The organism is Hylemonella gracilis ATCC 19624, from assembly GCF_000211835.1.
Taxonomy (GTDB): Bacteria; Pseudomonadota; Gammaproteobacteria; order Burkholderiales; family Burkholderiaceae_C; genus Hylemonella; species Hylemonella gracilis.
The window spans coordinates 113,500-171,170 of sequence record NZ_AEGR01000042.1; the positions used below are offsets into that span (position 1 = coordinate 113,500).

General features: G+C 66.3%; 46 protein-coding genes, 1 tRNA gene and 1 pseudogene (1 of these 48 running past the window's edge). 26 read left to right on the forward strand and 22 right to left on the reverse strand.

The features are described from left to right. The first annotated feature begins 82 nt into the window (after positions 1 to 82). Positions 83 to 919: a type I methionyl aminopeptidase gene (map, locus tag HGR_RS04590; RefSeq protein ID WP_006296947.1), complete on the forward strand. Its 837-nt coding sequence runs from the start codon at positions 83 to 85 to the stop codon at positions 917 to 919. Between the two features lie 55 nt (positions 920 to 974). After that, positions 975 to 3,701: a [protein-PII] uridylyltransferase gene (locus tag HGR_RS04595; protein ID WP_006296948.1), complete on the forward strand. Its 2,727-nt coding sequence runs from the start codon at positions 975 to 977 to the stop codon at positions 3,699 to 3,701. Positions 3,702 to 3,753: 52 nt separating this feature from the next. On the opposite strand, the gene HGR_RS04600 is transcribed toward HGR_RS04595, so the two are convergent. The 3 genes from HGR_RS04600 to HGR_RS04610 all read right to left on the reverse strand — a co-directional run bounded on the left by HGR_RS04600 (position 3,754) and on the right by HGR_RS04610 (position 5,499). Continuing rightward, a complete protein-coding gene (locus tag HGR_RS04600) occupies positions 3,754 to 4,470 on the reverse strand; it encodes an anti-sigma factor (RefSeq protein WP_006296949.1) in 717 nt (238 codons plus the stop codon). Beyond that, a complete protein-coding gene (locus tag HGR_RS04605; RefSeq protein ID WP_006296950.1) occupies positions 4,467 to 5,036 on the reverse strand; it encodes a sigma-70 family RNA polymerase sigma factor in 570 nt (189 codons plus the stop codon). The genes HGR_RS04600 and HGR_RS04605 overlap by 4 nt, the downstream gene beginning before the upstream one ends. Before the next feature lie 100 nt (positions 5,037 to 5,136). Further along, entirely contained in the window at positions 5,137 to 5,499 is a 363-nt protein-coding gene (locus HGR_RS04610) for a COG4315 family predicted lipoprotein (protein ID WP_006296951.1), read from the reverse strand. A 204-nt stretch (positions 5,500 to 5,703) separates the two neighbouring features. On the opposite strand from HGR_RS04610, the gene HGR_RS16735 reads away from it, so the two are divergent. After that, positions 5,704 to 7,731: an adenylate/guanylate cyclase domain-containing protein gene (locus HGR_RS16735; RefSeq protein WP_006296952.1), complete on the forward strand. Its 2,028-nt coding sequence runs from the start codon at positions 5,704 to 5,706 to the stop codon at positions 7,729 to 7,731. A gap of 111 nt (positions 7,732 to 7,842) precedes the next feature. Here the strand turns inward: HGR_RS16735 and HGR_RS04620 are convergent, their stop codons facing one another. Continuing rightward, positions 7,843 to 8,535: a GntR family transcriptional regulator gene (locus HGR_RS04620; protein ID WP_237701369.1), complete on the reverse strand. Its 693-nt coding sequence runs from the start codon at positions 8,533 to 8,535 to the stop codon at positions 7,843 to 7,845. Between the two features lie 69 nt (positions 8,536 to 8,604). Between HGR_RS04620 and HGR_RS04625 the strand changes: the two genes are divergently transcribed. From HGR_RS04625 to HGR_RS04640, 4 genes are all read left to right on the forward strand, one after another. Then, on the forward strand, positions 8,605 to 9,225 hold the full coding sequence (locus tag HGR_RS04625) for a TRAP transporter small permease (RefSeq protein ID WP_006296954.1): 621 nt from the start codon (positions 8,605 to 8,607) through the stop codon (positions 9,223 to 9,225). A 24-nt stretch (positions 9,226 to 9,249) separates the two neighbouring features. Further along, complete coding sequence (locus HGR_RS04630; protein ID WP_006296955.1) at positions 9,250 to 10,515, forward strand: TRAP transporter large permease; 1,266 nt, start codon at positions 9,250 to 9,252, stop codon at positions 10,513 to 10,515. 87 nt (positions 10,516 to 10,602) lie between these two features. Continuing rightward, positions 10,603 to 11,622: a TRAP transporter substrate-binding protein gene (locus HGR_RS04635; protein WP_006296956.1), complete on the forward strand. Its 1,020-nt coding sequence runs from the start codon at positions 10,603 to 10,605 to the stop codon at positions 11,620 to 11,622. A 45-nt stretch (positions 11,623 to 11,667) separates the two neighbouring features. Then, positions 11,668 to 12,594: a dihydrodipicolinate synthase family protein gene (locus HGR_RS04640; protein ID WP_006296957.1), complete on the forward strand. Its 927-nt coding sequence runs from the start codon at positions 11,668 to 11,670 to the stop codon at positions 12,592 to 12,594. A gap of 14 nt (positions 12,595 to 12,608) precedes the next feature. Here HGR_RS04640 and def read toward each other — a convergent pair whose 3' ends face one another. From def to HGR_RS04665, 5 genes are all read right to left on the reverse strand, one after another. After that, positions 12,609 to 13,148, reverse strand: a complete 540-nt coding sequence (gene def, locus HGR_RS04645; RefSeq protein ID WP_006296958.1) for a peptide deformylase — start codon at positions 13,146 to 13,148, stop codon at positions 12,609 to 12,611. Between the two features lie 10 nt (positions 13,149 to 13,158). Further along, positions 13,159 to 16,341, reverse strand: a complete 3,183-nt coding sequence (locus tag HGR_RS04650) for an efflux RND transporter permease subunit (protein WP_006296959.1) — start codon at positions 16,339 to 16,341, stop codon at positions 13,159 to 13,161. A gap of 40 nt (positions 16,342 to 16,381) precedes the next feature. Beyond that, positions 16,382 to 17,491 (reverse strand): efflux RND transporter periplasmic adaptor subunit, encoded by a 1,110-nt coding sequence (locus HGR_RS04655; protein WP_006296960.1) that lies wholly within the window; start codon positions 17,489 to 17,491, stop codon positions 16,382 to 16,384. 199 nt (positions 17,492 to 17,690) lie between these two features. Then, a complete protein-coding gene (locus HGR_RS04660) occupies positions 17,691 to 18,071 on the reverse strand; it encodes a DUF3106 domain-containing protein (protein ID WP_006296961.1) in 381 nt (126 codons plus the stop codon). Positions 18,072 to 18,095: 24 nt separating this feature from the next. Beyond that, on the reverse strand, positions 18,096 to 18,686 hold the full coding sequence (locus tag HGR_RS04665; RefSeq protein WP_006296962.1) for an RNA polymerase sigma factor: 591 nt from the start codon (positions 18,684 to 18,686) through the stop codon (positions 18,096 to 18,098). Between the two features lie 121 nt (positions 18,687 to 18,807). On the opposite strand from HGR_RS04665, the gene HGR_RS04670 reads away from it, so the two are divergent. The 4 genes from HGR_RS04670 (at position 18,808) to HGR_RS04685 (ending at position 23,794) form a co-directional block, all read left to right on the forward strand. Then, complete coding sequence (locus HGR_RS04670) at positions 18,808 to 20,001, forward strand: MFS transporter (RefSeq protein WP_006296963.1); 1,194 nt, start codon at positions 18,808 to 18,810, stop codon at positions 19,999 to 20,001. Positions 20,002 to 20,237: 236 nt separating this feature from the next. Next, on the forward strand, positions 20,238 to 20,735 hold the full coding sequence (locus HGR_RS04675; RefSeq protein ID WP_006296964.1) for a DUF3015 family protein: 498 nt from the start codon (positions 20,238 to 20,240) through the stop codon (positions 20,733 to 20,735). A gap of 216 nt (positions 20,736 to 20,951) precedes the next feature. Next, on the forward strand, positions 20,952 to 22,826 hold the full coding sequence (locus HGR_RS04680) for an Lnb N-terminal periplasmic domain-containing protein (RefSeq protein ID WP_006296965.1): 1,875 nt from the start codon (positions 20,952 to 20,954) through the stop codon (positions 22,824 to 22,826). 11 nt (positions 22,827 to 22,837) lie between these two features. Continuing rightward, on the forward strand, positions 22,838 to 23,794 hold the full coding sequence (locus HGR_RS04685; RefSeq protein WP_006296966.1) for an alpha/beta hydrolase: 957 nt from the start codon (positions 22,838 to 22,840) through the stop codon (positions 23,792 to 23,794). A gap of 75 nt (positions 23,795 to 23,869) precedes the next feature. On the opposite strand, the gene HGR_RS04690 is transcribed toward HGR_RS04685, so the two are convergent. The 4 genes from HGR_RS04690 to smc are packed head-to-tail and all read right to left on the reverse strand — an operon-like array spanning position 23,870 to position 32,674. After that, on the reverse strand, positions 23,870 to 25,753 hold the full coding sequence (locus tag HGR_RS04690) for a sulfatase-like hydrolase/transferase (RefSeq protein ID WP_006296967.1): 1,884 nt from the start codon (positions 25,751 to 25,753) through the stop codon (positions 23,870 to 23,872). A gap of 25 nt (positions 25,754 to 25,778) precedes the next feature. Beyond that, positions 25,779 to 27,995: an NAD-dependent DNA ligase LigA gene (ligA, locus tag HGR_RS04695; RefSeq protein ID WP_006296968.1), complete on the reverse strand. Its 2,217-nt coding sequence runs from the start codon at positions 27,993 to 27,995 to the stop codon at positions 25,779 to 25,781. A gap of 21 nt (positions 27,996 to 28,016) precedes the next feature. Continuing rightward, positions 28,017 to 29,144 carry a cell division protein ZipA C-terminal FtsZ-binding domain-containing protein gene (locus HGR_RS04700; protein ID WP_006296969.1) on the reverse strand — a complete coding sequence of 376 codons (1,128 nt, stop codon included), beginning with the start codon at positions 29,142 to 29,144 and terminating at the stop codon, positions 28,017 to 28,019. Beyond that, positions 29,141 to 32,674: a chromosome segregation protein SMC gene (smc, locus tag HGR_RS04705; RefSeq protein WP_006296970.1), complete on the reverse strand. Its 3,534-nt coding sequence runs from the start codon at positions 32,672 to 32,674 to the stop codon at positions 29,141 to 29,143. The genes HGR_RS04700 and smc overlap by 4 nt, the downstream gene beginning before the upstream one ends. Before the next feature lie 155 nt (positions 32,675 to 32,829). Here smc and HGR_RS04710 point away from each other — a divergent pair, with 155 nt between their 5' ends. From HGR_RS04710 to HGR_RS04745, 9 genes and pseudogenes are all read left to right on the forward strand, one after another. Beyond that, positions 32,830 to 33,942 (forward strand): peptidoglycan DD-metalloendopeptidase family protein, encoded by a 1,113-nt coding sequence (locus HGR_RS04710; protein WP_039852304.1) that lies wholly within the window; start codon positions 32,830 to 32,832, stop codon positions 33,940 to 33,942. A gap of 111 nt (positions 33,943 to 34,053) precedes the next feature. Then, complete coding sequence (dapC, locus tag HGR_RS04715) at positions 34,054 to 35,280, forward strand: succinyldiaminopimelate transaminase (protein WP_006296972.1); 1,227 nt, start codon at positions 34,054 to 34,056, stop codon at positions 35,278 to 35,280. Positions 35,281 to 35,299: 19 nt separating this feature from the next. Next, on the forward strand, positions 35,300 to 36,124 hold the full coding sequence (dapD, locus tag HGR_RS04720) for a 2,3,4,5-tetrahydropyridine-2,6-dicarboxylate N-succinyltransferase (protein ID WP_006296973.1): 825 nt from the start codon (positions 35,300 to 35,302) through the stop codon (positions 36,122 to 36,124). Positions 36,125 to 36,222: 98 nt separating this feature from the next. Continuing rightward, positions 36,223 to 37,404: a succinyl-diaminopimelate desuccinylase gene (gene dapE, locus HGR_RS04725; protein ID WP_006296974.1), complete on the forward strand. Its 1,182-nt coding sequence runs from the start codon at positions 36,223 to 36,225 to the stop codon at positions 37,402 to 37,404. Beyond that, the gene (gene prmB, locus HGR_RS04730) at positions 37,401 to 38,324 is read left to right on the forward strand and encodes a 50S ribosomal protein L3 N(5)-glutamine methyltransferase (RefSeq protein ID WP_006296976.1); all 924 of its coding nucleotides are present in this window, start codon (positions 37,401 to 37,403) and stop codon (positions 38,322 to 38,324) included. Before dapE ends, prmB begins: the two co-directional genes overlap by 4 nt. A 118-nt stretch (positions 38,325 to 38,442) precedes the next feature. Next, a pseudogene (locus HGR_RS18055) lies at positions 38,443 to 38,868 on the forward strand (ATP-binding cassette domain-containing protein); the annotation flags it as partial. 234 nt (positions 38,869 to 39,102) lie between these two features. Next, complete coding sequence (locus tag HGR_RS18060; protein ID WP_406564755.1) at positions 39,103 to 40,374, forward strand: ABC-F family ATP-binding cassette domain-containing protein; 1,272 nt, start codon at positions 39,103 to 39,105, stop codon at positions 40,372 to 40,374. A 37-nt stretch (positions 40,375 to 40,411) separates the two neighbouring features. Then, positions 40,412 to 40,487 (forward strand) — tRNA-Lys (locus HGR_RS04740). Between the two features lie 121 nt (positions 40,488 to 40,608). Next, a complete protein-coding gene (locus HGR_RS04745) occupies positions 40,609 to 41,388 on the forward strand; it encodes a sulfurtransferase (protein WP_006296978.1) in 780 nt (259 codons plus the stop codon). Positions 41,389 to 41,459: 71 nt separating this feature from the next. On the opposite strand, the gene HGR_RS04750 is transcribed toward HGR_RS04745, so the two are convergent. The 3 genes from HGR_RS04750 to HGR_RS04760 form a co-directional block, all read right to left on the reverse strand. Beyond that, a complete protein-coding gene (locus HGR_RS04750; protein ID WP_006296979.1) occupies positions 41,460 to 42,383 on the reverse strand; it encodes a pirin family protein in 924 nt (307 codons plus the stop codon). 118 nt (positions 42,384 to 42,501) lie between these two features. Continuing rightward, the gene (locus HGR_RS04755; protein ID WP_006296980.1) at positions 42,502 to 42,918 is read right to left on the reverse strand and encodes a DoxX family protein; all 417 of its coding nucleotides are present in this window, start codon (positions 42,916 to 42,918) and stop codon (positions 42,502 to 42,504) included. Between the two features lie 141 nt (positions 42,919 to 43,059). Beyond that, positions 43,060 to 43,764, reverse strand: a complete 705-nt coding sequence (locus HGR_RS04760) for a pirin family protein (RefSeq protein ID WP_006296981.1) — start codon at positions 43,762 to 43,764, stop codon at positions 43,060 to 43,062. A gap of 158 nt (positions 43,765 to 43,922) precedes the next feature. Here HGR_RS04760 and HGR_RS04765 point away from each other — a divergent pair, with 158 nt between their 5' ends. The 6 genes from HGR_RS04765 to HGR_RS04790 all read left to right on the forward strand — a co-directional run bounded on the left by HGR_RS04765 (position 43,923) and on the right by HGR_RS04790 (position 49,398). Then, a complete protein-coding gene (locus tag HGR_RS04765) occupies positions 43,923 to 44,912 on the forward strand; it encodes a LysR family transcriptional regulator (RefSeq protein ID WP_006296982.1) in 990 nt (329 codons plus the stop codon). A gap of 42 nt (positions 44,913 to 44,954) precedes the next feature. Beyond that, positions 44,955 to 45,971: a glutamyl-Q tRNA(Asp) synthetase gene (locus HGR_RS04770; RefSeq protein WP_006296983.1), complete on the forward strand. Its 1,017-nt coding sequence runs from the start codon at positions 44,955 to 44,957 to the stop codon at positions 45,969 to 45,971. Positions 45,972 to 45,977: 6 nt separating this feature from the next. Continuing rightward, positions 45,978 to 46,802 (forward strand): tRNA (guanosine(46)-N7)-methyltransferase TrmB, encoded by an 825-nt coding sequence (gene trmB / locus HGR_RS04775; RefSeq protein ID WP_138922396.1) that lies wholly within the window; start codon positions 45,978 to 45,980, stop codon positions 46,800 to 46,802. 30 nt (positions 46,803 to 46,832) lie between these two features. Next, positions 46,833 to 47,792 carry a pseudouridine synthase gene (locus tag HGR_RS04780; RefSeq protein WP_006296985.1) on the forward strand — a complete coding sequence of 320 codons (960 nt, stop codon included), beginning with the start codon at positions 46,833 to 46,835 and terminating at the stop codon, positions 47,790 to 47,792. 115 nt (positions 47,793 to 47,907) lie between these two features. Continuing rightward, positions 47,908 to 48,564: a hypothetical protein gene (locus HGR_RS04785; RefSeq protein ID WP_006296986.1), complete on the forward strand. Its 657-nt coding sequence runs from the start codon at positions 47,908 to 47,910 to the stop codon at positions 48,562 to 48,564. Positions 48,565 to 48,654: 90 nt separating this feature from the next. Next, positions 48,655 to 49,398 carry a hypothetical protein gene (locus HGR_RS04790; RefSeq protein WP_039852404.1) on the forward strand — a complete coding sequence of 248 codons (744 nt, stop codon included), beginning with the start codon at positions 48,655 to 48,657 and terminating at the stop codon, positions 49,396 to 49,398. A gap of 106 nt (positions 49,399 to 49,504) precedes the next feature. Here HGR_RS04790 and HGR_RS04795 read toward each other — a convergent pair whose 3' ends face one another. From HGR_RS04795 to HGR_RS04820, 6 genes are all read right to left on the reverse strand, one after another. Then, positions 49,505 to 50,686 carry a transglutaminase-like domain-containing protein gene (locus HGR_RS04795; protein WP_006296988.1) on the reverse strand — a complete coding sequence of 394 codons (1,182 nt, stop codon included), beginning with the start codon at positions 50,684 to 50,686 and terminating at the stop codon, positions 49,505 to 49,507. A gap of 91 nt (positions 50,687 to 50,777) precedes the next feature. Then, complete coding sequence (locus tag HGR_RS04800; RefSeq protein ID WP_006296989.1) at positions 50,778 to 51,383, reverse strand: TlpA family protein disulfide reductase; 606 nt, start codon at positions 51,381 to 51,383, stop codon at positions 50,778 to 50,780. 35 nt (positions 51,384 to 51,418) lie between these two features. Further along, positions 51,419 to 52,804: a GGDEF domain-containing protein gene (locus tag HGR_RS04805; protein ID WP_006296990.1), complete on the reverse strand. Its 1,386-nt coding sequence runs from the start codon at positions 52,802 to 52,804 to the stop codon at positions 51,419 to 51,421. Then, positions 52,785 to 53,972, reverse strand: coding sequence for an ABC transporter substrate-binding protein (locus HGR_RS04810; RefSeq protein WP_081463435.1), 1,188 nt, complete (start codon positions 53,970 to 53,972; stop codon positions 52,785 to 52,787). Before HGR_RS04810 ends, HGR_RS04805 begins: the two co-directional genes overlap by 20 nt. Positions 53,973 to 54,175: 203 nt before the next feature. After that, positions 54,176 to 56,842 (reverse strand): alanine--tRNA ligase, encoded by a 2,667-nt coding sequence (gene alaS / locus HGR_RS04815; RefSeq protein WP_006296992.1) that lies wholly within the window; start codon positions 56,840 to 56,842, stop codon positions 54,176 to 54,178. Positions 56,843 to 56,946: 104 nt separating this feature from the next. After that, positions 56,947 to 57,671, reverse strand: the 3' portion of a protein-coding gene (locus tag HGR_RS04820) for a sulfite exporter TauE/SafE family protein (RefSeq protein ID WP_006296993.1). The gene runs 55 nt beyond the window's last position; the window shows 725 of its 780 coding nt (coding positions 56-780); the start codon falls outside the window, past its right edge — the gene reads right to left on this strand; it ends in the stop codon at positions 56,947 to 56,949.

The following is a 57,671-nucleotide window of genomic DNA, read 5'->3' on the forward strand; positions in this document are numbered from 1 at the left end:
CGATTTTACCCTCCCGCCCTCGCCCCGCCCCTTCCCACGCCGGGCGCGCCATGGAGATGGCGAAAGAGGATAATTCGCCCCCATGAGCATCACCTACAAAGATGAGGCCGGCATCGCCGGAATGCGCGAGGCCTGCCGCCTGGCCTCCGAAGTGCTGGACTACATCACCCCCCACATCCAACCCGGCATCACGACCAAGGAAGTGGACCGCCTGGCGCTGGAATGCATGAAGGCCCAGGGCACGGTGTCGGCCACCATCGGTTACCAGCCGCCGGGCTACCCGCCCTACCCGGCCCATCTGTGCACCTCGGTGAACCACGTGGTCTGCCATGGCATCCCGAATGACAAGCCGCTCAAGAAGGGCGACATCATGAACGTGGACGTGACCGTGATCACGAAGGACGGCTGGTATGGGGACAACAGCCGCATGTACCTGATTGGGGATGTCTCGATCGCGGCCAAGCGCCTGTGCACGCTGACCTACGAAGCCATGTGGATGGGCATCGAACAGGTCCGCCCCGGCGCGCGTCTGGGCGACGTGGGTCATGCCATCCAGAAGTTCGCCGAAGGCCACGGTTTCTCCATCGTGCGCGAGTACTGCGGTCATGGCATCGGGCAGGTCTTCCACGAAGATCCGCAGGTGCTGCACTATGGCCGCCCCGGCACGGGCGAGGAACTCAAGCCCGGCATGACCTTCACCATCGAGCCCATGATCAACGCGGGCCGCCGCGAGGTGAAGGAGCTCAACGACGGCTGGACCATTGTGACCAAGGACCACTCGCTCTCCGCGCAGTGGGAACACACGATCCTGGTCACGCCCACGGGCTACGAAGTGCTCACGCTTTCGGCCGGTAGCCCACCGCCGCCGGCCTTCGTGAAGAACTTCACGCAGGCCCGGCAGGACACGGTGACGGCCTGATCCGGTCCTCGCGTTCTTCCCGCGCCCAAGCGTCGCCCCCGCTGGAACCGTCGCCATGAAAGCGGCCACGCCCCAAGCATTGCGCCAGCAGTACCAGGCCCGCAAGGTTGAGGTGCTCGCCACCATCGGTGAGGGCGGCACCTCCACGCGCGGGGTGCATGGCGTGCTGCGTCGCCTGGCGCGTCTGGCCGACGACACGCTGCAGACCCTGTGGGAACAGACCGGTTTCGGACCGCGCCCCACCCTGGTCGCCGTGGGCGGCTTCGGCCGCGGCGAGCTCTACCCCGCCTCCGACATCGACGTGCTGCTGCTGCTGCCCGCGGGTTGGGTGGTGGATGGCCCGGGTGCCGACGAGGCACTGCGCCAGCGCATCGAGACCTTCATCAGCGGCTGCTGGGACGCCGGGCTGGAGATCGGTTCCTCGGTGCGCACCATCGACGAATGTCTGGCCGAGGCGGAGAAAGACGTGACGGTACAGACCGCGCTGCTCGAATCCCGCGCGATCTGCGGCAACGCCACGCTCTACCGCAACTTCCAACGCCGCTTCAAGGCCGCGCTGGATCCACAGGCCTTCTTCGTCGCCAAGACGTTGGAGTTGGAGCAGCGCCACAACAAATTCGAGGACACGCCCTACGCCCTCGAACCGAACTGCAAGGAAAGCCCGGGTGGCCTGCGTGATTTGCAGACCATCCTCTGGGTCGCGCGCGCGGCCGGTTATGGCAAGAGCTGGGATGAACTTGCGCGCAAGGGCCTGGCCACGCCCTTCGAGGTCCGTCAGATCAAGCGCAATGAATCCATGCTGGCGCTGATCCGCTTGCGCCTGCACCTGACGGCGGGCCGACGCGAGGACCGGCTGGTCTTCGACCTGCAAACGGCCGTGGCGGCGCGTTTCGGCTACGGACTGAAGCCCCCCACGCTCGGCACCGGCGTGTCCTCGCAGCCCTCCGAGGGGGCTGTTTCGCCCAGGGGCGGCCCGGCGACGAAACCCGATCCAGCCGCGGAGGTCAAGACCAAGGTCCGCGCCAGCGAGGCGCTGATGCGGCACTACTACTGGGCCGCCAAGGCCGTGACCCAGTTGCGGCAGATCCTGCTGCTCAACATCGAGGCGCAGCTGAACCCCAAGACCCAGGCGCCCGTGCCCATCAACGAACGCTTCCTCGACCGCGGGGGGCTGATCGAGGTGGCGGACGACCGGCTCTACCTGAACCACCCGCACGCCATCCTCGAGACTTTCCTGGTCTACCAGACCACTCCCGGCCTCAAGGGCTTGTCGGCACGCACGCTGCGCGCGCTCTACAACGCGCGCAACCTGATGACGGCCAAGTTCCGCCAGGACCCGGTCAACCGCGCCACCTTCCTGCAGATCCTCCAGCAGCCGCAGGGCATCACGCACGCCATGCGGCTGATGAACCAGACCTCGGTGCTGGGCCGTTACCTCTGGCCCTTCCGCCGCACCGTGGGTCAGATGCAGCATGACCTGTTCCACGTCTACACGGTGGACCAGCACATCCTGATGGTGCTGCGCAACATGCGCCGCTTCTTCATGGCCGAGCATGCGCACGAATACCCCTTCTGCTCGCAGCTAGCCGCCGCCTGGGACCAGCCCTGGATCCTCTATGCCGCCGCTCTCTTCCACGACATCGCCAAGGGTCGGGGCGGCGACCATTCCGACCTGGGCGCCGAGGAGGTGCGCCGCTTCGCGCGTGAACACGGCATCGCGCGGGACGACGCGGCGCTGATCGAGTTCCTGGTGCGGGAACACCTGTCCATGAGCCGCATCGCGCAGAAGAGCGACCTGAGCGACCCGCAGGTGATCGCGGATTTCGCCCGCCACGTCGGCGACGAGCGCCACCTCACAGCCCTCTATCTGCTGACGGTGGCCGACATCCGCGGCACCTCGCCCAAGGTCTGGAACGCCTGGAAGGGCAAGCTGCTGGAAGACCTGTTCCGCTACACCCTGCGCGCGCTGCGCAACGGCAAGGACGGCCCCGTCCAAGCACCCCACGCGGAAATCGAAGCCCACAAGCACCAGGCGCTGGCGCAGTTCCACGCCGCCGAGAGCCAGGCACCCGCGTTGGCCCACGAAGCGCTTTGGAAGACCCTGGACGTGAGCTACTTCATGCGCCACGACGCGGACGACATCGCCTGGCACACACAGCAGCTCTGGCAGCACGTGGGCTCGGGCAAGACCCTGGTGCGCGCGCGCCCTTCCCCCGCGGGCGAGGGCCTGCAGGTACTGGTCTACACCCCGGACGCACCCGACCTGTTCGCCCGCATCTGCGGTTACTTCGACCAGAGTGAATTCAGCATTCTGGATGCGCGCGTCCACACGGCGCGCAATGGCTACGCACTCGACACCTTCCAGATCGTCGCGCCCGGCACGCAGCAGGCAACGCGGGACGCCGAGCCGCCACGGGCCATCCTTGCCCAGGTGGAAAACGAACTGAGCCGCACCATCACCGAGGCCGCGCCCCTGCCCGCGCCGAGCAAGGGCCGCCTGTCACGCCGCGTCAAGCACTTCCCCGTCATGCCGCGCGTGAGCCTCAAGCCCGACGACAAGGCGCAGCGCTGGCTGCTGAGCATCACGGCCAGCGACCAGACCGGCCTGCTCTACAAGATCGCCCGCGTGCTGGCCCGCCACCGCATCAACCTGCAACTGGCCAAGGTCAACACCCTGGGCGAGCGGGTGGACGACACCTTCCTGATCGATGGGCCGGAGCTGCAGAACAACCGCGCTCAGATCGAGATCGAAACCGAGTTGCTGGACGTGCTGGCCTCCTGAGCCTGGCCTAGCCGGGCCAGGCCAGGCCAGGCCAGGCCAGGCCAGGCCAAGCTTAGCGCCACAGCTTTCCACACAGGCCGCGGTACACATAGGGCTGCGTGGGGGCGGCAGGTCGAGCGCCCGCGGCCTCGAGCGAGACGGCGAGTTCCACCGCGGGGAAAAACACCTTTTCGGCGGGCTCGGGCAGTTCCACGCGGGCCCACGGTGCGTTGGGCAAGGGTCCGATCGCCATGACCGCGCCCGCCTTGTCGATGCGCCACAAGTACAAGGTCTGTCCTACAGGCACCGTCACCGGGCTGACCTGCTTCACGTCCACCACGCGACTGTGTCGCAAACTGGAGATGACCAAGCCGGGCTGACCCTGTGCCGTGCCCAGCACGCCCACATAACTCTCAGGCAACTGCATGCCCCTCTCTTGCCTGAGGTGCTCCTGCCACACCGCGGGCGTGAGGACGCCCATCGTCAGCCCCAAGGCCAAGGCGCCTGCGGGGATAGGCGCCAGCAGGCGACGCCACCAGGACAGCGCCGCCCTTTGTGGATCGATGGTCACCGAGGCAATGCGACGCCAAAGCCGGGCGCTGGGCTCTTGACGCGGCAAGTGCTCATGCAAGGGCGACAAGCGTTCCGTCCAAACATTCACTGCCGCCGCCAATGCCGGCTGACCTTGCATGACATGGTCGAAGCGCCTGCGCGCGCGGCCGCGCAAGGTACCCGCCACGTACGCGGCAGCCAGTGGGTCGATGGCGGAAGGGTTGCGGTACCAGTTCATGCCAAGGCCTCCATGCAGCCCTTGAGCCGCATCAAGCTGCGCCGGGTCCAGGCTTTGATGGTCCCCAGAGGCCGCTGCATGCGAGCGGCGATTTCCATGTGGGTCAGCCCCTCATAAAAAGCAAGCAGCAACGCCCGCTTGGGCTCCGCTTCCAAGGTCCCCATGCAACGTCCCAATTGCACATCTGCCTCATCGGCCAGCAGTTGCTCCATGGGCGACCCGCCTTCTGCGGGGACGTCGTAGGTTTGCTCTTCGCCGAACTCGTCACGCCCGTGCAGTGACTCTTCCGGTTTGCGCCTGCGCAGCACATCGATGGCCCGGTGCCGCGTCACCACGCACAACCATGCCTGCGTCCGGTGCTGGCCCGGCGCGGCCACGATGGACTGGTTCCACAGGGTGACGAAGACGTCCTGCAAGACGTCCTCGGCCATGGCGCGGTCCTGCGTCACGCGCAGGGCGACCGCCATCAGCCGAGGCGCGGCCAGTCGATACAGGGCTTCAAACGCCTGGGCGTCGCGCAGCGCGATCCGCGCCAGCAAGCGGCTTACTTCGTCACGGTCATCCATTCAGCGGAGCCCCAAGGTGCAAGTGAGGCCAAGCATACGGCATCGACGCAATACCGTTGGCCGCAGCATCAGCTTAGGGAGCTTTGGATTCAAGCACCTATCAAGGCTTGACCACGTGCCACACTCCACCCACGCCGTCGCCCTTGCGATCGCCAGGCTGGGTGTCGCCCGTGTAGTAATACAGCGGCTTGCCATTCACCGTCCACTGACGGTTGCCCCCGCCCGCGTCGATGAGACCGAACTCTCCCTTGGCCACGGCTTCGGGCTTGGCCATGAACGCCGGCCAAACTGCGAGACAGCCGCTGCCGCAATTGCTCTTGCCCGGTTGATCCTTGTCAAAGGTGTAGACCGTGCGCCCCCCTGCGCCGGTCAGCACGCCATCACGCACGACCAGCTGAGCATGGGCTGCGCCAGCCAAGACGCCCAAGAGGGTGAACACTGCGGCAAAGAAGATTTTTTTCATGATGTAGACAGCCTTTCAGATTGAATTTGGAGTCGCACCATCGCGCCTCTCTCCTAGAACGTTGGAGAGTTGCGTTTGGATGCAGGGGGTCAAAAAAATTTCAGCTGTCCGCGCCACGCCCCCAGAACACTGCGCCGCGGTTTTCGGGTTTATTTGGCAAAGAGCCCTTGTAGCCTTGCGGCACTGTGGAAGAGAATCGGTCGCATGCATCCATCGTCCCTCGAACCCGGGGCCCCAGCAGCCCGCGACACCGACCTCCTGCCCAGGCCCAGCAACATGGGTTTCGTGCTGACGCGATTGCGGCTGATCTCTGGCCTGACCCTGTTCACCTTCGTCATCACGCATTTGGTCAACCACGCGCTGGGGCTGGTCTCGCTGGAGGTGATGCGAGCCGGGCAAGCGATTTTCATCCTGGTGTGGCACAGCTTGCCTGGCTCCCTCTTGCTCACCTTGGCGGCGCTCACCCATCTGAGTCTGGTGCTCTACAAACAGGTGGTACGCCCGACCTTGCGCATGCCTGGGGTCGAGGGCGTGCGCATTCTGCTGGGCATCGTCACATTGCTGGGCTTGTCCTTGCACGCCACGCCCATGGTGCTGGAACGGCTGCGGTGGACGGGCTCTGGTCAGCCCGTGTCTTACCCTGATTTCATCGGCTTGTTGGCCAGCGGCGACCCGATGCTGTGGAACCAACTGATCCTGGTCATCGCGGCCTGGACACACGGCTGCATCGGCGTGCACCTCTGGTTGCGTCTGCGTGACTGGTACCGCCGTCGCCAGATCCTGTTGGCAATCGTCGCGGTGCTGGTGCCGCTGCTCGCCTTGCTGGGGGTGCTGGCGGCGGCGCGCGCGCTGCCGCAAGGTGATGGGGCATATGGGCCACAGAGCGCCTCAGGCTACGGCGCTGCCGACGGCGCCTATGGGAACGCTGATGTCGGCGCTTATGGCGGCGGTTACGGCAACGTTGATGGCAACGTTGATGGCAGCGCCGATACCGGCGGTGGGAGTAGCCAAGGCGCTTATGGCGGCGGCTACGGTGGTGGCGACACAAGCAGTGCCGGCGGCTACTCCGGCAGTGAGAGATCCGGTTACGGCAACGATGCCTACGGGTACGGCGCCAACGCGCGAGGCGCGTACGCGGACCCAGGTCGCCCGGGCGCGGCCTCGTGGCTGGGCAGCCTCCTTCCCGCGGACGCACATTCGGCCCAGTCGGTGATGGCCGCCTATGGCGTGCTCGGGCTGCTGTTATTGCTGATCGCCACGCGAGTCGGAGTGCGGGCCTGGGAACGCCGCCGAGGGTTGGTGAGCGTGCGTTATGCGAACGGCCGAGAAGTGAAGGCGGTGCGTGGGGCCTCGGTGCTGGACATCAGCCGCATGGGCGGTGTGCCGCACGCCTCGGTCTGCGGCGGACGCGGGCGCTGCTCCACCTGTCGGGTCCACGTCGACGCAGGCTGGGAAATGCTGCCGCCACCACTGGAGGGCGAGCAAAAAGTGCTGCAACGCATCCACGCGCCCACGCGCGTGCGCCTGGCCTGCCAGCTCTGCCCGCGCCACGACGTGGCCGTCACCCCCCTGCTGCCCACCGACGCGCGGCCTCAAGATGCCCTGCCCTACGACCCCATGAAATTCGGTGTCGAACAGGAAATCGTGATTCTGTTCGCCGACCTGCGCGGCTTCACGCAGATGTCGGAGACCAAGCTGCCCTTTGACGTGGTGCACATCCTCAACCAGTACTTCGCCGAGATGGGTGAGGCCATCGAGTCCTCAGGAGGCCACCTCGACAAATTCATCGGCGACGGGATCATGGCCCTGTTTGGTTTGCAGCATGGCGACAAAGGAGGTGTACGAAATGGGGCGCGGCACGCCATGGCTGCGGCCCGGGCCATGGGCGAGCGACTGACGGTGCTCAACACTCGACTGGCACAAGATCTGGCGACACCGCTGCGCCTAGGCCTAGGCATCCACGTTGGGCATGTGATCATCGGTGAAATGGGCTACGGGCGGGCCACCTCGCTCACGGCCATCGGCGACTCGGTGAACGTGGCAAGCCGGCTGGAGTCCGCCACCAAAGAGGCCGGCTGCGAGCTGCTGATCTCCGCCGAGGTCGCGCAGCGCGGTGAGCTGGATTTGTCGGCCTTCCCCGAACTGGACATCACCGTGCGCGGGCGGGAGGGCCAACTGAAGGTCTACGCCGTGCAGCACGCTTCGCATCTGCCGCGCTTTCAAGAAACTTGACGCACCGAGCACAAGTTAGGCCAAGGGCATGAGACGCTCAACCCAGGCCGTCGAGCGTCTCGGGCCCCACCCCAGAAACTGTGAAAGTTCGCTGCGTCTGTAAAGAAAGTCTCAGCTGTCGATCACCCGGCGCGTGAACGTTTCCAGGTAGTCCATCAGCGCGTCCGAGCTGCGCGCCGCGGCGTCGCCATTGCCTGTCGCGATGCCGTGCGCCAGCAGCGCGTGGCAGCGAGCCCCTTCGGCAATCTCGCCCGCGTGCTGGTAGGCATACCAAAAGCGACGGCACTGCGTGACCAGCGGCACCACGGCCGTCACAGCCGAGGCATTGCGACAGGCCGCGTGGTTCACGGCGTCCAGTTCGTGATCAGCGCGCATGTAGGCCTTCAAATCATCCTTGGCCGCGGCCGCCACCATGCGCTCGGCGCACGCCACGATCTCGTTGCGCTCCGCCGTCGTGGCTCGGCGCGCCGAACAGCTGGCGATGACTCGCTCGAGCGTGCGCCGCGTGAGGATCACGTCCAGGTGGTTCGCCAGGTCGATCGGTGAGACCAGCAGACCGCGCCGCGGCTGCTGCACGATCAATCCGATGGACATGAGTCGCATCAGGGCCTCGCGCACGGGCGTGCGTCCGATGCCGACGCGCTCAGACAGTTCAGCATCCACGATGGGACTGCCCGGCGGCAGCGCCATCGTGGAGATCATGGCCTCGATGGCCTCGTAGGCAATGTCCGCGTCGCGCCGCCTGACGCCGGCGCCCTTCTTCTGCATCACACGTTCCTCCAGGGCAGCAATTGCGCCAACCATGGCACCAAACTTGCTTGAGTACGCAGTGTACTACTAATATATTTCAAATATTCCAAAGGAATACCCAACATGCAGCAACTCGCCCCGCCCAGGCGCATCTCGCCGTCCAGTCTGGTGCTCGACGCCTCGGGCGCCGTGCTACGCCTAGAGCGCTGGCTGATCCTCGGCCTGATGGCGCTGCTGATGGTGCTGATCCTCGTGAACGTGGCGACACGCTATACCGGCATGCCGATCTACTGGATCGACGAGGCGGCGGTGTATTCAGTGGTCTGGCTGACCTTCGTCGGCGGCTCGGCAATGACGCGATTGCGCATGGATTTCGCAGTCACCCTGCTGACTGAGAGGCTCGGGGAGCGAAGTGCCGGAATATTCAAGGTGAGCGCCGATCTGGGTGTGCTTGCTTTTGGTCTCGCCATGCTAGCGATGTGCTGGATCTGGATGGACCCGGTGGGCATCACACGCGCAGGTTTCGACGCCAAGGAGTACGCCAGTATCTCGTTCAATTTCCTCTACACCGAGCGCACGCAAACGCTGAATTGGCCCACTTGGTTGCTGCAAGCGGTGCTGCCACTGTTCTCGTTCACCCTGAGCCTGCACTCCATCGCCAATCTGGTGGAGGACCTGGGCTGGCAGCCACGACGCCGCCCGGTGGGTTTTCCGGTTTCCGACGCCGAAGCGGTCGTCAACTGAAGCATCAAGAGAAGAGGCCGCGCCATGCTCACCACTTTCTTCTTCCTCGCCATCATGTTCCTGGGCGTGCCTATCGGCATCTGCTTGTGTCTGTCCGGCATGTTCTACATCTGGGACACGAACAATGCCGTTTTGTTTCAGTCGTTTCCGATGCAGATGTTCGGCGGTGTCGACAGCTACGGCCTGATCGCGATCCCGCTCTTCATCCTGATCGGCGAGATCATGAACAGTGGCGGCATCACGCGCAGGCTGGTGGCGCTGTCGATGGCCTTCATCGGCTCGGTCAAGGGCGGCTTGGCCTACGTGAACATCCTCGCCAACATGCTGGTGTCCTCCATCATCGGCTCCGCCACCGCGCAGGTCGCGATCATGTCGCAGGTCATGGTTCCTGAGATGGTGAAACAGGGTTACGACAAGACCTTCGCGGCCGGCGTTACGGTCTACGGCGGCATGCTTGGCCCGATTATTCCGCCCTCGGTGATGTTCGTGGTCTACAGCGTTCTCGCGCAGGTGGCCGTCGGCGACATGCTGATCGCGGGCATCCTTCCGGGCATCCTGCTGACGACGTTGTTCTTCGTGGTGATTGCCTGCATGGGTTGGATCTACGAATACCCGCGCAGCGAGCGCAAGACGCTGCGCGAGCGCGCGAAGACCGTGCTTGTGGCCAGTCCTACATTGCTCATCCCGGTCGTGATCGTCGGCTCCATCCTCGGTGGCCTGGCCAATCCCACCGAAGCGGCTGCCGTGGGTGCGGTGGCATCCGTGCTGGTGGGGCGCTACGTGACCCGGGAGTTCCGCTTCTCCCAAATGCCTCAGATGCTGGTGCGCTCGGGCATCTACTCGGCCATCGTGCTGTTCCTGGTCGCTGCCGCGGCCGTGTTTTCCTGGATCCTGATCTTCGGCAAGGTGCCACAAGCCACGGCCGCCTGGATCCAGACAGTGGCCCATGATCCCGTGAGCTTCATGCTGCTGACCAACGTGATCCTGCTGGTCATCGGCACCGTGATCGACGGCATTCCGGGGCTGATCATGACAGTGCCCATCCTGCTACCGGTCGCGACCGACCTGTACCACATCGACCCGCGCCACTTCGGCGTCGTCGTGGTGGTAAATCTGGTACTCGGCCTGATGTCGCCACCGGTGGGGCTGAGCTTCTTTGTCGCCGCCGCGGTCACGGGTGCCAAGCCGGGACGCATGTTCATCGTGACGCTGCCCTTCTTCTTGATCTGCTGCGCCGCGCTCGTGCTGTTGTCCATCTTTCCGTCCCTGTCACTGGCGCTCATCAAGTAACGCCCTCCAAGCCAGAACTCACGCCGACTGCATCGGTGTGGTCAGCTGCCCCACTTTCCACTTTCTTCACCACCACGGAGCCCTGCCATGACTTCTTCCCGCTCTTCTCTTCACACCACGCCTCGCGTCAGTCGGCGCAGCTTCGTCGTCGGTAGCACCGCCGCAGCGGCACTGGCCTTCACGCCGGTTCTACGCGCGCAAACCAAAGAGTTCCGCATCGGCCTGATCACTCCGGCCGGCCACTCCTGGAACCGCGCCGCCGTGCAGTTCGGCGAAGCCCTCATGAAGGAGTCGGGTGGCCGTTTCTCGGCCACGGTGTTCCATTCGGGCCAACTCGGCAATGAATCGGCCATGATGCAACAGCTGCAGTCTGGCGCGCTGGACATGGGCTGGATCCAGGCGGCGGAGCTTGGCTCGCGGGTGGCCACGGTGGCCGCCATCAACGCGCCCTACCTCGTGCGCTCCACCGCGAGCGTCGCCAAGCTGGTCAAGACACCGACCGCGCTCAAGCTGCTGGACGTGCTGCCGCGGGAAACCGGCACCATCGGCCTGGGCTGGGGAATCACGGGCATGCGCTCGGTGTTCTCCTCCAAGGACCTCAACAGCTCGGCCGACCTGAAGGGCTTGAAGCTGCGCATCAACCCCACGCCGGTCTATCGCGACTTCTACCAGTCACTGGGCGCCGCACCCACGCCCATCCCCACGCCCCAGGTGTTCGACGCCATGGCCAACGGACAGGTCGACGCTCTGGAGGCCGACATCGAGTTCTCCTGGAACGCGCGCTTCGACAAGGTCTCCAAGGTCATCCTGCAGATGAACGCGCTGTTCATGCCCTTCGCGCCGCTGGTGTCGGGTCGCGTGTGGGCCTCGCTGCCCGACAAGGACAAGGAGCTGATCCGAGGTCTGGTGCAGAAATCGCTGGATGCGCAGATCGGCGAAATCGCCAGCACCGAACCCGGGCTGCTCGAAAAATTCAAGGCCACGGGCATCGCGATGAAAAGCGAGCCGCTAGCCAACGTGGAGGCCAGCATCAAAGCCTTTGACCAGCTGTGGCTGCCCAAGTCGCCCGCGATCGCCGAGCTGCGCAAGGTCGGCGCCACGCTCTGAGCGCGCCGATCCATTCCTCCATCCCCCCATTCCCGAAAGGAAACAATGAGTTCCAAAGTCAATTGGCAGGGCGTGTTCCCGGCTGTCACCACCCAATTCCGTGAAGACCTGTCGGTCGACGTGGACGCCACCATCAAAGTCATGGACGCGCTGATCAAGGACGGCGTCTCCGGCCTGATCGTCTGCGGCACCGTGGGCGAAAACTGCTCGCTCTCCACCAAGGAAAAGGTCGCCATCATGGAGGCCGGCAAGGCTGTTGCCAAGGGCCGAGTGCCGGTGATCTGCGGCATCGCCGAATTCACCACGGCCTTCGCGGTGGACACCGCCAAGGAAGCGGCACGGATCGGCGTGGACGGCATCATGGTGATGCCCGCCCTGCTGTACTCGTCCAAGCCCCACGAGACGGCGGCACACTTCCGCACGGTCTCCAAGGCCACCGACCTGCCGGTGATGGTCTACAACAACCCGCCCATCTACAAGAACGACGTGACGCCAGACATCCTGGCCACGCTCGCGGACTGCGAGACCATCGTCTGCTTCAAGGACTCGTCGGGTGACACGCGCCGCTTCATCGACACGCGCAACATGGTCGGCGACCGCTTCGTTCTATTTGCGGGACTGGATGACGTGGTGGTGGAAAGCGTGGCCATGGGCGCGGCGGGCTGGGTCTCGGGGATGTCCAACGCCTTTCCGCGCGAAGGCGAGACACTTTTTCGCCTGGCCAAGGCCAAGCGCTTCGACGAGCTGATGCCCTTGTACGAGTGGTTCATGCCGCTGCTGCATCTGGATGCGCGGCCTGACCTCGTGCAGTGCATCAAGCTGTGCGAGCACCTCATGGGCCGCGGCACGTGGCGCACGCGCCCGCCCCGCCTGGAGCTCCCGGCCGGCGACAAGCTGCATGTCGAGACCATCATGAAAAAGGCGCTGGCGCATCGGCCCCAGCTGCCGGACGTGGGACTCGCGACGGCCTGAGTCCCCTCCGGGCCTCAGTCGTCAGCCTTCGGGTCCAGCCCCGGGAACAACACCTCGGTGAATCCGAAGCGCGTGAAGTCACGCACGCGCATGGGGTAGAGCTTGCCGTCGAGGTGGTCGCACTCGTGCTGCACCACGCGGGCGTGAAAACCCTCCACCGTGCGGTCGATCGGGTCACCGTACTGATCGAAGCCCTGGTAGCGGATGCGCTGCCAGCGCGGCACGACGCCGCGCAGCCCAGGCACGGACAGGCAACCTTCCCAATCGTGCTGTTCCTCGTCGGACAGCGGCGTGATCACCGGGTTGCACAGCACCGTGCGCGGCACCACGGGTGCGTCCGGGTAGCGGGGGTTGGTCTGGCCGCTGCCAAAGATCACCACCCGCAGGTCCACGCCGATCTGCGGCGCCGCCAGGCCCGCGCCATTGGCGGCGTGCATGGTGTCCAGCAGGTCGCTCACCAGCAGGTGCAGTTCGTCGGTGTCGAAGGCCTGCACCGGCTGCGCGACGCGCAGCAGGCGTGGGTCCCCCATCTTCAGGATGTCGCGTACCGCCATGCCGCCTCCGTCAATGCTTGAGTTGCGCGATGACCGGGGACGCGTGTGTGCCCCCCGGGGCACCGGACGAGGGCTCAGCTCGCCACAGCACGCGTCGCAGCCAGATCGAGATGTCGTCGATCAGCGTGAACAAGGCCGGGATCACCAGCAAGCTCAGGAAGGTGGACGTGATCAGGCCACCGATGACCGCGATCGCCATGGGCGAGCGGAAGCTGGCATCCGCCGCGCCCCAGCCCACCGCGATGGGCAGCATGCCCATGCTCATCGCGATGGTGGTCATCACGATGGGCCGCGCGCGCTTGTGGCAAGCGTCCAAGATGGCATCCAGGCGGCTCATGCCGTGCAGGCGGCGCGCCTCGATGGCGTACTCGACCAGCAGGATGGAGTTCTTGGTCGCCACGCCCATGAGCATGATCAGACCGATCAGCGACGGCATGGAGAAACTCTTGTTCGCGATCAGCAAGGCCACGAAGGCGCCACCCAGGGACAGCGGCAAGGCGGCGAGGATGGTGAAGGGATGCAAGAAGGCCTTGAACAGCAGCACCAGCACGATGTAGATGCACAGCACGCCGGTCAGCATCGCCAAGCCGAAGCTGGCGAACATCTCACCCTGCACCTCGGCGTCGCCAATCTCCAGCACGCGCACGCCCGGTGGCAAGTTGCGCATGATGGGCAGCTTGTCCACGGCGGTCTGCATGTCGCCCAAGGCGATGCCCGCCAGCTCGACCTCGAAGTTGATGTTGCGCGCGCGGTCATAACGGTCAATCACCGCCGGGCCGCCGCCAAAACTCAGATCGGCCACCTGTTCCAGCATGACCGGGCCCTTGGCGCCAGGCACCGCCAACCGCCCCAGAACGGACAGGTCATGGCGCGCCGCGCCGTCGAGCTTGACCACGATGGGCACCTGCCGCTGGGCCAGGTTGAGCTTCGGGAGCGCGCTGTCGTAGTCGCCCACGGTGGCGATGCGCAAGGTCTCGGCGATGGCGCTGCTGGTCACGCCCAGATCGGCCGCGCGCGCGAGGTCCGGCGTGACGAGGATCTCGGTGCGCACCAGCGCCGCGGTGGATTGAACGCTGCCCGTGCCGGGGATGGTGCGCAGCTCGCGCTCGATCTGCCGCGCGGCCGTGGCCAGGGCGTTCGGATCGTTGCCGGTCAGCGTCATCACGTACTTCTCACCGGAACCGCCCAGGCCCACCTTGCTGCGCACGCCCGGCAGGCTGGACATGGCGTCGCGGATCTGGTTCTCGATGACCTGCTTGCGCGGTCGCGTGCCCCGCTTGTCCAGCTGGATCGTCAAGGCCGCCTTGCGCGACTCGGCGGCCCCCTGGGGCGCGAAGGGATCGGAACCCGCGGAGCCCGAGCCTATGGTGGTGTAGATGGACTTGATGTGCGGCACGGCCATCACCAGCTGGCGCGCGCGCTCGGAGGTGGCCACGGTCTGTTCGAGCGTCGCGCCCGGCGGCAGTTCGAGGTACACCTGGGTCTGCGAGTTGTCGTCGGGCGGAATGAAGCCCTGCGGCAGCAGCGGGATCAGCATCACGGACGCGACGAAGAACACAGCCGCGCCCACCATGGTGATCCAGCGATGGCGGATGCACCAGGCCGCCCAGCGCTGGTAGATCGTGAGCCAAGCCGGGTCGTCGTGCTGGTTCATCCACGCCCACAACTTGCCGAGCAAGGCGTTGCCACGCGCCCAGCGCGGTTTGTCCTTGGCCATGATGACGGGCCGCATCAGGTAGGCCGCCATCATCGGGGTGAGCACGCGCGCCACCACCAGCGAGGCGAAGACCGCCAGCGACGCCGTCCAGCCGAACTGCTTGAAGAACTTACCGGGCACGCCCGCCATGAAGGCCGTGGGCAGGAACACAGCGATCAGCGTGAAGGTGGTCGCGATCACGGCCATGCCGATCTCGTCGGCCGCCTCCATGGCGGCCTGGTAGGGTGTCTTGCCCATGCGCATGTGGCGCACGATGTTTTCCACCTCCACGATGGCGTCGTCCACCAGGATGCCAATGACCAGCGACAGCGCGAGCAAGGTCACCACATTGATGGTGAAACCGAAGTAATGCATGCCGATGAAGGCAGGGATGGCCGACAGCGGCAGGGCCACGGCCGACACCACGGTGGCGCGGAAGTCGCGCAGGAAGAGCCAGACCACCAGCACCGCCAGGATCGCGCCTTCGTAGAGCAGCTTCATGGAGGCATCGAATTCCTCCTCCACCGGCGTCACGAAGTCGAAGGACTCGGTGATCTGCAAGTCAGGCCGCGCCACGCGCAGCTCGGCCAGGCGTTCGCGCACCCCTTGACCGACCTCGATCTCGCTGGCACCACGGCTGCGTGCCACCTCGAAGCCCACCACGGGCTTGCCATCGAGGAAGGCCGCGGCCGTGCGGTCCGCGATGGTGTCGCGCACGGTGGCCAATTGGTCCAGGCGCACGCTGCGGCCATCGGACAAGGCGATCTGCATGCCCGCGATTGCTTGCGCGCTGCCCAGCGCGGAGATGGTGCGCACCGGCTGCTGGCTGCCGCCGATTTCCGCTTTTCCGCCCGCGCTTTCGATCTGAACGCGGGCGAGCTGGCGCGACACGTCCGCCGCGGTGGCGCCCAGCGACTGCAGGCGCAGCGGGTCCAGCAGGACCTGCACTTCGCGGTTGACGCCGCCCACGCGGTTGATGGCGCCCACGCCCCGCACCGAGAGGAGCAGCTTGGAGACGTCGTTGTCCACGAACCAGGACAGCGCCTCCTCGTCCATGCGGTCGGACGCCACGGTGTAGGCCAGCACGGCGCCACCGGCCAGTTCGACCTTGTTGACGATGGGCTCCTGCAGGTCGGACGGCAGATCGCCGCGCACCTTGCTGACGGCGGAGCGCACATCGTCGAGCGCCTCCTGCGTGCCTTTTTCGAGCCGGAATTCAACCGTCATCGACACCACGCCGTCCTGGACCTTGGTGTAGATGTGCTTGAGCCCCTGCAAGGTGGCCAAGCTGTTCTCGATCTTGCGCGCGACGTCGTTCTCGAGCTGATTGGGCGACGCGCCGGGCAAGGTCGCGACCACGGTGATGGTCGGCAAATCCAGGTCCGGAAAGTTCTGGACCTTCATGGCGCTGAAGGAAAACAGCCCCATCAACGTCAGCATGACGAAGAGCATGGCTGCGGGAATGGGATTGCGGATGGACCACGCGGAAACGTTCATGGCGCGGTGTGCCTTTCTCTTTCTACTGTCCGATGTCGAATCACTGGACGACCTTCACGAGGTCGCCTTCATTGAGGAAGCCCGCGCCCTGCACGGCCACCGCCTCCTGAGCCGTCAGGCCTTGCAGCACTTCCACGCGCTCGCCGACGCGCCGACCCACCTCGACCTTGCGCTGACTCACGCGGGCCTGACCGTCCACCACGAAGACGTAGCTGTGGCCATCACGCAGCACCACGGCCTGGGCGGGCACCGTCAAGGCCGTGGTGCTCGGCAGCACGAAGTTGCCGCGCGCGAAGGTGTTGGCCTTGAGCGCTTCATTGCGCGGCAAATCCACGTAAACCAGGATGTTGCGCGTCTGGGCATCGGCCGTGGGCGCGATGGCGCGCACCGTGCCTTGCACTTCCAGGCCGCTGACGGTGGTCACCTCGACCTGCTGGCCGATCTTCACGCGGCCGATCTCGGCGGGCGTGACTTCGGCGCGCCATTCCATGCGGCTCTGGCGCACCATGCGGAACAGTTCATTGCCCGAGCTCACGACCGCGCCCACCGTGGCGCCGCGCGACGAGATGACGCCATCGTCCGGCGCCAGCACGCGCGTGGCCGCGAGGGTGACCTGAGCCGCTTCCCACTGGGCCTTGGCCACTTTCTCCGTGGTGTAGATCTGCGTCAGCTGCGAGCGCGAATAGATGCCCTCCTCGCCCAAGGCGCGCACGCGGTCGGCCTCGGACTTGGCATTCTCGTAATTCGCCTGAGCCTGCAGCGCGGCGGCGTAGGGAATTTCGCTCGCGAAGCGAGCCAGTTCATCGCCGCGGCTCACTTTGTCGCCCACGTTGACGTGCACGGCGGCCAAACGCAAGCCATTGACCTCGGCGCCAATGACGGCTTCTTGCCACGCCATCACATTGCCATTGGCCAACAAGGCGCCGGCCAATTGCGTGCTTTGGGGCCGGGCCACGGTCACGGTCAGCGCGGGTCGCAAGTCGGTCGAGGCCGCCGCCTGAGGGTTGGCCGCCGCTTCGGGCTTGGCGGCCTCGTCCGAAGGCCCCCCGCAGCCCGACAGCAAGAGCAGGGACAAGGCCAAGGGGCCGAGCACGGCGGGACTCGTGCCACGGTGTTGGGACAGGAAAACGGAAGAGGAAACGTCTTTCATGAAGCGTTTTGATTTTTAGTAGGAAATCGTCGGATGCCGGGCTTGCGCGCGGCGCCGGGGCAGGGGCCAGGAGGCTGGGCGTCAGCGCGTGCCCTGCCCCTCAAACCCTGGGAAACGGTGGGGGACCCCGCTTGGCAGACCCGGTGCAGACACCCGGTCCACGCCAAGGAAGGACGTGCCATTAGACCCGAAAACAACGTCACTTCGCCGGGGCATCATTCGCTTCGCGGACAGATTCGGCCCCCGGTCCGCAGCCGCCTCGCAATCCGCGACGGAACTCACGCCGCTCGTCATGGCTCATGGCCCGCCACTGGCGCATGCCATCGCGAAAACGCTCGCGCTCCTCGGGCGTCATTTGGTGCCAACGCCCACGTGGCCCGCCCGCGCCGCCAAAACCGCCCAGCAGGATGCGGCACAGCACCAGCAGCCCCGCCGCTTGCCAAAAGCCTATGGCCGGGCCTCCGAACAAATCGGGCACCAGGGCGTTCCACAACAACATCACCACCGCCCCGAAGGCCGCGACAAAGGCGACCCCCAGCAGCAGGAAAGCGAACTTCATCTTCAAAAATTGCGGTTTCATGACACTCACTCCTGAAAAACATGCTCACGCTGCGGTGAGCCAATCCTCATAGACCAGTTGCAGGCGCTCTCGCAGCGCCAGCACGGCATAACGTTTGCGCGACAGCAGGGTGTTGACCCCGACGCCCCACTGCTCGGACATCTCCTTGAAACTCAGGCCCTCGAGTTCGTGGGCCACGAACACCTCGCGCTGCTCGCGCGGCAGTTCGTCCAGGGCTTCCTCGATCTGCGCCAACAGCACCTGCCGCACCACCTCGCCCTCGGGACCGGGCGCGAGCGAGGGGAGCAACTCTTCCAGCGACGGCCCCTCTTCCTCAAGCGCCGACTCCGCCCCAAAAGCGTCGACCGGGCGGGATTTCTTCTTGCGGAAGTGGTCGACCACGCGGTTGCGCGCCACCCGCATCAGCCAGGCCCCCACCTGCTCGATCGGGTGCATCAGGCGGTAGGCGGAGACCAGTTCGTACAGCACCTCCTGCAGGATGTCCTCCGCCTCGGCGGCGTCCGACACGCGGCGGCGGATGAAGCTGCGTAGCCGCCCGCGCTCGCGCCGGACCGTGGCCGCGATGTGGCTGTCCTGCTCGGATTCGCGGCTCAAGTCTTGCGGTGGCACATCCATAGATGAGGAGTTAGACGATCCAGTGCGGCCCATATTGTGTGAACGGCGAAAAAAAACAGGCCGGCGTCCGGTCACTCCCAAGGCGCTGGCGCACAACACCCTGCGGCACAATCGGCGCGGCATGCATGAACAATCCGCCGCCCTGTCTCCGACGCCCGACCACGCTCACCCTCCATCCAGGCACCCCGCGCAGCTGCTGGCCGTGATCGCCAGCGTCTGCATCGTGGGCTTCGCCACCGGCATCACCGTACCCTGGGTGTCGCTGGCCCTGCACGCCGCGGGCGTCAGTCCCACGCGCATTGGTCTGGCCGCCGCCGCGCCGGCCATCGGCACCCTGCTGGTCGTACCCTTCATCACGCCCTGGTCAGAACGCTATACGACACGTGCGCTGATGGCGGGTTCCGCCCTGATCGCGGCCCTGAGCATGGCGCTCCTGGCCGTGGTGCCGCTGAGCCTCTTCCCCGCCCTGTTGTTGCTGCGGCTGCTGATGGGCGCGGCCTGCAGCGTGCTCTTCATCCTGGGCGAGGCCTGGATCAACCAGATGGCGGGCTCTGGGTCACGTGGGCGGCTGGTGGCGGCCTACGCCACCGCCTTCACCGTGTGCCAGGTCTCCGGGCCGGCCGTTCTGTCGTGGGTGGGCTCGGCCAGCCTGCTGCCCCTCGCGCTGGCCGTGGCCAGCCACCTGCTCGCCGGTGGTGTGTTGTACGCGGGCTTTCCGGCGGGCGTGAAGTTCTCTGGCGAGAAAAGTTTCGGTCTGCTCGGTTTTCTGAAGCGCGCGCCCGCCGTGGCCGTCGCCGTGGGTCTGTTCGCCTTTTTCGACGTGGGCCTGCTGTCCCTGATGTCGCTCTACGGCATGCACTACGGCCACACCGAGCGCGTCGCCCTGCTCATGGTGACCGTGGTCTTGGTGGGCGACGCCTGCTTGCAGGTGCCGCTGGGCGCACTCTCGGACCGTCTGGGACGCCTGCCCGTGCAGATCGGGTGCGGGCTGGTGCTGCTGTTCACGGCCCTGGGCATGCCCTTCATGATGCAGGCTGGCCACGCACTGTGGCCCTGGCTGGTGCTGTTCGGTGCCTCGGCCGGCGGCATCTACACCCTGGGCATCATCCGCATTGGCGACCGCTTTCAGGGCCCCGACCTGGTGATGGCCAATGCCTCGGTCGGCCTGCTCTGGGGCGTGGGCAGCCTCTTGGGGCCCAGCATCGGCGGCCTGACCATCGACTATTTCAGTCCGGACGGACTGATGCATGCGCTGGCCCTGCTCGCGGCACTGTTCCTCGGAGCGCTGGTTTGGGAAACGCGCTTGAGAAAGTGACGCATGCAGGCGCCTCGCGCAAACTCGCTGTCGCGAGACAGACTGGGCTCTTGTGATGAACATTGACTTTGCATGTGACCCATCGACGAGACGCACCCTGGCGAAGGCACGGCAGCAATCTGTCACACAAACTGCCACTCGTTTCGATGCCGGCTTGCGAATGTCGAGAACTTCCCTGTATAAAGCGGCAGGGTCGAATTCAACGGCCTTGCTCTGAAATGAAAGGAACACTGAACATGAACTTCAAGACTTCCGTGCTGGCTCTGGCCATCGCCGCCCTGCCCGTCGCGTCTTTCGCCGCGGGTGAAAACAACGTCGGCTGCGGCCTGGGCTCCAGCATCTTCAACGGCCAGAGCGGCGTTGTGCCTCAAGTGCTGGCGGCCACCACCAATGGCACCTCCGGCAACCAGACCTTCGGCATCACCTCCGGCACGCTGGGCTGCACGCAGGACGGCACGGTCCGCTCCTCCGTCAAGCTCTCCATGTTCATCGACGGCAACATGGAACGCCTCGCGCGCGACATGTCGCGCGGCAGCGGTGAGTCGATGGACTCGCTGGCTCAGCTGATCAACGTGAAGCAAGAAGACAAGGCCCGCTTCTTCCAAGTCGCGAAGGTCAACTTCGGCCAAATCTACGCCAGCGACAAAGCCACCGTGCAAGACGTGATGGCCGGCCTGCGCGCCGCGCTGGCGTCGGACGCCGCGCTGGCTGGCTACAGCAGCGCCGTCATCTGAGCGCCGGCTAAGCCCGTCACCGCGACACCCAGTGGCATGCCCACTGGGTGTTTTTTTGCCTGAGTCCCGATGACGTATTCCCCCTTGACGCCGGCCCCACGCACATCGCGGCCAGCGTGGTCCTTAGTCGCACGACTGTCGCTGCTTCTGCGGCTGAGTCCCCTCCTGATCCTGGGCCTGATCCACGCACAAGCCCATGCAGCGGATCACGCCAACATGGACGCGGGCTACCTGGCCGAACTGATCGCGGCGGCCGAGCAACGGAGCTTGCATGACCGCGAAGAATGGCGCACCCTGCTGCATTACCAGCCTCGACTGCGACTGCTGGCCCGCCGTAGCCTCGCCGACAGCCCTGATTTCTTTTTCTCGCCGCAAGGCGCGACCGACAGCCGCAGCGAGCTAGCGGCGACGCTGACAGCTTTTTTCTCCCAGGCCATCGAAGAGACGGACCAGCGCCAGCATCCCCAATGCCGCTTCATCGCGCGCTACCACTGGCTCAAGAAAGAACTGAACTTCGACCCAGCACGCCTGCCGCCCCAACCTTGCCCCCGCTTTGAGGCCTGGCACCGCGCACTGGACCCACGCGGCGTGACACTGGTCTTTCCCGCGGCCTACCTGAACAACCCAGCATCGATGTACGGCCACACCTTGCTGCGGGTCGATCAACGCGGCGGCAACTCACAATTGCTGGGGCATGCGATCAACTACGCCGCCGACACGAACGAGACCAGTGGGCTGGTGTTCGCCGTGCGGGGCCTGACGGGTGGTTACGCGGGCAACTTCAGCATCTCGCCGTATTACGCCAAGGTCGGCGAATACAACGACCTGGAAAACCGCGACATCTGGGAATATGAGCTCACCCTCGATGCGGAGGAAACCGACCGGCTGCTGATGCATGCCTGGGAACTCGGCAGCGTGCGCTTTGATTACTACTTCCTCGATGAAAACTGTTCGTACCACTTGCTGGCCTTGCTGGACACAGCCCGGCCCGGCCTGCGCCTGACCGACCGCTTTCCGCTGTGGGTCATCCCGGGCGACACGGTGCAGGCCATCGTGGCCCAGCCGGGCTTGGTGCGGCAGGTGTCTTACCGGGCCGCGCGCAGCACGCAGATCCAGCACCGCGCCTCACTGCTGACGCCCGCGCAGGTCCAGCTGGCGAAATACCTGGCCCTGCCCGGCGCGTCGCTGGATGAACCGCGCCTGGCCTCCTTGGTCGCGAGCGAGCAGGCCCAGGTGCTGGATCTCGCTTTTGAATACCTTGAATACCGTCGCCTGCGCGGCGACGTGCCCAACGCCGAAGCCGGCCCGCAGCTGCACCGCCTCTTGGTTGCGCGCAGCAAGGTGGATGCGCCCGATCTGCCGGCCGCGCCCGTGCCCACCCTGCGCCCGGAGCACGGCCATGGCTCCAGCCGGATCAGCCTCGGCGCGGGCCAGGACGATGGCAAGGGCTATCAATCGGTGCGGCTGCGCGCGGCTTACCACGACCTGCTCGACCCCGAAGCAGGCTATCTGCCGGGCGCGCAAATCGAGTTCATGAAGCTCGAATTGCGGCGTGACGATGCCCGCCAGGAGCTTCGGCTGGAACAACTGACCTTCGCCAGCATCGTCTCCCTGGCGCCACGCGACGATCTGCTCAAACCGATGTCCTGGCGGCTGGACGCTGGCGCCCGGCGCATGGACCTGCGCGATGGGGAGCGTCCGCTGCTGGGCCATTTGGATCTCGGCGCGGGCGTGACCGTGCAGCCAAGCGCCGCCGTGCGAGGCTACCTGATGGGCGAGGGTTCGCTGCTGGCGTCGGGAGCGCTGGAGCAAGACCATGCCTTGGGCGCCGGGGCCAGCGCAGGCCTGCTGGCGGATTTGACGCCGCGTTGGCGCATCCAAGCGCAAGGCCGCGGACTGCGGTACTTCAGCGGCGAGCGCCATGATCGCGTCGAACTCAGCCTGGACCAACGCTACACCCTGAGCCGTGATCTGGCCCTGCGCCTGGAAACGTCGTGGCGCGAGAACCGTTATCTAGGGGGCACGTCGAACCGCGGTGATCAGACGCAAGATGCTGGCGCGGTAGGGCTCTACCTGGACATCCATTTCTGAAAGTCCACCGGATGCGACACGGCTTCCTGCTGCGGACGAGGGCGCTGCTTCCGATGCTGGTGCTGGTGTTATTGCTATCGCTTTCCGGTTGCACCAGTGTCTTTTTCCAACCCATGCTGCCCTGGGTCCGCACGCCCGCCACCGTGGGGCTGGACTATGACAACCTGAATCTGCCGACCGCCGACGGCACGACCGTGAACGCCTGGTTCCTGCCCGCGCACGGGCCCAAGTCCAGCCCGTCCCTGGCGTCGGCGCGAAGCACGGTCCTGTTCCTGCACGGCAATGCCCAGAACATCAGCACGCATCTGGCCAGCGTGTACTGGCTGCCGGAGCGTGGCTACAACGTCTTGTTGCTGGACTACCGTGGCTATGGCGCCTCGCAGGGCGTGCCCTCGGTCGAGGGTGCGCAAGAGGACATTGACACCGCCCTGCGCTACTTGCTGGGCCGTCCCGATGTCGATGGCCAACGCATCGTCTTGTTGGGCCAGAGCTTGGGCGGTGCCCTCGGCATGCACTACCTGGCGCATGGCGGCCAACGCCAGCACCTGCGTGCCGCGGTCATCGACAGCGCCTTCACCGGCTACCGGGACATCGCCCGCGAAAAACTGCGTGGCACTTGGATCACCTGGCCCTTCAGTGGGTTCCTGCCTTGGCTGGTCACGGGAGACTACAACCCGATCGACGCGGCCCCCCAGGTCAGCCCCCTGCCCTTGTTGCTGGTGCACGGAGATCGCGACGATGTGATTCCCTTGCACCATGCGCGTCAACTCTACGAAGCCGCGCGCGAACCCAAGACGCTGTGGGTCATCGAGGGCGCCGCCCACATCCAGGCCCTGGAACAGGCGCAGGTCCGGGACCAGTTGGTGGCTTGGTTGGAAAGCCAGCTGAACGACGCGCCGAATCAGAGCGCGACCGGGGCGGTCCGCATTCCGGGTGGCCAAACGCCCGCATCCTTGCCACGCAACTGACCGACGCGAGCGGCGCGAAACCCCGGCCGCCTGGTCATCCAGGCCGCCACCGCTCTTCAGCCGTGCACCGCGGTTCTACTTTCGGAACCGCGTCATCATTTCGAAGGCGCTGCGCATCACCACGGGATCAGGCTTGGCGTCTTTCTTGGGGCGGTTTTGCGAGTCCATGATGTTGAGGTTGCCGTAATGGTCCATCGCATAGATGTCGTCCCCATGGCGTATGCCACGCAGCACCCAGCTGTCCACCAACAGCACCGGGGGCTCGGGCGGCGGCGGGACAAACAAATCCCGTCCCGTGCTGTAGTCACCGAAGGGATTGCTGCAGCCCAGGGCATGGTGCATCAGGGTCGGCACGAGATCCTGGTGCGCGCTGATGCCCGTCGGCACGGCTGTGCCTCGTCCGGGCCAATGCAGCACGAAGGGCACGACCACCTGGTAGTCGGCGAAATTGCCGTTGTGCCCCCAATAGCCTTGCTTCAAGTCGTTGAACTCATCACCGTGATCCCCCGTGATCAGGACGATCGTGTTCTTGTCCGCGCCCGAGGCACGCAGCTGGGCCAAGATCTCGCCGATCATGCTGTCGGCGTAGTGCACACCGGTGTGGTAACGGTTGATGTAAGGCAGGGCTTCCTGCTTGCCGTCCAGCTGCGAATAGCTGATCGACTCCGCCATGGGTTGGGCCAGCGGCGGGTAGCCCTTGGGGAAGTGATAGGGAGCATGCGATGAATCCAGGAAAGCCAGGCCAAACCAGGGGCGGCGAGGCTTGGCTTGCAGCTCTTGCGCGATATCCTGCTTCAAGGCATTCATGATGTGCCGATCACGTTCATAGATCGGCAGCTTGATGGGCGCCACTTCCAGGTGCTGGCGCACGTTGGCGAAGATGGTGCGGTCAAACTCGGTGCCATCCAGTGGCGCGCTCACGTACAGATGCAAGCCATAGCCTTGCTGCTGCAAAACCTGGAACAGGACGGACCCCCGCTGCTCCCTCAGCATGTCATCGAAGTAACTTGGCGGCACACCATAGAGCAGGCCGAAGAAACCCGGTCGCGTCGAATTGCCGCTGCTGTAATGACGCGGAAACACCATGGACTGCTGGGCCAGCTTCCACGTGTTGGGCATGATGGTCGCGTCCAGGGCATCACGCCGCAGGGAGTCCAGCACGATCATCAAAACGTTGGGCGCGGGCTCGGTCGGCGTGCACTGCATGGGCTGCAGGGGGTAGCGCAAGACGCCCTGCTTGGCGCCCGGACGCATGGCCCCCATCTCGCCTTGTGCTGAATCGTCCACGCCAACGCCGAACTGGCTCAACATCAAGCGTTTGGCGGTGATGGGCATGGCCCAGGGCAGGTAGGACCATTGACTGACGGCCGCGCGCAAGGCCCTGGCGTCGTAATACACCGTGGCGGCCTGCCCTGCCACCATGAACACCCCGGCGATCGCCCAATGCGACAGCACGGCACGCCGAGGCCGCGCAGGCAGCCGACGCCAGCAGGCCCACGCCAGGGCCGCCTGCGCGGCGAACACGGCCAGCACCACCGCGGCGGCCAGCGCCCAGTCGAGCCAGGACAGCTGCACTTGGTCGTACAGGGCACCGCTGAGCACCAGCTGGACCAGCAGGCTGTTGATGTGGAATCGGTACAGGGCGAACAACCGTGCGTCCAGCAGCAGCAGCACGATGAACGCACCATGCACAAGCACGGCCACGACCCCCAAGACCTGGGGTCGTTGCCGCTGTCGCATCACCAGCACGAGCAACAGAGGCAGCAAGGACACCAGGGCGGCGTAGAACGGGAAATGCCCCAAAGACGCCAGGGTGAGATACGTCGTGCCCAGAACGCCCCCGGGGTTGTCACGCAGCGGCGCATTGCTCAGCACAATCACCAGGGCAAGCAAGGCGTTGAGCAGCGTGAAGCGGCTCAACCACGATAGCGACTGCCAACGAGTCAAGGGGGCGTTCATGGAAATTCCTGTCTAAAGGTCTGATTCAAGCCGCCTCGCCCTTGAGCAAGGCCTGCATTTTGGCTTCATCGATCACGGGCACGCCCAGCTCGCGCGCCTTGTCCAGCTTGCTGCCAGCCTCTTCGCCCGCGACGACGTAGCTGGTCTTCTTGCTGACGGAGCCGGCCACCTTGGCGCCAGCGGCCTCGAGCATCTCCTTGGCCTCCTCGCGCGACAGCGTGGGCAAGGTGCCGGTCAGAACGAAGGTCTGGCCGGCCAGCGGCAGCAACGCGCGGGGCGCGGGCTCGCCCTCGGCCCATTGCACGCCACAGGCGCGCAGCTGCTCCACCACCTCGCGGTTGTGAGCCTGCTCGAAGAAAGTGCGGATGCTTTGCGCGACCACGGGGCCCACGTCGGGCGCCTCCATCAGCGCCTCCACGCCCGCGTCCATGATGGCGTCGAGCTGGCCAAAGTGGCGCGCCAGGTCCTTGGCCGTGGATTCACCCACATGGCGGATGCCCAAACCATAGAGAAACCGTGGCAAGGTGGTTTGCTTCGATTTCTGTAGCGCATCCACGATGTTCTGCGCCGACTTCTCGGCCATGCGCTCCAGCGCGGCGAGCGAGGTCAGGCCCAGGCGGTAGAGGTCGGGCAGGGTCTTGACCACCTCGCCATCCACCAGCTGGTCGACCAGCTTGTCCCCCAGGCCCTCGATGTCCATGGCCCGGCGCTGTGCGAAATGCAACAGAGCCTGCTTGCGCTGGGCGCTGCAAAAGAGCCCACCGGTGCAGCGGTGGTCGGCCTCGCCCTCCTCGCGCACCGCCGCGCTGCCGCAGACGGGACAAGACGTGGGCATGGTGAATTCGGGCGCTCCCGGTGGGCGTTTGTCGGGCAGCACGCCCACCACTTCGGGAATCACGTCCCCCGCGCGGCGCACGATGACCGTGTCGCCCACGCGCACGTCCTTGCGCCGGGCTTCGAGCTCGTTGTGCAAGGTGGCGTTGGTGACGGTCACGCCGCCCACGAAGACCGGCGCCAGCTTGGCCACGGGCGTCAACTTGCCCGTGCGGCCCACCTGCACCTCGATGGCCTGCACCGTGGTCAGCATCTCTTGCGCCGGGTATTTGTGCGCCACGGCCCAGCGCGGCTCACGGCTCTTGAAACCCAGCTGCTGCTGCAAAGCCAGGCTGTTGACCTTGTAAACCACGCCGTCAATGTCAAAGGGCAGGCTGTCGCGCAGCGCGCCCATGCGGGCGTGGAAATCCACCAGGGCCTCGGCGCCTGCGCCCAGGGCGCGGTGCTCGCACACCGGCAGGCCCATGGCGACGAAGGCGTCCATCACTTGGCCATGCGTGGCTGGCAGGGTCCAGCCACGCGCCTCGCCCAGGCCGTAAGCGTAAAAGCTCAGCGGACGTTGGGCGGCCATGGCCGGGTCCAGCTGGCGCACCGCGCCCGCCGCCGTGTTGCGCGGGTTGATGAAGGTTTTCTCACCCTTGGCACCGGCCGCGATCTTCTCGCGCTGTCGTTCGTTCAGCGCCTCGAAGTCGTCGCGGCGCATGTAGACCTCGCCGCGCACTTCCAGCACCTCAGGCGGCCACGACGTCATGGTTTCGCCGCCGGGCAGCCCCAAGGCGAAACGCACCCCAGGCTCAAGCGCGTCCTGCGCGTTGCTCGGACTTGGGGGCAGCGAACCTCGCGCAGCGGGGAGCGTGGGGGCCAACAATCTCAGTGGGATCTGGTTGATGGTGCGGATGTTCTGCGTCACGTCCTCGCCCGTTTCACCGTCACCGCGGGTGGCAGCTTGCACGAGCACGCCGCGCTCGTAGCGCAGGTTGATGGCCAGGCCATCGAACTTCAGCTCAGCCGCGTACTCGACCGGCGACGCACCCTCGCCCAGGCCCAGGGCCTTGCGCACGCGGGTGTCGAAGGCGCGCGCGCCCTCGGGCGTGGTGTCGGTCTCGGTGTCGATGCTGAGCATGGGCACGGCGTGCCGCACGGGCAGCAAGCCGTCCAGCACCTGGCCGATCACCCGCTGCGTGGGTGAGTCGGGCGTGCGCAGCTCAGGATGCGCGGCCTCGATGGCCTGCAGCTCCTGGAACAGTCGGTCGTACTCGGCGTCGGGAATCTCCGGCGCGTCCAACACGTAGTAGCGGTGCGCGTGGTGGTGCAGCTGCGCGCGCAGCGCGGCGGCGCGCACGGCGGCGGGCGGCGGTTCTGACGCCCCATGGCTGTCAGTGGCCCCGCTGAAAAGGTCCGGCGTCATGGTGGGCAACTCCCCTGTGTCTCAACTGAACAGACGGCGGGCCGCGGACGAGCCCGCGGGCAAGCCATGCGCCTCCAGCGCGTCGTACAAGGACTCCAGCTCCGCGCCGATGCGGTCCAGGTCTTCCACCACCAGCAAGCGGCCCGCGTCGTCGCCCAGGCGGCCGTCCATTTGCTGGGCCAGGTGGGTGGCCACGGCGCGCAGGCGTTCGTAAGGACGCTCGGCGCGCGGCACCTGGGGCACGTCCAGGCTGAGCGTGACTTCGCGGATCGCGGTCATGGCGGGGTCGGCCGAGGTGGCGGCCTGCGGATCGTGGTGCAGGGTCAGCACCGCTTGCTGGGGCAGGCCCGCGAGCACGGGCGATTGCCCGGCCACGCGGGGCAGCACCATGCGCCCCGGCAGCACGCCATCCACGAAGCCAAGCCGCGTGGCCAGCTGCTGCACATAGCCCGCGCTCCAAGCCGTGCGGCTGGCGCGCAGGGTGATGTTCAGTTGCGCGTCGTGCGCCTGGGCAAATCCATCCAGCTCGCGCGCGCGCGCCATCGCGTCCAACATGTCGGGCAAGTCGACCGCGCCGCCCAAGGCGTCGGCCAAGGCTTGGGTCTTGAGCACGAACTCGGAATACTCCAGCTCATTCAAAGCCCCCGCCCGGTTGGCCAGCTGCACACCGGTTTGCAAGAGGCTGTACTGCTGACCAGGCTGCGGCTGCTCCCACGTGCCGTCATCGGCCTGCGCCTCGACGGTGAAGGGCTTGCTGCCCACGCGGCGTGTCGCGGGCAGGTTGTGCAACACGGCGTCGCCCGAAATGGGCAACTCCAATTCGATGGTCGCCAGCACGTCGATCAAGGGGTCGAGGTGGTTGTGCTGCAAGCGCCGGTCGGTGGGGACCGCGGGAACGTCCTGCGCCGCTGCGGCCCAGGACGCATCAGGCTCGATGCCGGGATGCGACACAGGCACCTGAGGCGCGTGCGGTGTCAAGGACGGCGCGGAAGTGGACTGCGCGTGGTGCGGTTCGAGATAAGGCCAGCCGCGGTGCTCCGGTTCAGCCAGACGCGGCCGACCACGCCGGGCGGTCCACCAACCGTGCGCCAGCACGCCCGCCAGCACCAACAGGCCGGCGATCAGCAGGCCGATTTGCAGTGCGCTCATGCCTCGGCCATCGACACGGCGGCTTCCATGTCCACGGCGACGATGCGCGACACACCCTGCTCCTGCATGGTCACGCCGATCAGTTGTTCGGCCATCTCCATCGCGATCTTGTTGTGGCTGATGAAGAGGAACTGCGTGCCCTTGCTCATGCTGCCCACCAGGCGCGCGTACCGCTCGGTGTTGGCGTCGTCCAGCGGCGCGTCGACCTCGTCGAGCAAGCAGAAAGGCGCGGGGTTGAGCTGGAAGATGGCGAACACCAGCGCGATGGCGGTCAGCGCCTTCTCGCCGCCCGACAGCAGGTGGATGGTCTGGTTCTTCTTGCCCGGCGGCTGGGCCATGACCTGCACGCCCGAGTCCAGGATTTCCTCGCCCGTCATGATGAGCTTGGCCTGGCCGCCTCCGAACAGCTCGGGGAACATCTTGCCGAAGTGCTCGTTGACGGTTTTGAAGGTGTCGCCCAGCAGGTCGCGCGTTTCGGCGTCGATCTTGCGGATGGCGGATTCCAGTGTGTTCATGGCATCGTTCAGGTCGGCCGACTGCGCGTCCAGGAACTGCTTGCGCTCGCGCGCTGTCGCCAGTTCCTCCAAGGCCGCGAGGTTGACCGCGCCCAGCGCCGCGATCTCGCGGTTGAGACGCTCGATCTCGCCCTGCAAACCGCCCTCACCCCCGCGCAGGCGCACCTTGCCCTCCTCGATGGAAAGCGCCACGGCCTCCAGGTCGGCCTGGGCCTCGGCCAGTTGCTGGGTGTACTGCTCCAGACCCAGGCGCGCGGCCTGTTCCTTGAGTTGCAAATCGGTGATGCGCGCGCGCAGCGGCTCCAGCTCGCGCTCGAGCTTGACACGGCGCTCGTCGCTGGCGCGCAGCTTGAGCGTGAGGTCGTCGTACTCGCTGCGCTTGGCGGCCAGTTGCTGCTCGCGCTCGGTCTTGAGCGCCAGCGCGCCTTGCAGCCCCGCCTGGGCGGCGGCATCGGTGGCGCGCGTCAGTTCTTCGTTGAGGCGCTGCTCCTCGCTGGCGATGGCGGCCGACTGCTGCTCGGCGGTCTCGATGGCGCGGGCCAACTCCGCCTTGCGTGCGTCGAGCGAACGCAGGGCGAAGGTCGCCTCCTGGGCCTGACGCTCCAGCGCGCGCAGTTGCTCGCGGCTGGCGGCCAGCTTGCGCTCGGCCTCCAGCACGCGCTCGTCCAGTTGGGCCTGGCGTTCCTGGCTGTCGGCCAGGCGCATGTCCAGCTCCTCGAAGCGCGCCTCGGCGGCCATGCGGCGCTCTTGCAGGTCTTCCAGCAGCGCATCCACCTCGGCCATGTCGCCTTGCAGCTGCTCGCTGCGGGCACGGGTCTGCTCGGCCAGCTGGGTCAGGCGCAGGGTTTCAACCTGCACCTCGTGGGCGCGGGCCTGGGCCTCGTCGGCCTCGCGGCGCACGGCCACCAGGCGCTGGGCCGCGTCGGCATAGGCGGCCTCGGCACGCACCAGGGCGCTCTTGGCTTCCTCGCTGATCAAGACCTGGGCCCGCACCTGCTTCTCCAGGCTTTCGATTTCCTGGGCGCGGGCCAGCAGGCCGGCCTGTTCATTGTCCTGGGCGTAGAAGCTCACGCTGTGGCGGCCCAGGGCGTGACCGCTCTTGACGTAGATGACCTCGCCCGCCCCGAGCTGCTCGCGCTGACCCTGGGCCTCTTCCCAGCTCTGGGCGACGTAGCAGCCCTGCAACCAGTCGGCCAGCACGGCCTTGAGGCCCGCGTCGCCCACGCGCAGCAGACTGGCCAGCAGCGGCAAGCCCACCTTGCCGCTGGCCGGCGCTTCGGCCGCAGCCGCGGGTGCGCTGTAGAAGGCCAGCTTGGTCGGGGGCGCGTCGGCCGCGAAGGACTTCAGCATTTCCAACCGGCTGATGGGCAACGCGGCCATGCGTTCACGCAGCGCGGCTTCCAGGGCGTGCTCCCAGCCTTGCTCGATGTGCAGCTGTGTCCACAGGGCCTGCAGGCCGTCCATGCCGTGCTTGGCCAGCCAGGGCTGCAGCTTGCCATCGGTCTTGACCTTGTCCTGCAAGGCCTTGAGCGCTTCCAGCCGCGCGGACAAATCGGCCTGCCGGGCGCTTTCGGTGTTGGCGGCGCGCTGTTTCTCTTGGCGCTCGCTGTCCAGCTCAGGCGTGCGTTCCTGCAAGTCGTGCAAGCGGGCTTGGGCCTCTTCGGCGGCTTCGCGGGCCTGGGTGTTCTGGGCTTGCAGGGCCTGCAGCTTGGCCTCGTCGGGCGCGGCCAGGGCTTTCTTGTCGGTGTCCAGGCGCTCGCGGCGTTGCTGCAGCTGGCGCGTTTGCTCCTCGATGCCGCGCTGCTCGGCCGCCAGCACCTGGATCTGCTGCTGCACTTCGTGCACGCTGCTCTTTTGCTCGTTGGCGCGCTGCTGGGCCTGGCGCACCGCGTCCTCCAACTCGGGCAAGGCGGCGGATTGCTCTTCCAGCTGAGCGGCCAGCTCGACGTTCTTTTCCTCGCCGGTCGAGGCCAGCTCGGCCAGGCGCTCGATCTCGGCCAGGGCATCGCCCTTGCGCTCGCCCCACTGGCTGTTCTGTTCCTTCAAGGCTTTCAGGCGCTCCTGCGCGCGCTGGCGGCCCTCGACCACGAAGCGGATTTCGGCCTCTAGGCGGCCCACCTCGGCGCCGGCCTCGTAGACCTTGCCCTGGGCCTGGTTGACCTGGTCGCCCGCCGCGTAATGCGCCTGACGGATGGTTTCCAGCTCGGCCTCGATGTGGCGCAGGTCGGCCACGCGCGCCTCCAGGTCGATCACGGCGCGCTCGCCTTCGGCGTGAATGCGCTTTTGCTCGGCCTCGGCCTCCGCGCGGCGCAGGAACCAGAGCTGGTGCTGCTTGAGGCTGGCCTCGGCCTGCAAGGTCTTGTACTTCTGCGCCACCTCGGCCTGGTGTTCCAGCTTTTCGAGGTTGGCGTTCAGCTCGCGCAGGATGTCTTCCACCCGGGTCAGGTTCTCGCGCGTGTCGGACAGGCGGTTCTCGGTCTCGCGGCGGCGCTCCTTGTACTTGGACACGCCCGCGGCCTCTTCCAGGAACAGGCGCAGCTCCTCCGGCTTGGATTCGATGATGCGGCTGATCGTGCCCTGGCCGATGATGGCGTAGGCACGCGGCCCCAGGCCCGTGCCGAGGAACACGTCCTGCACGTCGCGGCGGCGCACCGGCTGGTTGTTGATGTAGTAGCTGCTGGTGCCGTCGCGCGTGAGCACGCGCTTGACCGCGATCTCGGCGTACTGGCCCCACTGGCCACCCGCGCGGTGGTCGGCGTTGTCAAACACCAGCTCCACGCTGGCGCGGCTGGCGGCCTTGCGGCTGGTGGTGCCGTTGAAGATCACGTCCTGCATGGACTCACCGCGCAGCTCCGAAGCGCGGCTCTCGCCCAGCACCCAGCGCACCGCGTCCATGATGTTGGACTTGCCGCAACCGTTGGGCCCCACCACGCCCACCAGCTGCCCCGGCAGCATGAAATTGGTCGGTTCGGCGAAGGACTTGAAACCGGAAAGCTTGATGGAGTTGAGGCGCACGGCGGGATGCTTTGAGTGTTCTATCGGGAGGCCAAAAACAGACAAGGAGTCGCCTGCCTGAACACGAAATCATACCGTCTGGCCCGACGCGGCCCAGTGCCCCGGAAACCGCTAGATTGGAGGCCACTTCCCCTGGTTTCCACCGGCAACGCAACATGGCTCAAATCTCACCCGTCGCGCGCATTTCCGACTTGTGCATCGGCTTTTTCCTGGTCCTGTTGCTGGCCCTTGCACCGGTGACAGGAAGCGCGCAAGGCAAACTGAAGAAACGGGTGGATGAAGACTTTTCACGCATCGACACGGACGACAACGACCTGATCAGCCCGCAGGAATGGAAACGCCGAGGCAATTTCGAGGCCCTGGATCAAGACGGCGACGGATTTCTCAGCAAGGAAGAAATGGCGGCTCTCTACCGCGCCGGCAGCCGCGGCGCCTTGGAGCATGTCAACGAACCGGTGAATCCACCGGCGATGGATGCCAGCTACGAAACCGACAAGATCGCGACCAGCGCGCTCGATCATGTGACCTTGTGCGGCATCAGCCGGGAAAGTTGCAAGATGCAGGACAGCGAAGCGCAATTCCAGCGCGTCGGATTGTTCGAGACGGGACTGGGGCCGCAGTTTCCGAAGGAGGCCAGCTGCCTCGGCATTGATGACTACTTTGCGCTTCCCTACAACTACAAGCGTTCCAGCAGCGGTGCGCGTCATGGCGGCATGGACATGCCCGCTGCCTGGGACACACCCATCCTCGCCGCGGCTGACGGCACGGTGGTCGGCATGTATGGCGCGGACAACTCTCAAAGGGGGCGCGAGATCGTGCTGCGCCACGCCCCGGAAGACACGGGGTTGCCCGTGTGGCTCTACACCCAGTACGCCCACCTGAACCAGGCGCCCACACTCAAACTCGGTCAGCGGGTGCGCATGGGCGATCTCGTGGGGCTGACTGGCAACTCGGGGTTGTCAGCCCAGGGGGATCGCCCCACCACGGGACGACGCCCTGCCATCCACTACGCAGCCTGGTTCAGCGATTCGCGACGCTATGCCGATACTGGCGCCGCCATCGTGCCCGAACACGGCTTTTGGCTCGACCCCAATGGCATCTACCGTGGCGGCCCGCCTTTCGACTCGGCGTCGCTCAAAGCCCTGCCTGAGAATGAAAAGTTCGTGCTTATCCCCGTGATGTACACCGACGGAACCACCCAACCCGCGAACACGCGGCTCATCTGGCCTTACACCTGCACACACCGCGCGAAGCGTCTTGCCGAATGAGCGGCCGCGAAAGTCCACCCACTCACCCGAACCAGCACGCGGATCCTGTTGCACAACCCAAGAGCATCGGCAGACAAGAACACCGCAAGGGCTGCGGGATAATTCAGCCCCATGAACCCCCTGCTCCAGAAGCTGCAGCCCTACCCTTTCGAGCGGCTGCGCAAGCTCTTCGAAGGCGTCACGCCCAACCCCGCTTACCGCCCCATCAGCTTGGGCATCGGCGAACCCAAGCACCCCACGCCGGACTTCATCAAACAGACGCTCAACAGCGCGCTGTACGACCCGGCCAATGACTTGGCGGCGTACCCGCCGACGGCCGGCACGCCCAAGCTGCGCGCGGCCTTCACTGGCTGGCTGACGTCGCGTTACGGGCTGGAACTGGACCCGGCCACGCAGGTACTGCCAGTCAATGGCTCGCGCGAGGCGCTGTTCGCCTTTGCGCAGACGGTGATCGACCCGATGAAAATGGATGGCGACGGCAAGGGGCCCATCGTCGTCTGCCCCAACCCCTTCTACCAAATCTACGAAGGCGCGGCCTTGCTGGCGGGCGCCACGCCCTACTTCGCGCCCAGCGACCCGAAACGCAATTTCGCGGTGGATTGGGACAGCGTGCCCGAGGCGGTGTGGCAACGCACGCAGCTGCTGTTTGTCTGCTCGCCGGGCAACCCCACGGGCGCGGTGATGCCGCTGGACGAATGGCAGAAGCTGTTCGAACTGAGCGACCGGCACGGTTTTGTGATCGCCTCGGACGAGTGCTACAGCGAGATCTATTTCCGCGACGAGCCGCCCCTGGGCGGGCTGGAGGCCGCCGCCAAGCTGGGCCGCAGCTTCGAGCGCCTGGTGGCCTTCACCAGCCTGTCCAAGCGCAGCAATGTGCCCGGCCTGCGCAGCGGTTTCGTGATGGGCGACGCGGCGCTGCTCAAGGCCTTCCTGCTCTACCGCACCTACCACGGCAGCGCCATGGCCCCGCCCACGCAAGCGGCCAGCATCGCGGCCTGGGGTGACGAGGCGCATGTCGTGGCCAACCGCGAGCAGTACCGCGCCAAGTTCGCGCGGGTCACGCCCATCCTGGCCGAGGTGCTGGACGTGGCCCTGCCTGATGCGGGCTTTTACCTGTGGGCTGGCGTGCGCGGCGTCTGCGGCGGCGATGACGCGGCTTTCGCGCGGGAACTGCTGGCTCAATACAATGTCACGGTTTTGCCCGGCAGCTACCTGGCGCGCGAAGCCCACCAACACAACCCTGGCCAAGGTCGCATCCGCATGGCCCTCGTCGCGGAAACGGCGGAGTGCGAGGAAGCCGCCCGGCGCATCGTCCAGTTCGTTCAATCCGACAAGTAACCACCACAACACCGATACCATGAGCCAGCAACTGCAACAGACCATCGAAGCCGCCTGGGAAGACCGGACCAAGCTCTCGCCCAAGTCCGCCCCGCAGGACATCGCCGACGCGGTGGACTCGGTCATCGCCCAGCTCAACAACGGCACGCTGCGCGTCGCCACACGCGAATCGGTCGGCCAATGGACCGTGCACCAGTGGGTGAAGAAGGCGGTGCTGCTGTCCTTCCGCCTCAAGGACAACGAACTCGTGCGCGCGGGTGACCTGGGCTTCTACGACAAGGTGCCGACCAAGTTCTCCGACCTGTCGGCCCAGGAAATGGCCGCCACCGGCGTGCGCGTGGTGCCCCCGGCCGTGGCGCGGCGCGGCAGCTACATCGCCAAGGGCGCCATCTTGATGCCCAGCTACGTGAACATCGGTGCCTATGTCGACGAGGGCACGATGGTGGACACCTGGGCCACCGTGGGCAGTTGCGCCCAGGTGGGCAAGAACGTGCACCTGTCTGGCGGCGTGGGTCTGGGCGGCGTGCTGGAGCCGCTGCAGGCCAACCCGACCATCATCGAGGACAACTGCTTCATCGGCGCGCGCAGCGAGATCGTCGAGGGCGTGATCGTCGAGGAAAACTCGGTCATCAGCATGGGCGTGTACATCGGCCAGAGCACCAAGATTTACGACCGCGCCACGGGCCAGATCCACCAGGGCCGCGTGCCCGCCGGTTCGGTGGTGGTGGCGGGCAACCTGCCCAGCGCCGACGGCAAGTACAGCCTGTACGCGGCCATCATCGTCAAGAAGGTGGACGCCAAGACGCGCTCCACCACCAGCCTGAACGACTTGTTGCGAGATTGACCTTTGAGTCGGCTTCGCCGCCGCCTGGCCCTTGAACAAGGGAACGCGACCCGCGGTCCGGTCAACCCGGCGCTGCGGTCGCCCGTGATCGACAACCCATGACCCAAACTCTTCAGCTCGCCGAGCAACTGATCGCCCGCCCCTCCGTCACGCCGGAGGACGGTGGCTGCCAGCAGCTGATCGCCCAGCGTCTGGCGCCCCTGGGTTTCCAGAACGAAACACTGACGTTCGGGCCAGAGGAGTTCCGCGTCACCAACCTCTGGTCGGTGCGGCCCTCGCTGGCCGCGGCGGACGCGCTCACGTCTCTGCCGACCCTGGTTTTCGCGGGTCACACCGACGTGGTGCCCACCGGGCCTGTCGCGCTGTGGAGCCAAGACCCCTTCACGCCCACGCACCGCGACGGCAAGCTCTACGGGCGCGGCGCGGCCGACATGAAGACCTCGATCGCGGCCTTCGTGGTGGCGGCGGAGGAATTCGTCGCGGCGTACCCACAGGCGCCGCTGAACCTCGCCCTGCTGCTGACCAGCGACGAGGAAGGCCCGTCGGTGGACGGCACCGTCAAGGTGTGCGAGACGCTCCAGGCGCGCGGCACGCGGCTGGACTACTGCATCGTCGGCGAGCCCACCTCCGTCAAGCAGACGGGCGACATGATCAAGAACGGCCGGCGTGGCACCATGAGCGGCAAGCTGACCGTCAAGGGCGTGCAGGGCCACATCGCCTACCCGCAGCTGGCGCGCAACCCCATCCACCTGTTCGCGCCCGCGCTGGCCGAACTGGCGGCCATGGAATGGGACCGGGGCAACGACTACTTCCAACCCACGAGCTGGCAGGTGAGCAACATCCACGGCGGCACCGGCGCAACCAATGTGATCCCAGGCGCGCTGGTGGTGGACTTCAACTTCCGCTTCAGCACCGAATCCACGCCTGAAGGCCTGCAGCAGCGCGTGACCAGCGTGCTGAACAAGTACGGCCTCGAGTACGAGCTGCTGTGGACCATCGGCGGCCTGCCCTTCCTCACACCCGTGGGCACCTTGGTCGGCGCGGTGCAGCAGGCCATTCGCGAGGAGACGGGCTTGAACACCGAGCTCTCCACCACCGGCGGCACCAGCGACGGGCGCTTCATCGCCAAGGTCTGCCCGCAGGTGATCGAGCTGGGCCCCACCAACGCCACCATCCACAAGATCGACGAGCACATTCCCGTGGCCGACATCGAACCGCTGAAGAACATCTACCGGCGCACCATGGAGAAGCTGGCCCAAGCGAAGCTGGCCGCGCAATGACGCTGGCCGAACTCATAGCCCAGGCCGCAGCTCGTCTCGCTGCGGCGCATCAGGCGGGCCAGCTGGCCTTCGGTCATGGCACCACCAACGCGCACGACGAAGCCGCCTGGCTGGTGCTCTGGAAGCTGGCCTTGCCGCTGGATTGCGACCTGGGCAGCGAAGGCGCGCGCTCGGTCTCGACCGCCGAAGCCCGCGACGCGCTGGCGCTGATCGACGAGCGCATCGCCACCCGCAAGCCCGCCGCCTACCTCACGCGCGAAGCCTGGCTGCAGGGCGTGCCGTTCTACGTCGACGAGCGGACCATCGTGCCGCGCAGCTTCATCGCCGAGCTGATCGCCGACGCCGATGGCCAAGGCACGCTGGACGCCTGGCTGGGCGAGGACACGAGCGCGGTGCTCGACCTCTGCACCGGCAACGGCAGCCTGGCCGTGCTGGCCGCCCTGGCCTGGCCCGAGGTGCGGGTCGATGGCGCGGACATTTCCGACGAGGCCCTGGCCGTGGCGCGCATCAACATCGACAAACATGGTCTACAGGAGCGCGTGCAACTGCTGAAGTCCGACGGCCTGGCCCAGGTGGCGCGCAGCTACGACCTCATCCTCTGTAACCCGCCCTACGTCAACCAGCAGAGCATGACCGCCTTGCCCGCCGAATACCGCGCCGAGCCCGAGCTCGCCTTGGCCGGGGGTGCGGACGGCATGGACTTCATCCGCCGCCTGCTGCGCGACGCCCCGGCCCGCATGAGCGCGCACGCCGTGCTGGTGCTCGAGATTGGCAACGAACGCGAACATTACGAAGCCGCCTTCCCTGCCCTGGCCGCCCGCACCGTGTGGCTCGACACCAGCGCGGGCGCGGACCAGGTATTGCTGCTCACGCGCGAGGCGCTCGATGCAGCGGCGCCCGGCGCGGACACGCCGCGATGATCCCGACCACGCAACGCGCTCCGCATCGCGGCGAAGAGCTATCTCCAGCTCACCCCGGACGCCCGACCCCATGATCACCCTCAAGAACATCACCCTGCGCCGCGGCGCCAAAGTCATCCTCGACGGCGCCTCGGCCACCATCAACCCCGGCGAAAAAGTCGGCCTGGTGGGCCGCAACGGCGCAGGCAAATCCACCCTGTTCGCCCTGCTCAATGGCAGCATTCACGAAGACGGCGGGGATTTCAGCATTCCCGCGCAGTGGCGCATGGCACAGGTCGCGCAGGACATGCCCGAGACGGATGAAAGCGCCACGGACTTCGTGCTCGCGGGCGACACAGCCCTGGCCGCCGTCAACGCGGAAGTTGCTGCGGCCGAGGCCAGTGAGGACGGCGAACGCATGGCGCACGCCTACATGGCGCTGCAGGACGTGGGCGCGCACGACGCACCAGCGCGCGCGCAGGCCCTCATCCTGGGCCTGGGGTTCCAGAACCCGGAACTGGATCGTCCCGTCAACAGCTTCTCCGGCGGCTGGCGCATGCGTCTGCAGCTAGCCCGTGCGCTGATGGCCCCCAGCGATCTGCTGCTGCTCGACGAGCCGACCAACCACTTGGACCTGGACGCCCTGGTCTGGCTCGAGGCCTGGCTGCAACGCTACGCAGGCACGCTGCTTGTCATCAGCCATGACCGCGAGTTTCTCGACGCCATCACGAACGTGACGCTGCACATCGAGAGCGCGCAGCTCAAACGCTACGGTGGCAACTACAGCCGCTTCGAGGACATGCGCGCAGAGCAATTGGCGCTGCAACAGGCCAGTTACTCCAAGCAACAGGACAAGATCGCCCACCTGCAAAAATTCATCGCCCGCTTCAAAGCCCAGGCCAGCAAGGCCAAGCAGGCGCAGAGCCGCGTCAAGGCCCTGGAGCGCATGGAAAAAATCGGCCCGGTGCTGGCCGAGGCCGACTTCACCTTCGAGTTCAAGGAACCGGCCAACCTGCCCAACCCCATGCTGACATTGCAAGGCGTGAGCTGTGGCTACCCCAGCGCGGAGGCGAGCGCCGCGCCCACGACCATCGTGCGCAACGTCGGCAAATCCGTGCTGGCGGGGCAACGCATCGGCATCCTGGGCGCGAACGGCCAGGGCAAGTCCACACTGGTCAAAACCATCGCGGGCGATCTGAAACCGATCGCCGGCGAAATCGTCCAGGGCAAGGGTCTGGCCATCGGCTACTTCGCGCAGCAGGAGCTGGACGTGCTGCGCCCCCAGGACACGCCGCTGGAACACATGATTCGCCTCGCCCGCGATACGACTCAGGCAGGCCGCCTGAGCGGCCAGAGCACGCGCGAACAGGATCTGCGCAGCTACCTGGGTAGCTTCAACTTCACGGGCGATCAGGTCAAGCAGGCCGTGGGCAGCATGAGCGGCGGCGAAAAGGCACGCCTGGTGTTGGCCCTGCTGGTCTGGCAGCGCCCCAATCTGCTGCTGCTCGACGAGCCGACCAACCACCTGGACCTGGCCACGCGCGAGGCCCTGTCCGTCGCGCTCAACGAGTTCGAAGGCGCGCTGATGTTGGTCAGCCACGACCGCGCCCTGCTGCGTGCCGTGTGCGACGAGTTCTGGTTGGTGACGCGCGGCGGCGTGCTGCCCTTCGACGGCGACCTGGATGACTACCAGCGCTACCTGCTGGAGGAAGCCAAGCGGCAGCGGGAGGCCATCAAGGCCAGCGCCACGGGCCAGGCTGCAGCCTCGGTCCCCGCAGCGGCCGCCACGGCCCCCGTGGTCAACTCGCCGCTCAACGCGTCCAGCACGGCCAAGCCCGTCCCGCGCGAGAACAACCGCACCCGCCAGATGCGCAAGGAGCTGGAGCAATGCGAGGCGCGTATGGCCGCGCTGAGCCAGGAGAAGCAAGGCATCGAGGCACGCCTGAACGCGAACCCGGCCCTGGACGAAATCCAGCGGCTGAGCACGCGCATGGCGGCGCTGCAGACGGAACTCGACGGCGTGGAAGCACGCTGGCTCGAATTAGGTAACGCATTGGAAGCGGCCACTTGAACAAGGCGTGAATTTCGTGGCATAATCGCAGTCTTTCGGGCTCTTAGCTCAGTTGGTAGAGCAGCGGACTCTTAATCCGTAGGTCGAGTGTTCGAGTCACTCAGGGCCCACCAAACAACCGAAAGAAATCAACGCCCTGGCGCTCAAGCGCCGGGGCGTTTTTCTTTGGCTTCGTCGCAAAATACGAGACGTTCTCTATGACATGTCTCCTATACAGTGCCGCCACCATCCACCATGTCCGACATCCTCAACATCTCCGTCTACAAGTTCGTGCCGCTGCCGGACGCCGCCGAGCTGCGCGAGCGCCTGAAGGCCCACGCCGAGGCGCTGGGCCTCAAGGGCACGGTGCTGCTGGCCGAGGAAGGCATCAACCTCTTCGTGGCGGGTACCGAGGCGGCCGTGCGCGAGTTCGTCGCGACCCTGCACGCGGACCCGCGCCTGGCCGATCTGGCGCCCAAGGAAAGCTGGTCGGACCACCAACCCTTTCGCAAGCTGGTGGTCAAGCACAAGCGCGAGATCATCCGCATGAACCACCCGACCATCCGCCCCGCCGAGGGCCGTGCCCCGGCCGTGGCGCCGTTGACGGTGAAGCGGTGGCTGGACCAGGGCCACGACGACGAGGGCCGGCCGGTGGTCACGCTGGACACGCGCAACGCCTTCGAGGTTCAGCATGGGGCTTTCGAAGGCGCGATCGATTGGCGCATCCGCAAGTTCTCGGAGTTTCCCGCGGCCGTGCAAGCGCACAAGGCCGAGCTGGAAGGTAAGACGGTGATCAGCTACTGCACCGGCGGCATCCGCTGCGAAAAAGCCGCCATCTACATGCAGGAAGCCGGTCTGAGCCATGTCTACCAGATCGAGGGCGGCATCCTCAAGTATTTCGAGGAAGCGGGCGGCGCGCACTACCAGGGCAACTGCTTTGTCTTCGACGAGCGCATTTCCCTCAGCCCGGACCTGACGCCCCTGCCGCCAGGCACTCCGCACCCCTCCATCGACCGCGACGTCAGCGTGGACTGAGAGGTCGCCCCTCAACCCACAACGGACAGACCCCGCGCCGCTGCGTGCGGGTTCTGCGTCGCCAGGCCCGATCACGCAGGGGTGAACTTGCGCAGGGGCAATGGAATGTGTTCCGTCTCGCCTGGCACCTGACCCATGCGCTGGGCCTCCCAGTCCTCACAGGCCTGCACGATGCGCTCCTTGCGCGTGGACACGAAGTTCCAGTACATGAAGCGGCGGCCATCCAGCGGCGCGCCGCCGATGACCACAAAGCGCGAAGGCCGCTCGCCCGCCTTGACGCGCACGGCACCACCGGCCGCGCCCGGCTCCTGGTTGGGCAGCACGGCCATCTGCCGGTGACCCACCTCGACCTGGGCGCCGTCCGGGCAGTCCAGCAGCAGGGGCTGGTCCACCGCGTAGATGGCGCGTTCCTCGTACAAAGGTGGGAGTTCGAAGATGCCCCCTTCGGGCAGCTTCACGTCCAGGTAGAGCGTGGGCATGTAGACCTGCACGGGCGACTTCAAACCGAAGGCCTCGCCGATCAGCACGCGCACGGAATGGCCGTCCGCCTTGAGTTCGGGAATTGCGCTGGCGGGCGTGTGCGCGAAGCTGGGCGCCACCTCCTCGTGGTCGCGCGGCAAGGCCGCCCAGAGTTGCAGTCCGTGCACGCCGTAGGTCGCGTCCACCAGGTCGTCGGGCTTGCGCTCGGAATGCACGATGCCGCGTCCGGCCGTCATCCAATTGATGGCGCCCGGCTCGATGCGCTGCAGCGAGCCCACGCTGTCGCGGTGCATTTGCGCGCCCTCGAACAGGTAAGTCACCGTCGCCAGGCCAATGTGCGGATGGGGGCGCACGTCATGCTCGCGCCCCGGCGTTTCAGTGACCGGCCCCATGTGATCGAAGAAGAGGAAAGGGCCGACGGATTGGCGTTGGGCCGAGGGCAACACGCGCGACACGGTGAAACCACCGCCCAGATCTTTTTCATGGCCCGACAGAACCAGCACGGATGAATTCATGGTCTTTACTCCTGAATGGCGCGGGGATGCGCGGAGAACCGGCTCGGCACGCACCCACCGCCACGAGAAAAAAACGGCCGGGTGAACCGGCCGTTTTCCGCAAGCAAGATGCCGGGAATCAGCCTCGGCTGCCGTCGAAGCTCAGACGGCCGGGACCGAAGGCCGCGAAGGCCAGCAGGCCGCCCGAGATGGCCAGGTTCTTGAAGAAGTTAATCTGCTGCACATTGCCCGGATCCACCAGCATGTTCCAGAAATTGTGGAAGAAGAAGCCCGCGACGATGGTGAAGATCGCCAGGATGAAGGCGCTCCAGCGCGTCTTGTAACCCACCAGCAGGGCCAGGCCCAGCACCACTTCGACGAAGATGGCCACGGCGGCGCCCGCGTAGCCCATGAACTGGGGCAGGTGCATGGTGGAGGACACATAACCCGCCACGCCCGAGAAGCCGCTGATCTTGTTGATGCCGGCCGGCACGAACAGCAGCGCGAGCAGGATGCGGCCGATGAGAGTGATCGGTGCCTGGAGTTGATTGAACATGGTTTTACCTCGATGGTTTGTTGGGGTTCAGGCCAGTGCTTTGACGTCCGTGCCTGGGTGTCCGCTGGTCTGCCCGGACACTCGCACGCATGGTAGCGGGATTTTGGGCGCGGCCCGCACAGGCAGGCCGCGCCACGCGTTTCAGTGAACCAAGTCGGTGAAAACCAGCACTTCGGCGTCCTTGCCCTTGGCGAAGGTCAGTTCAGCCTCTGCCGCGATCATCGCCGCGTCCCCGCCCGTGAGCTTCTGGCCGTTGACTTCCAGTTCGCCCTTGACCAGGTGCACATAGGCCTTGCGATTCGCGTCAAGCTGGAGCGTCGCCTGCTCCGCACCATCGAACAGCCCCGCGTACAGGCGTGCATCGGCATGGACGGTCACTGAACCCTCTTCGCCCGTGGGCGAAGCCACCAGGCGCAGTCGGCCGCGCTTGTCGCCGGACTCGAAGGTCTTTTGCTCGTAGCTGGGCGCGATGCCGCGCACGTTCGGCTCGATCCAGATCTGCAGGAAATGCGTCTGCTGGCCCGCCGCGTGGTTGAACTCGCTGTGCAGCACGCCGCTGCCCGCGCTCATGCGCTGCACGTCGCCGGGCGGAATGCCCTTGACGTTGCCCATGCTGTCCTTGTGCGCGAGGTTGCCCTCCAGCACGTAGCTGATGATTTCCATGTCGCGGTGGCCATGGGTGCCAAAGCCCGTGCCCGGGGCGATGCGGTCCTCGTTGATGACGCGCAGATTGCCCCAGCCCATGAACTCCGGGTCGTAGTAGCCCGCGAAGGAAAAGCTGTGGAAGGACTTGAGCCAGCCGTGGTCGGCGTAGCCGCGGTCCTGGGATTTGCGAATGGTCAGCATGGAATGCTCCTTTCTGTGAGGCCTGCCGAGGGTGCGGGCCGATGGAGTGACTGTAGAAAAGGCCGGGCTGCTTGAGGCCGAATCGCTTTGAGGATTGAATTCAAAATTAATGAAATAAGATCGACTCTTCGTGCAAATCAGCCGGCGATTCCTTGCCCATGCAAACCCCGTCCCCGCCCCCCCATTCCGCCCGCGACGTCCTGACCCCGGACGCGCTGGCCATGCTCCAGGCCATTGAAGCCGCAGGCAGTTTCGCGGCGGCGGCGCGCGCCCTGGGCCTGGTGCCCAGCGCCCTGACCTACCGCGTGCGCCAGATCGAGGACGCCTTGGACGTGCTGCTCTACGACCGCAGCTCCCGTCAAGCGCGGCTGACCGCGGCCGGCGCGGAGCTGCTGCGCGAGGGCCACCGCCTGCTGGGCGAGATCGATGCGGTGGCACGCCGGGTGCAGCGCGTGGCCACTGGCTGGGAATCGCAGTTCACGATCGCGGTCGACAACATCATCCACCGGCCGACCATCATGGAGCTGTGCGAGAGCTTCTTCACCCTGGGCGCGCCCACGCGCCTGAAACTGCGCGACGAAACGCTGATGGGCACGCTAGAGGCCCTGACCAGTGGCCAGGCCGACCTGGCCATCGGCGTGGTGCTGGAGGCCGGAGACATCAGCACCGGCAACGTGGGGCTGCAAAGCAAGCCCCTGGGGCAAGTCGAGTTCATCTACGCCGTGGCGCCCCACCATCCGCTGGCCACCGCCCCCGAGCCCCTGACCGACGCCCTGCTGCTGCAGCACCGCGCCGTGGCCGTGGCGGATTCGTCCAGCCGCGGACAGACCCTGACCGTGGGCCTGCTGGCCGGGCAGGACGTGCTGACCGTCGGCACCATGCAGGCCAAGCTGGACGCGCAACTGCGCGGCCTGGGTGGCGGCTTCCTGCCGGAGTGCAATGCCCGCCCCTACATCGACGCAGGCCGGCTCGTGGTCAAGCAGACCGAGCGCTCGCAACGGCTGGTGCGGACCAGCTACGTCTGGCGCGGCAACATGGCGCCCGGCCAGCCGCCAGGCCAGGGCATGGGCCGCGCCCTGCAATGGTGGCTGCAACAGCTCGAGAGCCCGACCACGCGCGCCGCGCTGCTGGGTCCACTGCAGCGCTGAGCCCACCGACCCGCCCCAACAGCACGACGCATCAACGTTGCCATGTCCGCTGCCTACATCGGTCGCTTCGCGCCCTCGCCCACTGGCCTGCTGCATGCCGGTTCGCTGGTGGCGGCGCTGGCCAGTTGGCTGGACGCACGCGCCCACGGCGGTCGCTGGCTGGTCCGCATCGAGGACGTGGACCAAGCCCGCTGCCTGCCCGGTGTTGACCAGTTGATCCTGCAGCAGTTGGCGCAGTGCGGACTGCACGCGGACGACGAGCCCTTGTACCAATCGAGGCGAGATGGCGTCTACCAGCGGGTGCTGGACGCGCTGGCCCAACGCGGCCGCGCCTACCCCTGCACCTGCTCACGCCGCGAAATCGAACAGACCTTGGAACACCTGGGTCGCCCGCGTGGCCGGCACGGCGAACTGGTCTACCCCGGCACCTGCAGGCCGGGCCCGGGCAAGCCCGCGGTCCGTGGGGGTCTTTCAAATGGTCCGCATGACCGCATTGGCGACCACGGGGTCAACCCTGCAAGCCCTGGCGCACCCACACCCGCACCCGCACCCGCACCCGCACCCGCAACTCGCGCCTGCGCCTGGCGCATGCGTGTGCCCGCTGGCGTGCTGCTCTGGGAGGACCGGCGTCTGGGCGCGCAGGCCCAAGACGTGGCGGCGGAGGTGGGGGACTTCGTGCTCCAACGCGCCGACGGCTATTGGGCCTACCAATTGGCCGTGACCGTCGACGACGTGGCCCAGGGCGTGACCCACATCGTGCGCGGCGAGGACCTGGCCGACAACACCCCCCGCCAGATCGTGCTGCTGCATGCCTTGGGCTACCCCACGCCGACCTATCTGCACACGCCGCTGGTGCTCGGCCCGAACGGTGAAAAGCTGAGCAAGCAAAACGGCGCCGAGGCACTGGACCTGGGGACGCCCATGGCCGTGATGACCGCGCTCGACGCTGCCGCCCAGGTGCTGGGGCTCTCGACCGTTCGCGACCTCCAGTCAGACCGCCGCGCCAGCGCGCTGGCGGCCTGGGTGTCCGAGTGGAAGGCACGTTGGGGCCCAGCCTAGAAGTTCATGGGGATCAGAAGCCACCCCAAGCTCCCAGAATGTCCGCCAGCCTTCTTACAATCCGGGCCCGTGAACGATCAGTCCGCCATGTCCCCAAGCAACCCCACCGCTGCACCGCCCGAGGGCGTCGCCTTTCCCAAGGCCATCAAGAGCTACGTCACGCGCGCGGGCCGCACGACCACGGGCCAGGCCAAGGCCTTGCTGGAGTTGGGACCGCTGTACGTGCTGCCCTTCCAGGCCACGCCGCTGGACCTGGACGCGACGTTCCCGCGCGATCCCCAGCACGGCGCGCCCACCATCCTTGAGATCGGCTTCGGCATGGGCGACGCCACGGCGCACATCGCCGCGCTGATGCCGGACAAGAACTTCATCGGGTGTGAAGTGCACGAGCCCGGCGTGGGCGCCCTGCTCAAGCACATCGGCGAACGCGGCTTGACCAATCTGCGCATCGTGCAGCACGACGCGGTGGAAGTGCTGAACCAGATGCTGCAGCCCGGATCCCTCGCGGGCGTGCACATCTTCTTTCCGGACCCGTGGCACAAGAAGCGTCACCACAAACGGCGCCTGATCCAGACGGACTTCGTGCGCAAGCTCGCGAGCTATCTGCGCCCGCCGGGCGCCCAGGGCGAGCCGGGCGGTTACCTCCACTGCGCCACCGACTGGCAGCCCTATGCCGAGCAAATGCTGGCCGTGCTGTCCGCCGAACCCTCGCTGCGCAACACCGCGACGGACTACGCCCCTCGCCCGGCCTACCGCCCCGAAACCAAGTTTGAGCGCCGAGGCCTGCGCCTGGGCCACGGGGTCTGGGACCTGGTGTTCGAGCGGGTCTGAGCCCAGGCCCACTCCACTCCCCACTGGGTCATGACGCGCCCCGCGCACCGCAACCGCCCGCCCATGATCGAGGGCGTCAGCGCGAGTTGCGTGGCCCTGCCGGGCGGCGGGGCCTGGCCGCTGTTGGTCGATTTCCTGGCCGAGCGCCTGCCAGCGGTGAGCGCCGCCCAATGGCGACAGCGCATGACGGACGGGCGCGTGTTGGACGAACAAGGACGCAGCCTGCCGCCCGGCACCCCGGTCACTGCTTTCGCACCTGGGGCACGGGTGTATTACTACCGTGAACTGGACGCTGAACCCGCGCTGCCCTTCGACGCCCAGATCGTCTTCCAGGACGCACACCTGATCGTGGCCGACAAGCCGCACTTCATGCCCGTCACGCCCACGGGCCGCTACGTGCGCAACAGCCTGCTGGTGCGCTTGAAGTCCGCGACCGGTCTCGAGACACTCAGCCCCGTGCACCGCATCGACCGCGAGACCGCCGGCTTGGTGCTGTTCAGCGTGCGGCCGCAAGACCGGGGCGCCTACCAAGCGCTGTTTCGCACGCAAGCCGTGGACAAGGTCTATGAAGCCATCGCGCCACTGCGCGCCCAGGGCTCGGACCGGCCCCTGCCCGCCCTCCACCGCAGCCGCATCGAGGTCGACCCCGAACAATTCTTCCGCCAGCGCGAAACCGAGGGCGAACCCAACAGCGAGACGGCGCTGGAGCTGGTCGAGTCCCGGCCTCCGCACGCGCTGTACCGCCTGCGTCCGCGCAGCGGCAAGACCCACCAGTTGCGCGTGCACATGAACGCCCTGGGCCGGCCGATCGTGGGTGATCTCTTCTACCCGCAAGTCGTGCACGGTCCCGAGGCGGGCCAGGACGACTGGACACAACCGCTGCGCTTGTTGGCGCGCGGACTGAGCTTCCTCGACCCGGTCACCGGCGCGGCGCGCGCGTTCACGAGCCAGCGAGCGCTGGACTGGCCGGACACGAACGCGGCCGCGTGAAACAAGGCGCGGGTGTCTCGCGCATCGGGCGGGGGCTTTACCCCGGCGCGCTATCATCGTCGCGTCCCCCTTCTCAAGACACCCCTGCATTCAAGATCTGGACCTTGGAAACGCCATGACATCTTCCCTCGCGACACTTTCCCACCCGCGTCATCTGGCCACCGTGCTGGCAACGCTGACCCTGGCCCTGACGGGCCTGTCCACATCGGCCCATGCCGACGCCCTCGCTGATTTCGGAGCCGCGGTCAGCTACAAACCCCAGCAGCCCGTCGAGGCCCAAGGGGTGACGGGTTTTGACATCGGCGTGGGCGCCAGTTTCAGCGACATCAAGGACGGCGAGGACGTTTCCGTCACGCGGGTGAACCTGCACAAGGGCCTGCCTTTCGGCTTTGACATCGGCGGCTTCGTGGGCAATGCCCACCAGGACGGCGAGAGCTACTCGCTGCGCGGCTACGAGTTGCGCTACGCCTTGCTCGAAGGCAGCACCGTGACGCCGGCCATCGGCCTGCGCGGGGCGTACACCAAGCTGGACAACGACGCCCTGGATCTCAGCACCAAGAGCCTGGACCTTGGCATTTCCAAGGGTTTCGCCTTCCTCACCCCCTACGCCGGTGTCGGCCGGGTCTGGGTGGACAGCACGGTGGACGACGTCACCCTCACCAAGACCTACGCAGGGCTCAACATCGGCCTGGGCTTGTTCGCGGTGGACATCGAGGTGGACAAGACGGGCGAGGTCACCACCTACGGACTGAAGGCCGCGCTGCGCTGGTAAGTGCTCGGACCGTGACCACGGCCTGAAATCAGGGGCCCACATGCTCGGTGATAATTCGGCCGCATGCACGGCACCCACACCAAGATGACCATGAAAAAATCTTTCTCATCCCTGGCTTGCGCCACGCTGGGCCTGGCTCTGAGCTTGTCGACGCTGCCGGCCTGGGCGGACCGCCTGGGCAATCTGGACTCCTTGACCGAGCGGGAGTTCAAGTACGCCTCCGAAGCCATCGGCGCGGCGATCAGCTACAAGCCCATTTCGCCTCCCCAACCGCAAGGCTTGACGGGCTTTGACATTGGCGTCTCCTTGACCAGCAGTTCGCCCTCCTACAAGGGGGCTGCGGCGCTTGAAAAGGCCAACGCGAACCTGTACCTCGACGACGCAATCCAAACCTACCGCTTGGACATCCACAAGGGCTTGCCCTTTGACGTGGACGTCGGCGCCTATTTCGCCAATGTCCCTGGCTTGGGCATCGATGTTCGGGGCCTGGAGGCCCGTTACGCCCTGCTGAATGGAGACTTTGCCAAGCCTGGCATCAGCCTGCGCGGCGGCTACACCTACGCCACCAACTCCGACGATCTCTACATCAACACGCGAAGCGTGGATGTGTCGATCTCGAAGGAGTTCGCCATGCTGACCCCCTACGCAGGCGTGGGTTATGTCTGGGTGGACAGCGACGGCCGCAGGGCGGCCCGGCATCAGGAGAGTTCCCCGGAACTCAACAAGTACTACGCGGGCATCAACATGGGCTTGGGTTTGATGAACCTGGCCTTTGAAACCGACATCACCGGTGACACCACCAGCTGGGGCATCAAGCTGGGCTTGCGCTGGTAAGCCACCGCGCGGACACATGACAAAAAGGGCGCTCACACGAGCGCCCTTTTTGATTTCAGACGCCCTGCCCTGATGGCTCAGGACGAAGGCACTTCACCGACGGCGTTCAGACTTCCTGCGCGGTGATGCGGTACTTGAAAGCGTCGGGAGTGTAGGAGTCCAGGCGTTCCACCTGCCCTGCCGGCCCGGTCTCGCACACCGGGTACATCAGGAAGCCCAGCGGTCCTTTCTGCGCGCCAGGCAGCTTCAGGTCGTGCGCCATGTTCCAACCCACCCAGTTGCCCTCCCACTGCCCAAAGAGCGCCTGGTTCACGGGCGCCACGAGCGGGTTCTGCGTGGTCTTGATCCATTCTGGCGTTTCCTGGCGCATGACCTTGGCCACGTCGGCCGGATCCATCGCCACCCAGCCGTAATCCTTCAGGTAGACCTCGGCGCGGCAGTGCTGGGCGCCCGACAAGTTGCCCATGTTGTTGCCGCCCAGCTCCTTGTAGCCAAAGGCCGAAGGCGCGAGGCGCAGGCCGTAGACATCACGCGCGGGCAGGCCGACGGCACGGCACAGGCCCACGAAGAGCGCGTTGATGTCCGCGCACTTGCCGCCCAGGTTGCCCGTCTCCAGCATGGTCTTGATGTCGCCTTCGCCGCAGCCGCGCACCTTGGGTTCGCGGTAGGCATTCGTGACCACCCAGTCGTAGACGGCACGAACCTTCTCATCGTCGGTCTTGGCGCCTTGCGTGGCCTTGAGCGCCGTCTCGCGCACGATGCCATCGGTGGGCAGCAGCGCGGTCGGACGGGTCCAGAATGCGAGGTCCTTGTCCTGCGCGGGACGGGACTTGGACGACCAGTCCACCGCGCGGCTGCGCGTCTGCACGCGGCTGATCAACTCGACCCAGGGTGTTTTTTCGCCGGGTGCGAATTCAACGGTCAGCCATTGGGTGGCCGGCACGCCGCCTTGCGCGACGTCCTTGCTCAAGGTCACGCGGCCATTGCTGTCCCAGCGGTTGTCCAAGGAACGCTGCCAGTCGCTGTCGATGGAGGGCACGGGCAGCCAGACACGGGTCTGGCCATCGGCTAGTTGCACGTCCACGCGGGTCTTGACTTCGAAGCTGCGCCACGCGCCGGGCTGGGGGTTGAACTGGCGCTCGGGCGTGGCGCTTTGCGCGGCCGCGCGGATCGGCCAGGTGCCCAGCGCGGACACCGTGGCGGCACACGAAGCGGCCGCGGCCGCGTTTTTGAGGAAGGCACGGCGCTGCGATGCGCGCCCGTCGGGCGCGCGTTGAACGGTGGTCATAAAGCGATCTCCGGTAGATGAGGGACGGGCCGTCGACGCAGGTGAAGATGCGCCGAAACAGCTGGGCCGGATTATCACCAGCCTGGGGCGCTCACGTCAGCAGGGCATCCAGGAGCGCCTGCGCGCGGTCGCCGCTCCAGTCCAATTCACCCTGGACCCGATGCCGGGGACGGCCGCTGGGATCGATCAGCACCGTCGTGGGCAGCACGGTGGCCGCCCCCCAGGCCCGCGCGGCTTCCTTCTCGGTGTCGAGCAAGACGGTCAACGCTCCTGTGTCCAAGGCACTGCTCTGCAGGAAACGCGCGATGGCGCGCGGCCCCTCGCCCACATTGATGGCCAGCACGCGCACCGCGTCACCGTAGAACCCGACCAAGGTCTGCAAAGTCGGCATCTCGACTCGGCACGGCGCGCACCAGGAGGCCCAGAAATTCAGCAGCACCACGCGCCCGCGCAAGGCTTCCAGGGTCCAGGTCCGTCCCTGCATGTCCAAGGCGCGCAGGGGTGGGGTCTTCTGCCCGGCAGGCCAGGGGGTCACGGCGTGGCCGTCCTCCCGATCGGTGGCCGCCAGTTCGGACTTCCCGTCCGCGGGGGCCGCGTGCAGCGGTGCCACACGCAGCAGGGACAGCCAGGTCGCCGACGCGAGCGGGGCCACGCCCGCGCCCAAGACCGCGCTCAGGCAGAGTCGTCGTTGCATCATGGGGCGAGTGTATGCGGCCCTCGGCAGGCTCAGGCTCAGACACTGGCCAAGCGATCACCGCCCGCGGCCTGGGCTTGCCGTACGCCTTCGGCGGCCCGCGCCAACAACTGGTGTACCGGCTCGCCCGAGCGGTACTGGGCCACGCCCACGCTGGCGCTCAGGCGCTTGTTGGCTTCTGGCCCTGTGGACCCTGCGGACCCTGCCGCCGACTGCCCACACCCCGTCCCGATGGCGGCGACCCCGAGCCGCAGGCGTTCAGCCACGCGCATGGCTTCGCTCAAGTCCGTCTCGGGGAGGACGATGACGAACTGCCCCCCGTCCTCGCGCGCCAGCCAATCAACTTCATTGCGCAACACCAAGCGGCCAATGCGTGCGACCTCCCGCAGCAAATCGTCGGTCAGGGTCGGACCGAGCTCCTGCCTGCGCTCGCGAAAGCGGTCGATGCTCACTTGCAGCAACGACAAGGGCCGGCCATAACGCTGCACACGCTCCACTTCCAGGGGCAGCCTTTCGTCCAGGGTGCGACGGTTCCAGCAGCCCGTGACCGCGTCGGTGCGGGACAGTCGGTACACCTCATCGACCAGGCGCTGCAATTCATCGGTGCGCTGCGCCACTTTTTCATCCAGGCCATCGATGTGCTCACGCAAGCCCGCTTGCAGCTTGACGAAGCCGTCGGCCAGCAGGTCGATTTCGTCCCTGCCGCGCTGCGGGGCGGCCCGCTGGCGTGGCGGTGGCGTCATCAGATGGTCCGGCGTCAACTCAGCGGCAAAGCGCGCCATCTCCTCCAGAGGCTGCTGCAGGCGGCGGCGCAGCAGCCAGGTGACGAGCAGGCACACCAGAGTGGTGTACACCCCATAGCCCAGCAATACCTGCACGGCGCTCGCACGCACCTCGCCCAGCACGTAGCGAGGATTGCCGACGATCTCCAGTTGTCCGAGCGGCAGACTGGTGCTCCCCTGACCCGGCAGCGGCAAGATGTCCATGCGCCGCACCACCGTCGCGGCTTCACGGGCAGCCGGGTCGCCCGCCATGAACACCGGACCGGTGGCCGTGCGCAGGCGCACATGACCCACCTCGGGCAAGGTGGAGATGGCCTGCACTTGCCGTTGGACGGACTCCAACTCGATGTCCCACAAGGCGGTGGCCAACTGCGGCACGCTGGTGCGCACGATGCCGTCCACCTGCGTGGCAAACCGCTCCTCATGCTGACGTAGCAGATACCAAGTCTGCCCAGCCAAGACCAATGCCATGCACAAGACCGCGAGCAGCACGATGCGGCGAATCAGCGAGCCAGCCAAGGGACGGAAGTCGCGAGGCACCTCCCAGGCCCAATGCCGTTGGGCCACGCTCGGCTCGGCGGCGTCGGGGGAGGCGGAGCCCGCCTGCCGGGAGGCGTGTTGATCAAGGAAGTGCGCGGTCATCGGCGGACCTTTCGTTGGACTGGGGCGTGTCCTTCAACAAGCGCTCCATGCTGAAGTCATAGCTGCGCAGGCTGGGATTGTGAGTTTTGCTGAAACGTCTGAAGTCCACATCGTCACAGCCAGGGCCGAGACGCGCCCGCAAAGCCTGGGCCAGTTTGCCGTCGAACAAGGCAAACATGCGCCGCTCCTGCATCAGGCCTTCGTCGGCGAAATCGTGGCCGTTGTAGTGGTCGTGAATCATCACCAGGCTCCAGGCGCCGGTGATGAAGTGACCACCCGCCAGGGCCGCGAGGCGTCCGCTTTCCTTCGCGCGCAGCGCCTCGGCGGAAGTGTTGATGCCGCTGAAGAGCACCGAGCGCCCCGGCACGCCGCCGCGCTGCTCCAAGGCGCTGATCGCGCCCAGGGCCATCAAGTCATTGCCAGCCCAGAGCAGTCGAGCCTGCGGATGCCGCTGGAAGAGCACCGTGGCCTGTTCGCTGGCCTTCTCGCGCGACCAGGCGCCGTACACCTCCTGGTCAATGACCACGTCACCCGCCTCGCGCACGGCTTGGCGCATTCCGTCGTTGCGTGCGATGGACGATGGCGTGCTGCGGTCCCCCGCGATCACCAGCATGTGCAGCTTGCCGTCCTGCGCTTGCAGGCCGGCGGCTCGGGCCTGGGTGATCAAGGCGCGCGCCGTCAGATAACCGGCGTCCTGGGCCCGCGGCTCGAGCGAGCCGATCCACAGCTTGTGCTTGCGGCGGGGCATGCCCGTGCGCGTCATTTCCTCCGCCGTGGGCTTGCTGTACGCCATGAAGACGCGGATGCCGCTGCCCTCGAAGATGTTCAGCAATTCCGGGCCGGTGCCGTAGTCGTTGGTGATCACGACATAGTCCGGCCGCTGAGCCGGTGGCAGCGCCGCGATACCGCGCGCGATTTGGAAGACCCGCAGGTGTTCCCGCTCGGCGTAGTGGACTTCCAGCGTTTGCCCCAAGTCCTGCGCGGCGGACTGCATGCACCGCGCCACGCCCGCCCAGTAGAACTCCTCCGCCTTGCCGGGATTGACGAAGGCCACGCGCTGTCCGAATGCGTCAGCGCACGCCAAGGCCAAGCCGAACCAGGCGCAGGCACGCAGCGCGGGCGCGGCGGCGCGCAAAGCTCCCCGTGACAAGCGTGTGCCTGGACTCATACCCCAACGACCTCGGTGTCTGGACCCCCGCCCTGTTCTCCATCTCCGGACGCTGATGGCGTCTCTCTTGCGCCGACTAGTCTAACGGCGAGCCCGGCCGGCTCTCGGGGCCCATCGCCCATCAAGGCGATCAGCTCTGCCGATGAGATCCGCCTAAGAGCGCTGCCCCTGCGCGCCGGCCAGGCGCGCGATGCATCACGCGCTCACAGGCGCTCGGCCACCCAGCCCTGCACGGCTTGCAGGGCCTTGGGCAGACCGCTCGCGTCGGTGCCGCCGGCCATGGCCATGTCAGGCTTGCCGCCACCCTTGCCGCCCACCTGCTGGGCCACGAAGTTGACCAGTTCACCGGCCTTGATCTTGCCCACGCTGTCGGCGGTCACGCCGGCCGCGATCTGCACCTTGCCGCCTTCCACCGTGGCCAGCACGATGGCGGCGGTCTTGAGCTTGTCCTTGAGCTTGTCCAGGGTCTCGCGCAGCACCTTGGCGTCCGCGCCCTGCAGCGTGGCGGCGAGCACCCGCAACGCGACCCCATCCCTGCCCTTCACCTCCACGGCCTGGGCCATGAGTTCGTCGCCCTGGCTGGAGGCCAGCTTGCCCTTGAGGGCGGCGATTTCCTTTTCCAGCGCCTTGACCTGATCCAGCACCTGCGTGATGCGACCTTGCAGCTCCGCGGCCGGTGCCTTGAGCGCGCCCGCCGCCTGGTGCACCGTGCTTTCCAGCGTCTGCAGATAGCCCAGCGCGTTCGCGCCAGTCACGGCCTCGACGCGGCGGATACCCGCGGCCACGCCCGACTCGCCGACGATCTTGAAGAGGCCGATGTCGCCCGTGCGCGGGACGTGCGTGCCCCCGCAGAACTCACGGCTCGTGCCGATGTCCAGCACGCGCACCGTGTCGCCGTACTTCTCGCCGAAGAGCATGACCGCGCCTGTGGCCTTGGCGGCCTCGATGTCCAGCACGCGCGCCTGGGTGGCGCTGTTGGCCAAAATCTCCTCGTTCACGCGACGCTCGATCTCGGCGATCTGGGCCGGCGTCACCGGCGCGTTGTGCGTGAAGTCAAAACGCGTCTTGTCGGCGTCCACCAGCGAGCCTTTTTGCTGCACGTGCGCGCCCAGCACCTCGTGCAGGGCCTTGTGCATCAGGTGGGTGACGCTGTGGTTGCGCATGGTCGCGGCGCGGCGGCTCAGGTTGACCTGGGCCGTGACCGTGTCGCCCACATTGAGCGTGCCGGCGGCCAGGGTACCGTGATGGCCGTGCACGTCGGCCTTGATCTTCTGGGTGTCGGCCACCTCGAAGCGAGCGGGGCCCGCGACGATGAGGCCTTCGTCACCGACCTGGCCACCGCTCTCGGCGTAGAAGGGCGTGGTGTCCAGCACCACGACGCCGTCCTGGCCAGACTTGAGCTGCGCCGTGGGCGTGCCGTCCACGTAGAGCGCGACGATCTTGGCCGCGGCTTCCAGCTTCTCGTAACCCACGAACACATTGCCCGCGCCCGTGTAGTCCAGCGCCTTGTCCATCTTGAACTTGCCGGCGGCACGGGCTTGGTTCTTCTGCTTGTCCATCGCCGACTTGAAGCCGGCCTCGTCCACGGTGACGCCGCGCTCGCGGCAGACGTCATTGGTCAGGTCCAAGGGGAAGCCGTAGGTGTCGTGCAGCTTGAAGGCCACGTCACCCGGGAGCACCTTGGCGCCACCGCCCAGGGCCGCGTCCAGAATCTCCATGCCATTGGCCAGGGTCTCGTAGAAGCGCTCCTCCTCGGCCTTGAGCACCTCGGTGATACGCTGCTGCTGTTCCTTCAAGCGCGGGTAGGCGTCGCCCATCAGGCGCACCAGCTCGCCCACCAGCTTGTGGAAGAAAGGCGTCTTGCGGCCCAGCTTGTAGCCGTGGCGGATGGCGCGGCGCACGATGCGGCGCTGCACATAGCCCCGGCCCTCGTTGGAGGGGATGACACCGTCGCTGACCAGGAAGGCCGTGGCGCGGATGTGATCGGCGATCACGCGCAGCGAGGGGTTGCTCAGATCCTGCGTGCCGACCTCGCGGGCGGCGGCCTTGATCAGCGCGTCGAACAGGTCGATCTCGTAGTTGCTGTGCACATGCTGCAAGATAGCGGCCAGGCGCTCCAGGCCCATGCCAGTGTCGACGCAAGGGGCAGGCAGCGGAGTGACCGTGCCATCCTCGTGCATCTCGAACTGCATGAACACGTTGTTCCAGATCTCGATGAAGCGGTCGCCGTCTTCATCGGGGCTGCCCGGGGGGCCACCGGCGATGTGCGGGCCGTGGTCGTAGAAGATCTCGCTGCAGGGGCCACAAGGCCCGGTGTCGGCCATCATCCAGAAGTTGTCGGACTTGTAGCGGCCACCCTTGTTGTCGCCAATGCGGATGATGCGGTTCTCCTGGCGGATCCGCTCGGGCGTCCAACCGGCCTTGACGAAAATGTCCTCCCAAATGCCGTAGGCCTCGTCGTCCTCCAGGTACACGGTGGCATACAGCTTGTCGGCGGGCAGCTTGTACACCGTGGTCAACAGCTCCCAGGCCCAGTTCAGACTTTCCTTCTTGAAGTAGTCGCCGAAGGACCAGTTGCCCAGCATCTCGAAGAAGGTGTGGTGGCGCGCGGTGTAGCCCACGTTCTCCAGGTCGTTGTGCTTGCCGCCGGCGCGCAGGCAGGCCTGCACCGAGGCCGCGCGCACATAGCTGCGCTTGTCGGTGCCGAGGAACACGTCCTTGAACTGCACCATGCCCGAGTTGGTGAACATCAGCGTCGGGTCGTTGCCCGGCACCAGCGGACTGGAGGCCACGACGGTGTGGCCCTTGGAGGCGAAGAAGTCGAGAAAGGTCTTGCGGATGTCCGCGACGGAAAATTTGGGCGTGCTCATGAACGATGGCCAGGCTGCGCGCGAGCGCAAAAGCTTGATTTATTTGAGAAAACCGGAAGGCAAGATCACCGCAGATTATAGATTTGAGCCGCCTGAGGACCCGCTCAAGCCAACCAACCGTCCCATACCAGCTTGCAGCCCGTCAGCGCCATGCCCCAGTAGACCAGGCGGTAAAACAGTTTCTGGTCGATGCGCTTGGCGATGTTCACACCGATCCACACGCCCAGCGGCGCCAAAGGCAGCAAGGCCAGGGAGGTGGCCAAGTTGCGCATGTCCAGCAGGCCGAGCCAGGCGTACGGCGCCCATTTGCTCAGGTTCACCACGAAGAACAGGTAGGCCATCGTGCCCGTGAAGACCAAGGGCGCGAGACGCAAGGGGATCGCGTAAGCGTTGATCGGCGGACCGCCCGCGTGCGACACGAAGCTCGTGAAGCCGCCCGTGGCCGTCAGCACCGCACCCAACCAGCGCGGCGGGGGTGCGCTGTCGGGTCGGGGCGGGAACAGCAGACGCTGAGCCAGGAACAAGAGCGTGAACAAGCCCACCAGGCCCGCGACCAAACGCGCGTCCAGCAGACGGAACAGCAGTGTGCCCGCGGCCACGCCCACCAGCGCACAGGGCAGCATGAACCGCAGCAGACGCCAATCGACGTGCTGGCGAAAGGCCCACAGGCCGAGCAGGTCCATCACCAGCAGGATGGGCATGAAGATGGCCGCGGCCTGTGGCACGGGCACGGCCAACGCCATCAAGGGCACGGCCAGGGAGCCAAAACCCGCGCCGAAGCCGCTCTTGCTGACACCCATCAGCAGCACGGCGGGAATGGCGACGGCGT

Coding starts and splice junctions, on each gene's coding strand:
- map (WP_006296947.1), top strand. CDS start 83: ATGAGCATCACCTACAAAGATGAGGCCGGCATCGCCGGAATGCGCGAG.
- HGR_RS04595 (WP_006296948.1), top strand. CDS start 975: ATGAAAGCGGCCACGCCCCAAGCATTGCGCCAGCAGTACCAGGCCCGC.
- HGR_RS04600 (WP_006296949.1), bottom strand. CDS start 4,470: ATGAACTGGTACCGCAACCCTTCCGCCATCGACCCACTGGCTGCCGCG.
- HGR_RS04605 (WP_006296950.1), bottom strand. CDS start 5,036: ATGGATGACCGTGACGAAGTAAGCCGCTTGCTGGCGCGGATCGCGCTG.
- HGR_RS04610 (WP_006296951.1), bottom strand. CDS start 5,499: ATGAAAAAAATCTTCTTTGCCGCAGTGTTCACCCTCTTGGGCGTCTTG.
- HGR_RS16735 (WP_006296952.1), top strand. CDS start 5,704: ATGCATCCATCGTCCCTCGAACCCGGGGCCCCAGCAGCCCGCGACACC.
- HGR_RS04620 (WP_237701369.1), bottom strand. CDS start 8,535: ATGGTTGGCGCAATTGCTGCCCTGGAGGAACGTGTGATGCAGAAGAAG.
- HGR_RS04625 (WP_006296954.1), top strand. CDS start 8,605: ATGCAGCAACTCGCCCCGCCCAGGCGCATCTCGCCGTCCAGTCTGGTG.
- HGR_RS04630 (WP_006296955.1), top strand. CDS start 9,250: ATGCTCACCACTTTCTTCTTCCTCGCCATCATGTTCCTGGGCGTGCCT.
- HGR_RS04635 (WP_006296956.1), top strand. CDS start 10,603: ATGACTTCTTCCCGCTCTTCTCTTCACACCACGCCTCGCGTCAGTCGG.
- HGR_RS04640 (WP_006296957.1), top strand. CDS start 11,668: ATGAGTTCCAAAGTCAATTGGCAGGGCGTGTTCCCGGCTGTCACCACC.
- def (WP_006296958.1), bottom strand. CDS start 13,148: ATGGCGGTACGCGACATCCTGAAGATGGGGGACCCACGCCTGCTGCGC.
- HGR_RS04650 (WP_006296959.1), bottom strand. CDS start 16,341: ATGAACGTTTCCGCGTGGTCCATCCGCAATCCCATTCCCGCAGCCATG.
- HGR_RS04655 (WP_006296960.1), bottom strand. CDS start 17,491: ATGAAAGACGTTTCCTCTTCCGTTTTCCTGTCCCAACACCGTGGCACG.
- HGR_RS04660 (WP_006296961.1), bottom strand. CDS start 18,071: ATGAAACCGCAATTTTTGAAGATGAAGTTCGCTTTCCTGCTGCTGGGG.
- HGR_RS04665 (WP_006296962.1), bottom strand. CDS start 18,686: ATGGATGTGCCACCGCAAGACTTGAGCCGCGAATCCGAGCAGGACAGC.
- HGR_RS04670 (WP_006296963.1), top strand. CDS start 18,808: ATGCATGAACAATCCGCCGCCCTGTCTCCGACGCCCGACCACGCTCAC.
- HGR_RS04675 (WP_006296964.1), top strand. CDS start 20,238: ATGAACTTCAAGACTTCCGTGCTGGCTCTGGCCATCGCCGCCCTGCCC.
- HGR_RS04680 (WP_006296965.1), top strand. CDS start 20,952: ATGGACGCGGGCTACCTGGCCGAACTGATCGCGGCGGCCGAGCAACGG.
- HGR_RS04685 (WP_006296966.1), top strand. CDS start 22,838: ATGCGACACGGCTTCCTGCTGCGGACGAGGGCGCTGCTTCCGATGCTG.
- HGR_RS04690 (WP_006296967.1), bottom strand. CDS start 25,753: ATGAACGCCCCCTTGACTCGTTGGCAGTCGCTATCGTGGTTGAGCCGC.
- ligA (WP_006296968.1), bottom strand. CDS start 27,995: ATGACGCCGGACCTTTTCAGCGGGGCCACTGACAGCCATGGGGCGTCA.
- HGR_RS04700 (WP_006296969.1), bottom strand. CDS start 29,144: ATGAGCGCACTGCAAATCGGCCTGCTGATCGCCGGCCTGTTGGTGCTG.
- HGR_RS04710 (WP_039852304.1), top strand. CDS start 32,830: ATGGCTCAAATCTCACCCGTCGCGCGCATTTCCGACTTGTGCATCGGC.
- dapC (WP_006296972.1), top strand. CDS start 34,054: ATGAACCCCCTGCTCCAGAAGCTGCAGCCCTACCCTTTCGAGCGGCTG.
- dapD (WP_006296973.1), top strand. CDS start 35,300: ATGAGCCAGCAACTGCAACAGACCATCGAAGCCGCCTGGGAAGACCGG.
- dapE (WP_006296974.1), top strand. CDS start 36,223: ATGACCCAAACTCTTCAGCTCGCCGAGCAACTGATCGCCCGCCCCTCC.
- prmB (WP_006296976.1), top strand. CDS start 37,401: ATGACGCTGGCCGAACTCATAGCCCAGGCCGCAGCTCGTCTCGCTGCG.
- HGR_RS18060 (WP_406564755.1), top strand. CDS start 39,103: ATGCGCGCAGAGCAATTGGCGCTGCAACAGGCCAGTTACTCCAAGCAA.
- HGR_RS04745 (WP_006296978.1), top strand. CDS start 40,609: ATGTCCGACATCCTCAACATCTCCGTCTACAAGTTCGTGCCGCTGCCG.
- HGR_RS04750 (WP_006296979.1), bottom strand. CDS start 42,383: ATGAATTCATCCGTGCTGGTTCTGTCGGGCCATGAAAAAGATCTGGGC.
- HGR_RS04755 (WP_006296980.1), bottom strand. CDS start 42,918: ATGTTCAATCAACTCCAGGCACCGATCACTCTCATCGGCCGCATCCTG.
- HGR_RS04760 (WP_006296981.1), bottom strand. CDS start 43,764: ATGCTGACCATTCGCAAATCCCAGGACCGCGGCTACGCCGACCACGGC.
- HGR_RS04765 (WP_006296982.1), top strand. CDS start 43,923: ATGCAAACCCCGTCCCCGCCCCCCCATTCCGCCCGCGACGTCCTGACC.
- HGR_RS04770 (WP_006296983.1), top strand. CDS start 44,955: ATGTCCGCTGCCTACATCGGTCGCTTCGCGCCCTCGCCCACTGGCCTG.
- trmB (WP_138922396.1), top strand. CDS start 45,978: ATGGGGATCAGAAGCCACCCCAAGCTCCCAGAATGTCCGCCAGCCTTC.
- HGR_RS04780 (WP_006296985.1), top strand. CDS start 46,833: ATGACGCGCCCCGCGCACCGCAACCGCCCGCCCATGATCGAGGGCGTC.
- HGR_RS04785 (WP_006296986.1), top strand. CDS start 47,908: ATGACATCTTCCCTCGCGACACTTTCCCACCCGCGTCATCTGGCCACC.
- HGR_RS04790 (WP_039852404.1), top strand. CDS start 48,655: ATGAAAAAATCTTTCTCATCCCTGGCTTGCGCCACGCTGGGCCTGGCT.
- HGR_RS04795 (WP_006296988.1), bottom strand. CDS start 50,686: ATGACCACCGTTCAACGCGCGCCCGACGGGCGCGCATCGCAGCGCCGT.
- HGR_RS04800 (WP_006296989.1), bottom strand. CDS start 51,383: ATGATGCAACGACGACTCTGCCTGAGCGCGGTCTTGGGCGCGGGCGTG.
- HGR_RS04805 (WP_006296990.1), bottom strand. CDS start 52,804: ATGACCGCGCACTTCCTTGATCAACACGCCTCCCGGCAGGCGGGCTCC.
- HGR_RS04810 (WP_081463435.1), bottom strand. CDS start 53,972: ATGAGTCCAGGCACACGCTTGTCACGGGGAGCTTTGCGCGCCGCCGCG.
- alaS (WP_006296992.1), bottom strand. CDS start 56,842: ATGAGCACGCCCAAATTTTCCGTCGCGGACATCCGCAAGACCTTTCTC.